6 protein-coding genes (2 of these 6 only partly in view) are annotated in these 57671 nt (G+C 74.9%); all 6 read right to left on the minus strand.

Going from position 1 to position 57671, the window contains the following annotated elements; genetic code table 11:
- Nucleotides 1-10088 carry the start of an SDR family NAD(P)-dependent oxidoreductase gene (locus DEJ51_RS04605; RefSeq protein ID WP_411757283.1) on the minus strand. The gene continues 12574 nt to the left of window position 1, outside the view, so 10088 of the gene's 22662 nt are visible here — the first part of the coding sequence; its start codon is at nucleotides 10086-10088; its stop codon lies off the left edge, out of view.
- 102 nt (nucleotides 10089-10190) lie between these two features.
- Nucleotides 10191-19799: a type I polyketide synthase gene (locus DEJ51_RS04610; protein WP_411757377.1), complete on the minus strand. Its 9609-nt coding sequence runs from the start codon at nucleotides 19797-19799 to the stop codon at nucleotides 10191-10193.
- Between the two features lie 106 nt (nucleotides 19800-19905).
- Nucleotides 19906-36066, minus strand: a complete 16161-nt coding sequence (locus DEJ51_RS04615; protein ID WP_411757378.1) for a type I polyketide synthase — start codon at nucleotides 36064-36066, stop codon at nucleotides 19906-19908.
- A 71-nt stretch (nucleotides 36067-36137) separates the two neighbouring features.
- Nucleotides 36138-51770 carry a type I polyketide synthase gene (locus DEJ51_RS04620; RefSeq protein WP_411757379.1) on the minus strand — a complete coding sequence of 5211 codons (15633 nt, stop codon included), beginning with the start codon at nucleotides 51768-51770 and terminating at the stop codon, nucleotides 36138-36140.
- 282 nt (nucleotides 51771-52052) lie between these two features.
- Nucleotides 52053-57032: a type I polyketide synthase gene (locus DEJ51_RS04625; RefSeq protein ID WP_411757380.1), complete on the minus strand. Its 4980-nt coding sequence runs from the start codon at nucleotides 57030-57032 to the stop codon at nucleotides 52053-52055.
- Between the two features lie 150 nt (nucleotides 57033-57182).
- Nucleotides 57183-57671, minus strand: the final stretch of a protein-coding gene (locus DEJ51_RS34930; RefSeq protein WP_223835665.1) for a type I polyketide synthase. 19503 nt of this gene lie beyond the right edge of the window; only the last 489 of its 19992 coding nucleotides appear in the window; the start codon falls outside the window, past its right edge; its stop codon occupies nucleotides 57183-57185.

Here is a 57671-nt window from a genome sequence, read left to right on the forward strand (position 1 = left end):
GGTGCGAGGTCGGTGACGCCGGGCCCGGTCTCCAGGACGGTGCCGGCGCCTTCCGAGCCCATGAGGCCGGGGTCGCCGGGGTACATGCCGAGGGCGTTGAGGACGTCGCGGAAGTTGAGGCCGGCGGCGCGGACGGCGACGCGGACCTGGCCGGGCTCCAGCGGGGCCTCGGACTCGGGGCTGGGCAGGAAGGTGAGGTGGTCGAGGGTGCCCTTGTCCTCGATGTCCATGCGCCAGGCGGAGCCGTCGGCGGGCGCGGTCAGCGGAGTGCGGGCCGGGATCCGGGCCAGGCGGGGGGCGTGGACGGTGCCGCGGCGGACGGCGAACTGGGGCTCGCCGGTGGCGAGGGCCGCGACGAGGAGGGTGCCGTCGGCGGCGGGGCCGTCGAGGTCGGCGAGGACGAACCGGTCGGGGTTCTCGGACTGCGCGGAGCGCACCAGGCCCCAGACGGGGGCGTGGACCGGGTCGGTGAGGTCCCAGTCGCCCTGGGTGGCGACGGCGCCCCGGGTGACGAGCACCAGGCGGGAGGCCGCGAAGCGGTCCTCGGCGAGCCAGCCCTGGACGAGGGCGAGGGCCTCGTGGGCCGCGGCGCGGACCGCGTCGGGGGTGAGGGCTGCCGCGGGGTCGGGGGCGGCCGGGCAGGGGGCGAGGACGTACGGGGGCAGGGGCGCGCCCGCATCGAGGGCGGCGGCGAGTTCCACGAGACCGGCGTAGGCGCGGCCGGGCAGGCCGTCGCCGGTGCCGAGGACGGCCCAGCCGTCGCCGGGGGCGGTGTCCTGCGTGGTGGCGGGGAGCGGGAGGGTGGCCCATTCGAGGCGGAACAGCGACTCGTGGTGCGCGGTGCGCGCGGGCCCGGCAAGGCGGTCGGCGGCGACGGGCCGGATCCGGAGCTGCTCGACGGCCGCGACGGGTGCGCCGGTGGTGTCGGCGAGTTCGAGTGCGAGGAGGTCGTCGCCGTCGGGGCGGAGGCGGACGCGGAGCGCTGCGGCGCCGACGGCGTGCAGGGACACGCCGCGCCAGGAGAACGGCAGCCCGGCCTGGCGGTCGGTGCCGGCCGGCCGGACGAAGGTGGCGTGCAGGGCGGCGTCGAGGAGGGCCGGGTGCAGGGCGAACCGGGTGGCCTCGGCGTGGCGGTCCTCGGGCAGGGCGACCTCGGCGTAGACGTCGTCGCCGAGGGTCCAGGCGGCGCGCAGGCCCTGGAAGACGGGGCCGTAGGCGAAGCCGCCCTGCGCGAGGTGCTCGTACAGGCCGTCGACGGGGACGGGCTCGGCGCCGGCCGGGGGCCAGGCGGTGAGGTCGAAGGCGGGCCGGGACGTGCCGGAGGCGAGGGTGCCGGTGGCGTGCCGGGTCCAGGGTTCGTCGTCGGCGGCGTCGGGGTCGCCGGAGTAGAGGTCGAGTGTGCGGCGGCCGTCCCGGTCGGGGGCGCCGACCACGATCTGCAGGCGGACCGCGGCGTTCGGGGCCAGGACGAGCGGGGATTCGAGGGTCAGCTCTTCCAGCAGGTCGCAGCCGGCCTGGTCGCCCGCGCGGACGGCGAGTTCGACGAAGGCGGTGCCGGGCAGGAGCACGGTGCCCATGACGGCGTGGTCGGCGAGCCAGGGGTGGGTGTCGAGGGAGAGCCGTCCGGTGAACAGGAAGCCCTCGCCGTCGGCGAGCGGGACGGCGGCGCCGAGCAGCGGGTGGTGGGCTGCGCCCAGGCCGGCCGATTCGACGTCGCCGATGAACCCGGCGGGGGCTTCCAGCCAGAACCGGCGGCGCTGGAAGGCGTAGGTGGGCAGGTCGGTGCGGCGGGCGCCGGTGGTGGCGAAGTACGCGGTCCAGTCGACCCGGACGCCCCGGGTGTGGACGGCGGCGACCGCCGCGGCGAGGGCTTCGCACTCACCGCGGTCGCGGCGCAGGGCCGGGACGAAGACGGCGTCGGAGTCGGTGTCGTCGAGGCAGTCGCGGCCGAGGCCGGACAGCACGCCCTGCGGGCCGAGTTCGAGGTAGGTGGTGACGTGCTCGGCGTCGAGGGTGCGGATGCCGTCGAGGAAGCGGACGGCCTCGCGGACGTGGGCGACCCAGTGCTCGGGGGTGCGCAGGGCCTCGTCCGCGATCTCGCCGGTGAGGTGGGTGACGACGGGGATGACGGGCGGGTGGTAGGTGAGGGAGGCGGCGACGTCGCGGAAAGCGTCGAGCATGCCGTCCATCAGCGGGGAGTGGAAGGCGTGGCTGACGGTGAGCCGCTTGGTGCGGCGGCCGCGCTGCTCGAACCCGGCGGCGATCTCCAGGGCGAGGGTCTCGTCGCCGGAGACGACCACGGAGGAGGCCGAGTTGACGGCGGCGATGCCGATGCGGTCCTCGTGGCCGGCCAGCAGCGGGCGGACCTCGTCCTCGGTGGCGGCGAGCGCGATCATCGCGCCGTCCTCGGGGAGCGCCTGCATGAGGCGGCCGCGGGCGGCGACGAGGGCGGCTGCGTCGGTCAGGGAGAGGACGCCCGCGACGTGCGCGGCCGTGATCTCTCCGATGGAGTGGCCGGCGACGAAGTCGGGGCGCACGCCCCAGGACTCGACGAGCCGGTAGAGGGCGGTCTCCAGGGCGAACAGGGCGGGCTGGGTGGTGCCGGTCCGGTCCAGGAGCGTCCCGTCCTCGGTGAACAGGGCCTCCTTGAGGGGCTGTTCGAGGTGCGGGTCCAGGGCGGCGCAGGCCTCGTCGAGGGCGGCGGCGAAGACGGGGTGGGCGGCGTACAGTTCGCGGCCCATGCCGGGGCGCTGGCTGCCCTGGCCGGTGAAGAGGACGGCGAGGCGTCCGTCGCCCGTCTCGTGGCGGACCAGCCCGGCGGCGTCGCGGCCTTCGGCGAGGGCGGTGAGGCCGTTGAGGAGCTGATCGCGGTCGGCGGCGACGACGGCGGCCCGCCGGTCGAGGGCGGTACGGGTGGTGGCCAGGGAGAACGCGACATCGGCGGGGGCCGCCCCGGGGCGGTCCGCGAGGTGGCCGGCGAGGCGGGCGGCCTGGGCGCGCAGCGCGTCGGGGGTACGGCCGGAGACGACGAACGGCAGGGCGGGGCCGTCGGCGGCAGCGGTGGCGGATGCGGCCGGGGCGGCAGCGGAGGCCGTGGCGGCGGACAAAGCGGTGGCGGACGGAGCGGCGGCGCCGGTGGCGGCGTCCGGAGCGGTGGCGGATGCGGCCTGGGCTGCGGACGGGGCCGTCGTGGCGGCGTCCTCGTCGGCTGCGGGCGGCTGTTCGATGACGACGTGCGCGTTGGTCCCGCTGACGCCGAAGGAGGAGATGCCCGCGCGGCGCGGCCGGCCGGTCTCGGGCCACTGCGCCCGCTCGGTCAGGAGGGATACGGCACCGGCGGTCCAGTCGATGTGCGGCGACGGCTCGCCGATGTGCAGGGATGCGGGCAGGACGCCGTGCTGCATCGCCTGGACCATCTTGATGACGCCCGCGGCGCCCGCCGCGGCCTGGGTGTGGCCGATGTTGGACTTGATGGAGCCCAGGCGCAGCGGCCGGTCGTCGGGGCGGCCCTGGCCGTAGGTGGCGAGCAGGGCCTGCGCCTCGATGGGGTCGCCGAGGGTGGTGCCGGTGCCGTGCGCCTCGACGGCGTCGACGTCGGCGGTGGTCAGCCCGGCCTGGGCGAGGGCCTCGCGGATGACGCGCTGCTGGGAGGGCCCGTTGGGGGCGGTCAGACCGTTGGAGGCGCCGTCCTGGTTGACGGCGGTCCCGCGGACCACGGCGAGGACGGGGTGGCCGTTGCGGCGGGCGTCGGAGAGCCGCTCGACGAGGATCATGCCCGCGCCCTCGGCCCAGCCGGTGCCGTCGGCGTCGGCGGAGAAGGACTTGCAGCGGCCGTCGGTGGACAGGCCCCGCTGGCGGCTGAAGTCGATGAAGGTGTCCGGGGTGGACATGACGGTGACGCCGCCCGCAAGCGCCATGTCGCACTCGCCGCTGCGCAGGGCCTGCGCGGCGAGGTGGAGGGCGACCAGGGAGGAGGAGCAGGCCGTGTCGATGGTGACGGCCGGGCCCTCCAGGCCGAAGGTGTAGGAGATGCGGCCGGAGGCGACGCTGCCCGCGGTGCCGGTGCCGAGGTAGCCCTCCAGGCCCTCGGGCACGGCGGGGAGGCGGGTCAGGTAGTCGTGGTACATGACGCCCGCGAAGACGCCGGTGCGGCTGCCGCGCAGTGCGGCCGGGTCCATGCCGGCCCGCTCGAAGGCCTCCCAGGAGGTCTCCAGCAGGAGCCGCTGGTGCGGGTCCATGGCCAGGGCCTCGCGGGGGTTGATGCCGAAGACGTCAGGGTCGAAGTCGGCGGCGTCGTGCAGGAATCCGCCCTCGCGGGTGTACGAGGTCCCGGCGCGGCCGGGGTCGGAGTCGTACAGCGCGTCCAGGTTCCAGCCGCGGTCCGTCGGGAAGGGCGAGACGGCGTCGACGGAGCCGGCGACGAGCTGCCACAGCTCCTCGGGGGTGGTGACCCCGCCGGGGTAGCGGCAGGCCATGGCGACGATCGCGATGGGTTCGTCCGCGACGGCCGGGCCCTGGGCACGGGTGACGGGGGTGCCGGCGCCCGCGGGGGCGGCCAGGTCTCCGAGGATTTCGGTCCGCAGGAACGCGGCGAGGGCGTTCGGCGTGGGGTAGTCGAAGACGAGGGTGGCGGGCAGCCGGACGCCGGTGGCGGAGCCGAGGCGGTTGCGCAGTTCGACGGCGGTGAGCGAGTCGAAGCCGAGTTCCTTGAAGGCCCGGCCGGGGTCGACGGCGTCGGGGCCGGGGAAGCCGAGGACCGCGGCGACCTGGACGCGGACGGTGGCCAGCAGCAGCCGGTCGCGTTCGGGGGCGGTCAGCGGCAGCAGCCGCTCGGCGAGCCCGTCGGCGGGCGCGGCGCCCCGGGCTGCGGCGGGGCGGCGGGCGGCGGGCCTGACCAGGCCGCGCAGCAGCGGCGGGACCGTGCTCGCGTCGGCCTGGCGCAGCCCGGCCAGGTCCAGGTGCATGGGTACGGCGGTGGCCTCGCCGGTCTCGCGGGCGGTGTCCATGAGGGCGAGGCCCTCGGCGGACGACAGCGCGGCGACTCCGGCGCGGGAGATCCGCTCCAGGTCGGCGTCGGCGAGGTCGCCGGTCATGCCGCTGCGCTCGGCCCACAGGCCCCAGGCGAGGGCGGTGGCGGGCAGGCCCTCGGCGCGGCGGCGCTGGGCGAGGGCGTCGAGGAAGGTGTTGGCGGCGGCGTAGTTGGCCTGTCCGGCGGCGCCGAGGGTGCCGGCGGCGGCGGAGAACAGGACGAACGCGGCGAGGTCGAGTCCGCGGGTCAGCTCGTGCAGGTGGACGGCCGCGTCGACCTTGGCGGGCAGGACGTGGTCGATCCGCTCGGGGGTGAGCGCTTCGAGGATGCCGTCGTCGAGGACGCCCGCGGTGTGCACGACGGCGGTCAGCGGGTGCTCGTCCGGTACGGAGGCCAGGACGGCGGCGAGGGCGTCGCGGTCGGCGGCGTCGCAGGCGGCGAGGGTGACCTCGGCGCCCATCGCCCGCAGCTCGGTGAGGAGTTCGGGGGCTCCGGCGGCGGCTTCGCCGCGGCGGCTGGTCAGCAGCAGGCGGCGGACGCCGTGGGCGGTGACCAGGTGGCGGGCGACGAGCCCGCCGAGGGTGCCGGTGGCTCCGGTGACGAGGGCGGTGCCGTCGGTGTCGAGCGGGCGGGCCTCGCGGCCCTCGGCGGCGGGGACTGCGGGGACGCGGGCGAGCCGGGGGACGACGGCGCGGCCCTCGCGGAGCGCGAGCTGCGCCTCGTCGGTGGCGAGGGCGGCCGGGAGGGCGCGCAGGGAGTCCTCGCGGTCGTCCAGGTCGAGCAGGGCGAAGCGGTCGGGGTGCTCGGACTGGGCGGCGCGCAGCAGGCCCCACAGCGGGGCGTGCGCGAGGTCGGCGACGTCGGACGCGGCGGTGGTGGCGACGGCGCCGCGGGTGACGAACACGAGCCGGGAGGAGGCGAACCGGTCGTCGGCGAGCCAGGCCTGGGCCAGGCCGAGGGCGTCGTGCAGGGCGGCGGCGACGGCGGCGGGCAGTTCCGCGTCGACGGGCGTCGGCCCGGTCGGCGGCTCGCCGGGGACGGGTACGAGGACGGCCTGCGGGACGGGGGCGCCCGCGTCGACGGCCGCCGCGAGGGCGGCGAGGTCCGGGTGGGCCGCGGCGGTCGGCAGGACGGCGCCGAACCGGGCGGCGACGCCCGCGCCGGTGCCGGACTGGACGCCCGCGCCCGGGGTGCCGGCCCCGACCGGGCCGGTGGCCGCGCCGAGCAGGGCCCACTGGCCGGGGGCGACGGTGGTGGCCGCGGGCAGGGCGAGCGGGCTCCACTCGACGCGGAACAGCGCGTCGTGGAAGGTGGTGCGGGCGGCCCGTACCTGGTCGGGGGTGACGGGGCGGAGCAGCAGGGCGTCGACGGTGGCGACGGGCGCGCCGGTCTCGTCAGCCAGGTCCACGGAGACGGTGTCCTGCCCGGCGGGGGCGAGGCGGACACGCAGGGTCCGGGCGCCGACGGCGTGCAGGGTGACGCCGCTCCAGGAGAACGGCAGACGGCCGTGGTCGGTGTCCTCCAGCAGGGAGCCCATGCCGACGGCGTGGAGCGCGGCGTCCAGCAGGGCGGGGTGCAGGCCGAACAGGGCGGCTTCGGCGTGGGCCTGCTCGGGCAGGCGGACCTCGGCGAAGACCTCCTCGCCGCGCTGCCAGGCGCCGGTCAGGCCCTGGAAGACCGGGCCGTAGGCGAAACCGGTGCCGGTGAGGTACGCGTACAGGCCCTCGACGGGCAGGGCGGTGGCGCCCTGCGGTGGCCAGACGGCGAGGTCGCTGCCGGCGGTCCGGTCGGCGCCGGTGGCGGCGGGGGCGAGGAAGCCGGTGGCGTGGCGGGTCCAGGCGCCTTCGCCCCAGGTGTCGTCGGCGGCGTCCTCGGGCCGGGAGTGGAGTGTCAGGGGGCGCCGTCCGTCTGTGTCGGGGGCGCCGACGGCGAGCTGGATCTGGACGCCGCCGTGCGGGGGCAGGACCAGGGGGGCCTGGAGGGTGAGTTCGTCGAGGAGTTCGCAGCCGGTGTGCTCGCCGGCCCGCAGGGCGAGTTCGACGAAGGCGGTGCCGGGCAGCAGCACGGTGTCCATGACCGTGTGGTCGGCGATCCACGGGTGGGTGGCGAGGGAGAGCCGCCCGGTGAAGAGGTAGCCGTCGCCGTCGGCGAGGGTGATCGCGGCGCCGAGCAGCGGGTGGTCGGCGGAGCCGATGCCGGCGGCGGTGACGTCGCCGGCCCAGGCGGCCGGCGGCTCGGGCCAGTACAGGCCGCGCTGGAAGGCGTACGTGGGCAGGTCGATGCGGGTGGCGGAGCGTCCGGCGAAGACGGCGGACCAGTCGACGCGGACGCCGTGTGCGTGGGCCCCGGCGACGGCGGCTGCGAACGCGGCCGGTTCGGGGCGGTCGCTGCGCAGCGCGGGGACGAGGACGGTGTCGTCCCGGCCGGCGAGGCAGTCCTGCGCGAGGGCGGTGAGGACGCCGCCGGGGCCGACCTCGACGAAGGTGGTGACGCCGAGGGCGGCGAGGGCGGCGACGCCGTCGTGGAAGCGGACGGCCTCGCGGACGTGCCGGACCCAGTACTCGGGGGTGCAGATCTCCTCGGCGGTGACGGAGGCACCGGTGAGGTTGGAGACGATCGGGATGACGGGCGGGGCGTAGGTGACGGCTTCGGCGGCCTCGCGGAACGCGCCGAGCATGTCGTCCATGAGCGGCGAGTGGAAGGCGTGGCTGACGGTGAGCCGCTTGGTGCGGCGGCCGCGGGCGCGCAGGGACTCGGCGAGGGCGGTGGCGGCGTCCTCGTCGCCGGAGACGACCACGGAGCGGGGGCCGTTGACGGCGGCGATCGAGACGCGGTCGGTGAGGAGCGGGGTGACCTCGTCCTCGGTGGCCTCGACGGCGATCATCGCGCCGCCGGCGGGCAGGGCCTGCATGAGGCGGCCGCGGGCGGCGACGAGGGTGGCCGCGTCGGCGAGGGTGAGGACGCCGGAGACGTGGGCGGCGGCGAGCTCGCCGATGGAGTGCCCGATGAGGAAGTCGGGGGTGACGCCCCACTGTTCGAGCTGGCGGCAGAGGGCGACCTCGACGGCGAACAGGGCGGCCTGGGTGTGGGCGGTCTCGTCGAGGAGGGCCGCCTCGGGGGTGCCTTCGGCTGCGAACAGTACGTCGTACAGAGGGCGTTCGAGGTGCCGGTCGAGTTCGTCGCGCACGGCGTCGAGTGCGCGGGCGAAGCCGGGGTGGGTGGCGTACAGCTCGCGGCCCATGCCGGGGTGCTGGCTGCCCTGGCCGGTGAAGAGGAAGGCGGTGGACCCTTCGGCGACGGCGCCGACGACTCCCGTCGCGGGCGGTTCCCCGGCGGCGAGGGCGTCGAGGCCGGTGAGGAGTTCCTCGGGGCCGGTGGCGAAGAGGACGGCCCGGCGGTCCAGCGAGGAGCGGCTGGTGGCGAGGGAGTAGCCGAGGTCGGTCAGGGCCGCGGGGTCCGCGGCGAGTACGGGCTCGGCCCGCAGGTGGGCGGCGAGGCGGGCGGCCTGGGCGCGCAGGCCCTCGTCGCCGTGGCCGGAGACGAGCAGCGGGACGGGGCCGGTGGCACCCTGCGGGGCGGTCCCGTCGGCGGCGGTCCCGTCGGAGGCCTGCGGGGTGGCGCCGTCGGAGGCCTGCGCGGCGGTCCCGTCGGTGGCCTGCGGGGTGGCGCCGTCGGTGGCCTGCGGGCCGGCCGGCTCGGCGGGCGGGGCCTGCTCGATGACGGTGTGGGCGTTGGTGCCACTGACGCCGAAGGAGGAGATGCCGGCGCGGCGCGGCTGGCCGGTCTCGGGCCACGGCACGGGCCGGGTGAGGAGTTCGACGGATCCGGTGCGCCAGTCGACGGCGGTGGACGGCTGGTCGACGTGCAGGGATTCGGGCAGGACGCCGTTCTGCATGGCGAGGACCATCTTGATGATGCCCGCGACACCGGCTGCGGCTTGGGTGTGGCCGATGTTGGACTTGATCGAGCCCAGCCACAGCGGCCGCCCGTCGGGCCGGTTCTGGCCGTAGGTGGCGAGGATGGCCTGCGCTTCGATGGGGTCGCCGAGCGTGGTGCCGGTGCCGTGCGCCTCGACGGCGTCGACCTGGGCCGGGGTGAGTCCGGCGTTGGTGAGGGCCTGGCGGATGACGCGCTGCTGGGAGGGCCCGTTGGGGGCGGTCAGGCCGTTGGAGGCGCCGTCCTGGTTGACGGCGGAGCCCCGGACGACGGCCAGGACGGGGTGACCGTTGCGGCGGGCGTCGGAGAGCTTCTCGACGAGGAGCATGCCGACGCCCTCGCCCCAGCCGGTGCCGTCGGCACCATCGGCGAACGGCTTGCACCGGCCGTCGGGGGCGAGTCCGCGCTGCCGGCTGAACTGCACGAACGCACGCGGGCTGGACATGACCGTGACACCGCCGGCGAGGGCCAGGGAGCACTCGCCGCCCCGCAGCGCCTGCACGGCGAGGTGCAGGGCGACGAGGGAGGAGGAGCAGGCCGTGTCGACGGTGACGGCGGGGCCTTCGAGGCCGAAGGTGTAGGAGAGGCGGCCGGAGACGACGCTCGCCGCGTTCCCGGTGAGGAGGTACTGCTCGACGCCCTGGGGGACGCCGTCGCGCAGCAGGTCGGGGTAGTCCTGGCCGTTGGTGCCGATGAACACGCCGGCCTTGCTGCCGCGCAGCGTCGTCGGGTCGATCCCGGCGCGCTCGAAGGTCTCCCAGGACGTCTCCAGCAGGAGGCGCTGCTGCGGGTCCATGCCGAGGGTCTCGCGCGGGCTGATCCCGAAGAACGCGGCGTCGAACTCGCCGACCCCGTCGAGGAATCCGCCTTCGCGGGTGTACGAGGTGCCCCGCTGCTCGGGGTCGGCGTCGTACAGGGACTCGATGTCCCAGCCGCGGTCGGTGGGGAAGTCGGTGATCGCGTCCTTGCTGCCCGCGACCAGCTCCCACAGGTCCTCCGGCGACTGGATGCCGCCGGGGAACCTGCAGGCCATGCCGACGATCGCGATGGGCTCCGGCTCCTGGGACTCGACCTCGCGCAGCCGCTGCCGCGTCTGGTGCAGATCGGCAGTCACCCGCTTCAAGTAGCCGAGGATCTTTTCCTGATCCGACGCCTGACCCGCCATTGGAACCTCACCCATGTTCGTCACAAACCCTTGTGCTGCTACTGCCTGCTGTCCGCTGTGCTAGATCCCGAGCTCGTTCTCGATGAAGTCGAAGAGCTCGTCGGGCGTGGCTTCCTGGAGCTTCTCGGCCACGGCCCCGTCACTCGAATGGGCCTGCGGTTCACCCCACTTCGCCAGGAGGGCCTGCAGGCGCGAGGCGATGTCGGCGCGCGTTTCGCCGTCCGGATCGAGGACGGACAGCACGGATTCGAGCCTTTCGAGCTCGGCGATGCCGGGCGCGGCTCCGGTGGAGCCGTCCTGGACGATTTCGGCTCGCAGGAAGTCCGCGAGGACCGCCGGCGTCGGGTGGTCGAAGACCAGCGTCGCCGGGAGCTTCAGTCCGGTGGCCGCGTTCAGGCGGTTGCGCAGTTCCAGCGCGATCAGGGAGTCGAAGCCGAGCTCCTTGAAGGCGCGGCCCGCACCCACCTCGTCGGTGGTGGGGTGGCCGAGGGCGTGCGCGGCGTGGGAGCGGACCAGTTCCAGGACGACGACGGCCTGTTCGGCCTGCGGCATCGCCGACAGCCGACGGCGCAGGGCCTCGGCCGGGGTACCTTCCGTGCCCGTGTCCGTGGCGGCCGCCGCGGTCTGCGCGAGGCGCCGTACCTCGGGCAGGTCGCCGAGGAACGGGCTGGGCCGGACGGCCGTGTAGCCGGGGGTGAAGCGGTCCCACTGGATGTCGGCGACGGCGACGGCTGCTTCGGCGTGGTCCAGGGCCTGCTGGAGGGCGCGGATCGCGGCCCGCGGAGCCATGGCGGGCACGCCGCCGCGGTCGAGCCGCTCCCCGATGGCGCCGTCGGCGGCCAGTCCGCTGTCGCCCCAGCGGCCCCAGGCCACGGAGGTCGCGGGCAGGCCGTCGGCGTGGCGCTGTTCGGCGAGGGCGTCGAGGTAGGAGTTGGCGGCCGCGTAGTTGCCCTGGCCCGCGTCGCCGAGGGTGCCGGCGACGCCGGAGAACAGGACGAACGCGGAGAGGCCGAGGTCGCGGGTCAGCTCGTGCAGCGTGAGGGCCGCGTCCGCCTTGGGGGCGAGTACGGTCGCGAACCGCTCGGGGGTCAGCCCGTCGATGACTCCGTCGTCGAGGACACCGGCGGTGTGCACGACGGCGGTCAGCGGCCGGTCGGCGGGGATGTCGGCGAGGAGTGCGGCGAGGGCGTCGCGGTCGCTGACGTCGGAGGCGGCGAGGGTGACCTCGGCGCCGAGCGCGGCGAGTTCCTCGCGGAGTTCGGCCGCGCCAGGGGCATCGGGGCCGCGGCGGCTGGTCAGGACCAGGTGCTCGGCGCCGTTGCCCGCCAGCCAGCGGGCTACGTGCGCGCCGAGCGCGCCCGTGCCGCCGGTCACCAGGGTGGTGCCGGCCGGCTTCCAGGCGGGCGGGGTCGGGGCGTCGGCGAGCGGGGCGTGGGCCAGGCGCCGCCCGTACAGCCCGGAGGCACGTACGGCGACCTGGTCCTCGGCTCCGTCACCGGCCAGGACCCCGGCGAGCCGGGCGAGGGCCCGGTCGTCGGCCTGCTCGGGCAGGTCGACGAGGCCGCCCCAGCGTTCGGGGAACTCAAGTGCGGCGGTCCGCCCGAAGCCCCATACGAGGGCCTGCGCCGGGTCCCCCAGCCGCTCGGAGCGGGCCACGGAGACGGCGCCCCGGGTGACGCACCACAGGGGCGCGCTCACTCCGGCGTCGCCGAGGGCCTGGACGAGGGCGGCGGTGGCCAGGAGCCCGGCGTGTGCGCGGAGCGGGGCGGTGCCGTCCCCGGCGAGGGCGAGGAGCGAGAGGACCCCGGCGGGGTCCTCCGTGCCGTCGAGGGCGGCCTTCAGGGCCTCGCGGCCGGTGGCGTGGGCGGCGACGGTGAGCGTACGGACCTCCGCGCCGCGGTCGGCGAGGGTACGCAGGACGGCGGCTGCGGTGTCGCCGTCCGGGCCGGTGAGGTCCTCGGGCACGACGACCAGCCAGGCGCCGGAGAGACGCGCGGTGGCGGCGTCGGCGAGGGCCTTCCAGGTGACGCGGTAGCGCCAGGCGTCGACGGTGGACTGCTCCCGGCTCTCGCGCCGCCAGGAGGACAGCGCGGGGAGCAGGGCGGTCAGCGGCTGGTCGCCCTCGATGCGGAGTTCGGCGCTGAGCGCGGCGAGGTCCTCGCGTTCGACGGCGTCCCAGAAGCGGGCGTCGACCGCGCTCTCCGCCGGAACGGTCGCCGGCTCGACGGGGGCCGCCTCGGGCCAGAACCGCTGGGCCTGGAAGGCGTAGGTGGGCAGCTCGACCCGACGGGCCCCGGTCCCGGCGAACACCGCCTCCCAGTCCACAGCAACACCACGGACATACGCCTCACCGACCGACAACCAGAACCGCTCCAGACCGCCCTCGTTGCGGCGCAGCGACCCGAGGACGGCCGCCTCGCGGCCCGCGTCCTCCACGGTCTCCTGCATCCCGACGGTCAGCACCGGGTGCGGGCTCGACTCGACGAAAACACCGAAGCCCCGGTCCAGGAGGGTACGGACCGCGTCCTCCAGCTCGACGGTCTGGCGCAGGTTGCGGAACCAGTACCCGGCATCCAGCTCCGGCCCCTTGACCCACTCCCCCGTCACCGTCGACAGGAACGGCACCTCCGCCTCGCGCGGACCGACCGAAGCCAGCAGCTCGGACAGCTCCTCCCGCAGGAGGTCCACCTGCGCGGAATGCGACGCGTAGTCCACCGCGATCCGCCTGGCCCGGATGCCGTCCGCCTCACAGGAAGCGAGCAGCTCCTCCAGCGCCTGAACCTCACCCGAGACGACCACCGAGGAAGGACCGTTGACCGCAGCAACAGAAATCCGTGCCTCACCCCAGACCGCGATGCGTTCCCGGACCTCAGCAGCCGGCAGCGGCACGGACACCATGCCACCCAGCCCGGCAAGGACTCGACCGATCGCCTGACTGCGCAACGCCACCACACGGGCCGCATCGTCGAGGGAGAGAATGCCCGCCACACACGCCGCCGCGATCTCGCCCTGCGAGTGACCGATCACCGCACCCGGACGGACACCGGCAGCCCTCCACACCTCCGCGAGGGACACCATCACCGCGAACAGCGCCGGCTGCACCACATCCACCCGGTCCAGGGAAGGGGCATGCTCGGCACCCCGGAGGACCTCGACCAACGACCAGTCGGTGAAGGGCTCCAGTGCCTTCGCACACTCATCCACTCGGGCAGCAAACACGGGTGAAGCGTCCAACAGGGCCTCGGCCATGCCCACCCATTGCGACCCCTGTCCGGGGAAGACGAACGCGGTCTTGCCCCCGATGACCGACCCCTGCACGAGCAGGGGTGCACTGCCCCCGGCGGCCAGGGCTGCGATTCCCGCGAGGTAGTCGTCCCGGTCCCGGCCGATCAGCACGGCACGCCTGTCGTGGGCCGTACGGGTGGTGGCCAGGGAGTGACCGACATCGACATGTCGCAGGTCAGGGCGGGTGGTGAGGTGGTGGAGCAGGCGTTCCGCCTGGCCGCACAGCGCGTTCTCGGTCTTCGCCGTCAGCAGCCAGGGCAGCGGGATCGGCCCGTCCGTGGCCGTGGTGTCCGGGTCGGCCGTGGTCAGTAGGGGGTGGCGGTCCGGCGCGGCAGGGGTTTCCTGCTCCGGCGACCCCTGTTCCACCGGGGCCTGCTCGATGACGGCATGGGCGTTGGTCCCGCTGAAGCCGAACGACGACACACCCGCGCGCCAGGGCCGGCCGCCCTTCTCGGGCCAGGACCGCTCCTCGGTCAGCAGCTCGACCGCGCCCGCGCTCCAGTCGACGTGCGGGGTGGGCTCGGCGATGTGCAGGCTGCGCGGCAGCAGGCCGTGCTGCATGGCCAGCACCATCTTCATGACGCCGGCGACACCGGCGGCGGCCTGCGCGTGACCGATGTTGGACTTGATCGAGCCGAGGAGCAGTGGCCGGTCCTCCGGGCGGTCCTGGCCGTACGTGGCGAGCAGCGCCTGGGCTTCGATGGGGTCGCCCAGGGTCGTACCGGTGCCGTGGGCCTCGACCACGTCCACCTCGGCCGCCGACAGGCCGGCGTTGGCGAGGGCCTGGCGGATGACGCGCTGCTGCGAGGGCCCGTTCGGGGCGGTCAGGCCGTTGCTCGCACCGTCCTGGTTGATCGCCGTACCGCGGATCACGGCCAGCACAGGGTGTCCGTGGCGGCGGGCGTCCGACAGGCGCTCGACGAGCAGCATGCCCGCGCCCTCGGCCGGGCTGAAGCCGTCGGCGTCGGCGGAGAAGGCCTTGCAGCGGCCGTCGGTGGACAGTCCGCGCTGCCGGCTGAACTCGATGAAGGTGCCGGGCGTGGACATGACCGTCACACCGCCCGCCAGGGCCATGGAGCACTCCCCGGCCCGCAGGGCCTGCACCGCGAGGTGCAGGGCCACCAGCGAGGCGGAGCAGGCGGTGTCGACGGTGACTGCCGGGCCTTCGAGCCCGAACACGTAGGAGAGGCGGCCCGAGACGACGCTGCCCGCGCTGCCCGTGGCCAGGTGGCCTTCGAGTCCTTCGGTGGCGGCGCCGCGCACGAGGTGGGAGTAGTCGGAGCCGTTGGTGCCGACGAAGACGCCGGACTGGGTGCCGCGCAGGGTCTCGGGGTCGATCCCGGCGCGCTCGAAGGCCTCCCAGGAGGTCTCCAGCAGCAGCCGCTGCTGCGGGTCCATGGCGAGGGCTTCACGCGGCGAGATCCCGAAGAACGCCGGGTCGAAGGAGGCCGCGTCGGAGAGGAAGCCGCCCTCACGGGTGTAGGAGGTGCCCTGGGCGTCGGGGTCGGGGTCGTACAGCGCCTCCACGTCCCAGCCGCGGTCCGCGGGGAACTCCGACAGGGCGTCCCCGCCGGAGGCCAGCAGCTGCCACAGTTCCTCGGGGCTGCGGACGCCGCCGGGGAAGCGGCAGCTCATCGCGACGACGGCGATGGGCTCGGCGTCGGCCCCGGAGCCGGCCGCCGTCGGCAGGGGTACGGCGGCCGCCGTCCTCTGACCGGCGAGTTCGGTCCGCAGGAACCAGGCGAGAACGGTGGGCGTCGGGTAGTCGAAGACGAGCGTGGGCGGCAGCTTGAGCCCGGCGGCCGCGTTCAGGCGGTTGCGCAGTTCGACGGAGGTGAGGGAGTCGAAGCCCAGTTCCTTGAAGGCCCGGGCCGCCTCGACGGCGTCGGGTCCGGCGTAGCCGAGGACGGCGGCGACGGCCGTACGGACCAGCTCCAGCAGCAGCCGTTCCTGTTCGGCCTCGGGCTGCCCGGCGAGTTGCCCCGCGAGCACGGCGGCGCTCCCGCCGTCCTCGGCGGTGTCGGTGCGGGTGCTGTCCATGACCTGCCGTGCCTCGGGGAGGTCGTGCAGCAGGGGTCGGCTCCGGCCGGAGGTGAAGGCCAGGACGAAGCGCTTCCACTCCATGTCCGCGACGGTCAGGGCGGTCTCGTCGCGGTCCAGCGCGTGCTGGAGGGCGGTGACGGCCCGTCCGGGGGCCATTTCGATGACGCCGTGGCGGCGCATGCGGTCACCGACGGCGCCTTCTGCCATGCCCCCGTCGCCCCAGGGACCCCAGGCGAGGGAGGTCGCGGGCAGCCCGGCGGCGCGCCGGTACCCGGCGAAGGCGTCCAGGAAGGCGTTGCCCGGCGCGTAGTTGCCCTGGCCGGGTGCGCCGAAGGTGGCGGCGAAGGAGGAGAAGAGGACGAACGCCGACAGGTCGAGGTCACGGGTCAGCTCGTGCAGGTGGAGCGTGGCGTCCACCTTGACCCGCAGGACGCGCTCGACCTGGTCGGGTGTGAGGGCCTCGACGACGCCGTCGTCGAGGACGGCGGCGGTGTGCACGACGGCGGTCAGCGGCCGGTCGGCGGGGATGTCGGTGAGGAGTGCGGCGAGGGCGTCGCGGTCGCTGACGTCGCAGGCGGCGAGGGTGACCTCGGTGCCGAGCGCGGCGAGTTCCTCGCGGAGTTCGGCCGCGCCGGGGGCATCGGGGCCGCGGCGGCTGGTCAGGACCAGGTGCTCGGCGCCGTTGCCCGCCAGCCAGCGGGCGACGTGCGCGCCGAGCGCGCCGGTGCCGCCGGTCACCAGGGTGGTGCCGGCCGGCCGCCATGCGCGTACCGGGACCGTCTCCGCGAGCCGGGCCCGTACGAGACGACGTACGAACATGCCCGAGGCACGTACGGCGACCTGGTCCTCGGCCCCGTCACCGGCCAGGACCCCGGCGAGCCGGGCGAGGGCCCGGTCGTCGGCCTGCTCCGGCAGGTCGATCAGACCACCCCAGCGCTCGCCGTGCTCCAGCGCGGTGACCCGGCCCAGACCCCAGACGGGGGCCTGCGCGGGATCGGTCTGCTGCTCGGAGCGGTTCACGGCGACGGCGCTGCGGGTGACGCACCACAGGGGGGCGGTGACCTCGGCGTCGCCGAGGGCCTGGACGAGGGTGAGGGTGGCGATGACGCCCGCGGCGGCCCCTGTCCCGGCGGGGGTCAGCAGGGACAGCACGCCCGCCGGGGCGGGGCCGTCGGCGAGGGCTTCACGGATCCGCCCGGCGAGTGCGGCCCGCGCGTCGTCGGAGCCGGGGACGGCGACGGTCCGTACGTCGGCGCCGTGCTCGGCGAGTGTACGGAGCACGGCGCCGGCGGCATCGTCCCGGTCCTCGGGAAGTGCGACCAGCCAGGTGCCCGAGAGCCGGGCGGAGGCGGGCTCGGGGGCCGGCTTCCAGGTGATCCGGTAGCGCCAGCCGTCGACCGCCGACCGCTCCTGGGACTGGCGGCGCCAAGAGGACAGTGCGGGCAGCAGCGCGGCGAGGGTCTCGTCGTCCGCGTCGATGTCCAGCTCGGCGGTGAGCGCGGCCACGTCGTTGGCCTCGACGGCCTCCCAGAAACGGGCATCGGCGGTGTCGGCCGGGTACGCGGCGGACGCCTCGGCGTCCGGGGCGGCCCCGCTCTCCAGCCAGAAGTGCTCCTGCTGGAAGGCGTAGGTGGGCAGGTCGACCCGACGGGCCCCCGTCCCCGCGAACACCGCCTCCCAGTCCACAGCAACACCACGGACATACGCCTCACCGAGCGAGAGCCAGAACCGTTCCAGACCGCCCTCGTTGCGGCGCAGCGACCCGAGGACGGCCGCCTCGCGGCCCGCGTCCTCCACGGTCTCCTGCATCCCGACGGTCAGCACCGGGTGCGGGCTCGACTCGATGAAAACACCGAAGCCCCGGTCCAGGAGGGTACGGACCGTGTCCTCCAGCTCGACGGTCTGGCGCAGGTTGCGGAACCAGTAACCGGCATCCAGCTCCGGCCCCTTGACCCACTCCCCCGTCACCGTCGACAGGAACGGCACCTCCGCCTCGCGCGGACCGACCGAAGCCAGCAGCTCGGACAGCTCCTCCCGCAGGAGGTCCACCTGCGCGGAATGCGACGCGTAGTCCACCGCGATCCGCCTGGCCCGGATGCCGTCCGCCTCACAGGAAGCGAGCAGCTCCTCCAGCGCCTGAACCTCACCGGAGACGACCACCGAGGAGGGACCGTTGACCGCGGCAACAGAAATCCGTGCCTCACCCCAGACCGCGATGCGTTCCCGGACCTCAGCAGCCGGCAGCGGCACGGACACCATGCCACCCAGCCCGGCAAGGACTCGACCGATCGCCTGGCTGCGCAACGCCACCACACGGGCCGCGTCGTCGAGGGAGAGAATGCCGGCCACACACGCCGCCGCGATCTCGCCCTGCGAGTGACCGATCACCGCACCCGGACGGACACCAACCGAACGCCACACCTCCGCGAGGGACACCATCACCGCGAACAGCGCCGGCTGCACCACATCCACCCGGTCCAGGGAAGGGGCATGCTCGGCACCCCGGAGGACCTCGACCAACGACCAGTCGGTGAAGGGCTCCAGCGCCTTCGCACACTCTTCGATACGAGCCGCGAACACCGGCGAGGAGTCCAGCAGTTCCGCAGCCATCCCCACCCACTGCGAGCCCTGACCCGGGAACACGAACACCGTCTTCCCACCGACCACCGACCCGGTCACCACACCCGCGGCCAGCGACCCCGACGCCACAGCCGCCACACCCGCCGCATGGTCACCCAGCACCACCGCACGGTGCTCCAACCCCGCACGCGTCGACGCCAACGACCACGCCACATCCACCGCATCCACACCGGCCACACCGGCCACACCGGCAGCCGAAAGCCGCTCCGCCTGCGCCCGCAACGCACCCGCGCTCTTCCCCGACAGCACCCACGGCACCACCGGCACCACCGGCAGAACCGAACGCTCCCGCTCCCCCGACACACCCTCCGCATCGACCGCCGGAGCCTGCTCCACGATCACATGCGCGTTCGTCCCACTGAAACCGAACGACGACACACCCGCACGCCGCGGGGCCCCGGTCTGCGGCCAGGGGACGTTCTCGCCGATCAGGGAGACGGCACCCGCCTCCCAGTCGACGTGCGGCGTCGGCTCGTCGAGGTGGAGGGTCTTCGGGACGATGCCGTGGCGCATGGCCTCGACCATCTTGATGATGCTCGCGACACCGGCCGCGGCCTGGGTGTGCCCGATGTTCGACTTGACCGAGCCCAGCAGCAGCGGCCGCTCCGCCGGCCGGTCCTGCCCGTACGTGGCCAGCAGCGCCTGCGCCTCGATCGGGTCGCCCAGCGTCGTACCCGTACCGTGCGCCTCGACCACGTCGACGTCGGCGGCGGCGAGGCGGGCGTTGGTGAGCGCCTGGTGGATGACGCGCTGCTGGGAGGGGCCGTTGGGCGCGGTCAGGCCGTTGCTCGCCCCGTCCTGGTTGATCGCCGAGCCCCGGACGACGGCCAGGACCGGGTGCCCGTTGCGCTGGGCGTCGGAGAGCTTCTCGACGAGGAGCATGCCGACGCCCTCGCCCCAGCCGGTGCCGTCGGCGGCGGCCGCGAAGGGCTTGCAGCGGCCGTCGGCGGCGAGGCCGCGCTGGCGGCTGAACTCGGTGAAGGTGGCCGGGGTCGCCATGACGGTGACGCCGCCCGCGAGGGCCATGGTGCACTCGCCCGCCCGCAGTGCCTGCACCGCGAGGTGGAGGGTGACGAGGGAGGAGGAGCAGGCGGTGTCGACGGTGACGGCGGGGCCTTCGAGGCCGAAGGTGTAGGCGATCCGGCCGGAGGCGATGCTGCCGGAACTGCCGGTGCCGAGGAAGCCCTCGACGCCCTCGGGGACGGAGTCCAGCCGGGCGGTGTAGTCGTGGTACATGACGCCGGCGAAGACGGCGGTGCGGCTGCCGCGCAGCGACGTGGGGTCGATGCCCGCCCGCTCGAAGGCCTCCCACGAGGATTCGAGCAGGAGCCGCTGCTGCGGGTCCATCGCCAGTGCCTCGCGGGGCGAGATGCCGAACGGGGCGGGGTCGAAGCGGGCGGCGTCGTAGAGGAAGCCGCCTTCGCTGACGTAGCTGGATCCGGCGCTGTCGGGGTCGGCGTCGTACAGGGTCTCCACGTCCCAGCCCCGGTCGGCGGGGAATCCGGAGATCGCGTCGTCGCCGTCGGCGACGAGCCGCCACAGGTCCTCGGGGGTGCGGACGCCGCCGGGGTAGCGGCAGCTCATCGCAACGATCGCGACGGGTTCCTGGTTCTGCTCCTCGACTTCGCGCAACCGCCTGCGGGCCTGGCGCAGATCGGCGGTCGCCCGCTTGAGGTAGTCGCGAAGCTTGTCCTCGTTCACCATGTGCGTGGGCTCCATGCCAGAGAGGCGGTCGTACGGGTCTGTCTGTCCGTGGTGGGTGCAAGAAGAGGGCCGGGCGGCGCGGGAGGGTGCCCCGCCCGGCGTTTCAGGCGCCGAGCTCGTCGTCGAGCAGGTCGAAGAGTTCGTCGTCGGTCGCCGTGTCGAGGTCGCCGTCGAGGTCCTCGTCGTCGGTGCGCCGGCCGGTGTCCTGGCCGGCGTTCCACTTGGCGAGGAGGGCCTGCAGGCGCATCGTGATCCGCGAGCGGGTGACGCTGTCCGCGTCCGCGGCTCCCACCCCGCCCAACGCGGCTTCCAGCCGGTCGAGTTCACCGAGGACGGCGGGGCCGTCGGCGTCGAGGGGCAGTGCGGAGCGCAAGTAGGCGCTCAGGCCCTCGGGGGTCGGGTAGTCGAAGATGAGCGTGGCCGGGAGGCGCAGGCCGGTGGCGGCGCCGAGCCGGTTGCGGAGTTCGACCGCGGTCAGCGAGTCGAAGCCGAGCTCCTTGAAGGCGCTGCCGGGTTCGATGGCGGCCGTACCGCTGTGGCCCAGGACCTGGGCGACGTGGGTGCAGACGGTGTCGAGGAGCACCCGGTCCCGTTCGGCGGGCGGGAGCCCGGCGAGCCGCTCCGCCAGCGTGCCGGGGGCGGCGGACGCCGTCCCGCTGCTGCTCCTGCGGCGTACGGGTGTACGGAGCAGGCCGCGCAGCAGGGGTGCGACGGTGTCGGCGACCTGTGCCTGGAGTCCGGCCAGGTCGATGCGGGCGGGAACCAGCATCGCGGGGACGTCCTCGTCCGGCCCGGCCGTCGCCGCCCGCAGGGCCGCGTCGAAGAGGGCCAGACCGTCGGCTTCGGAAAGCGCGTCCATGCTGCCGCGGCCGAGGCGGCGGCGGTCGTGCTCGCCGAGGGTGGCGGCCATGCCGGCCTCGTCGTCCCACAGGCCCCAGGCGAGCGAGAGGCCCGGCAGGCCCTGTGCCCGGCGGTGCTGGGCGAGCGCGTCGAGGAAGGTGTTGCCCGCGGCGTAGTTGGCCTGTCCGGCGTTGCCGAAGACACCGGCCGCGGAGGAGAACAGGACGAAGGCGGCAAGGCCCAGGTCCCGCGTCAGCTCGTGCAGGTTCCACGCCGCGTCGGCCTTGGGCCGCAGGACCCTCGTGAGGCGTTCGCGGTCGAGCGAGGTGATGGTGGCGTCGTCGAGGACACCGGCGGTGTGCACGACGGCCGTCAGCGGGTGCCCGGCCGGTACGGAGGCCAGCAGGGCGGCCAGGGCGTCCCGGTCGGCTGCGTCGCAGGCCGCCCAGGTGACCTGGGCCCCCGCGGCGGTGAGCGCGTCGGCGAGTTCGGTGGCTCCGGCAGCCGCGGCTCCGCGACGGCTGGTCAGCAGCAGGTGCCGTACGCCGTGTTCGGCGACGAGGTGCCGGGCGAGCAGGCCGCCCAGGGTGCCGGTGGCCCCGGTGATCAGGACCGTGCCCTCGGGGTCCGGTCCGCGGTCGGCCCCGCGGTCGGCGGTGCCGACGGCCTCGCGCGGCGTGAGGGCGGCGCGGGCCAGGCGGGGGGCCCGTACGGCTCCTGCGCGCAGGGCGAGCTGGGTCTCGTCGGTGGCCAGCGCGGCGGGCAGGGCCCGGTGTGAGGCGTCGTCCTCGTCGAGGTCGACCAGGACGAAGCGGTCCGGGTGTTCGGCCTGCGCGGAGCGCAGCAGACCCCATGCGGCGGCGTGCGCGAGGTCGGTGACGTCCTCGTCGGGGCCGGTGGCCACGGCGCTGCGGGTGACGACGACGAGCCGGGCCGCCGCGAACCGTTCGTCCGCCAGCCAGCCGTGGACCAGGTCCAGGGCGTTGCCGGTCGCGGCGTGCGCGTCCGGGGCGGTGAGGTCGGCGGCCAGCGGGACCAGCACGGTGTCGGGGGCGGGCTCACCGAGGGCTTCGGCCAGGTCGAAGGCCTCGCGGAGGGCGGTCAGGTCGGGATGGGCCGACCCGGCCGCGTCGTCGAGGATCCCGGTCCGTTCCAGAGCGGCGGCCGTCTTGAGCGGGTCGGCGCCGAGCAGGGCCCAGCTGCCGGGCTTCGGCCGTGTCCGTGCGGCTTCGGTGAGCGGCAGGTCGGTCCAGCCGATCCGGAAGAGCGCCTCCCGTACGGGTCCGGACGCGGCGGTGTCCGCGGCGAAGGGCCGCAGGACCAGCGCGTCGACGTCGAGGACGCGTTCGCCCGTCGCGTCCCACAGGGTCAGTGCCACCGCGTCGCGGCCTGCGGGGGCCATCCGGACGCGCACGGCGGTCGCCCCGGCGGCGTACAGGCGCACTCCCTCCCAGGAGAACGGCAGCCGGGCGCCCTGCGGGCCGTCGGGGAAGAAGTCCCCGAGGCCGACGGCGTGCAGGGCCGCGTCGAGGAGGGCCGGGTGCAGGCCGTACGGGGCGGCGTCCGCGAGGCGGTCCTCGTCGAGGGAGACCTCGGCGTACACCTCGTCGCCGAGCCGGTGGGCCCGGCGCAGGTTGCGGAAGGCGGGGCCGTAGCCGAGCCCGATGGCGTCGAAGCCGGGGTACAGCTCGTCCACGGGGCATTCGGCGGCGCCGGCAGGGGGCCACTCGCCCAGGGGGGCGGGGCCGGGGGTGTCGGTGGCGGGGGCCAGGGTGCCCGCGGCGTGCCGGGTCCACGGCTCGTCGGGGGCGGACTGCTCGGGGCGCGAGTAGACCTGGAAGGCCCGCCGGCCGTGGGCGTCGGCCTCGGCCACGGCGAGGCGCAGCTGCGTCCCCGCCGTCTCCGGGAGCACCAGCGGTGCTTCGAGGGTGAGGTCGTCCAGCCGGTCGCAGCCCGCGTGGTCGCCCGCCCGGACGGCCAGCTCGATCAGTGCGGCACCGGGGAGCAGCACTCTGCCCGCGACGCGGTGGTCGGCCAGCCAGGGGTGGGTGCGCAGCGAGAGCCGCCCGGTGAACAGGAACCCGTCCGTGTCGGGCAGGTCGACCGCAGCTCCGAGGAGCGGGTGTGCGGTCGGGCCGAGCCCGGCGGAGACGACGTCGCCGGCGAGGGCGTGGGCGGGGGCCTCCAGCCAGTAGCGCTGCCGGTTGAAGGGGTAGGTCGGCAGGTCGACGCGGCGGGCGCCGGTGCCTTCGTAGTACGCGGTCCAGTCGACGGCGATCCCGCGCAGGTGCGCCTGGGCGAGGGCCGCGGCCAGGGTGGATTCCTCGGGGCGGTCGGCGCGCAGGACCGGGTGGAGGGTGGCGCCGTCGCGGGTGAGGCAGTCCTGGGCGAGCGCCGACAGGACGCCGTCGGGCCCGAGTTCGAGGTACGTGGTCACGCCCGCGGCCTCCAGGGCCCGGACGCCGTCCAGGAAGCGAACCGCCTCCCGGACGTGCCGCACCCAGAACTCCGCCGACCCCATCTCGTCCGAGACCAGCGCACCGGTCAGGTGGGAGACGACCGGGATCCGCGGAGCGGCGAACTCCAGGCCCGCCACGACCTGGCGGAAGTCGTCCAGCATCCCGTCCATGTGCGGGGAGTGGAAGGCGTGACTGACGGTGAGCCGCTTGCTCTTGCGGTCGGCGAAAGCCTCCACCACCGCGAGCACAGCGTCCTCGTCACCCGCCACCACGACCGACGCAGGGCCGTTGACGGCCGCGATGCTCACGCGGTCGGTCAGCAGCGGCAGGACCTCGTCCTCCGAGGCCTGCACCGCGACCATCACACCGCCCGACGGCAACGCCTGCATCAGACGACCACGAGCCGCGACGAGCGTGCAGGCGTCCTCCAGCGAGAACACACCGGCCACGTGCGCGGCCGCGATCTCACCGACGGAGTGACCGGCGAGGAAGTCCGGACGGACTCCCCAGCTCTCGACGAGGCGGAACAGCGCCACCTCGACCGCGAACAGCGCGGGCTGCGCATACTCCGTACGGTCCAGAACGGCCGCATCCGCGCCGAACAGCACGTCCTTCAAAGGCAGTTCGAGGCTCATCCCAGCGGACACCGCGTCCAGCGCCTGCGCGAACACCGGGAACGCGTCATACAGCTCACGCCCCATCCCGAGCCGCTGACTGCCCTGGCCGGTGAACAGGAAGGCGAGCTTCCCGGCCGACGGCGTGCCCTCCAGTACTCCGGCGAGCCGGCTGCCGTCCGCGAGTGCGGTCAGGCCCGCCAGGAAGCCCTCGCGGTCCTCCGCGACCACGGCGGCCCGCCGGTCGAGGGCGGCCCGGCTCGTGGCCAGGGCGTAGCCGGTGTCCGTGAGGGACAGCTCGGGGTCGGCGGTGACGTGTGCCGCCAGGCGGGCGGCCTGTTCGCGCAGGGCCTGGGGGTCCTTCGCCGAGAGCAGCCACGGCAGGGCGCCGGGCACCCGGTCGGGTACGGGCCGCGCCTCGGGCTCCGTCGGCGCGGGAGCCTGCTCGATGACGGCGTGGGCGTTGGTACCGCTGAAGCCGAAGGAGGAGATGCCGGCGCGGCGCGGACGTCCCGTGTCCGGCCACTCGGTGGCCGTGTCCAGGAGGGACACGGCTCCGGAGGCCCAGTCCACGTGCGGGGTGGGCTCGTCGAGGTGGAGGCTCTCGGGCAGGACGCCGTGCCGCATCGCCATGATCATCTTGATGACGCCGGCGACCCCGGCGGCGGCCTGCGTGTGCCCCATGTTCGACTTGATCGAGCCGAGGAGCAGCGGCCGGTCCTCCGGGCGGTCCTGGCCGTACGTGGCCAGCAGCGCCTGGGCCTCGATCGGGTCACCCAGCGTCGTGCCCGTGCCGTGGGCCTCCACGGCGTCCACGTCGGCCGCCGACAGCCCGGCGTTGGCCAGGGCCTGACGGATGACGCGCTGCTGGGAGGGGCCGTTGGGGGCGGTCAGGCCGTTGCTCGCGCCGTCCTGGTTGATCGCCGTACCGCGGACGACGGCCAGGACCGGGTGGCCGTTGCGGCGGGCGTCCGACAGCCGCTCCACGAGGAGCACACCCGCTCCCTCGGACCAGCCCGTGCCGTCGGCGTCGGCGGAGAACGCCTTGCAGCGGCCGTCGGCCGCGAGGCCCCGCTGCCGGCTGAACTCCACGAATGCGGCAGGGGTCGCCATCACGGTCACGCCGCCCGCCAGCGCGAGCGAGCACTCCCCGTTGCGCAGCGCCTGCACCGCGAGGTGCAGGGCCACCAGAGAGGAGGAGCAGGCCGTGTCGACGGTGACCGCCGGGCCCTCCAGACCGAAGGTGTAGGACAGTCGGCCGGAGATGACGCTGGCCGCGTTGCCGGTGCCGAGGAAGCCCTCCACTCCCTCGGGCAGGGCCGCGAGCCGGGACGCGTAGTCCTGGTACATGACGCCCGCGAAGACGCCGGTACGGCTGCCCCGCAGGGAACGCGGGTCGATCCCGGCGCGTTCGAAGGCCTCCCAGGTGGTTTCCAGCAGCAGCCGCTGCTGCGGGTCCATGGCGACGGCCTCGCGCGGGGAGATCCCGAAGAAGGCGGGGTCGAAGGCGGAGGCGTCGGCGAGGAAACCGCCCTCACGGGCGTAGCTCGCGCCCTCCCGGCCGGGGTCGGCGTCGAAGAGGCCGTCGACGTCCCAGCCGCGGTCGTCGGGGAATCCGGAGATGACGTCCCGGCCTTCCAGGACGAGGCGCCAGAGGTCGTCGGGGCTCTCGACGCCGCCGGGGTAGCGGCAGCCGAGGCCGACGACGGCGATGGGTTCGTCGTCGCGCAGTGCGGTGGCGGTGGCCGTGCCGGTCGCGGCCGCCGGGGCGTCGGGGGCGGTGCCGGGCAGTTCGTCGCGCAGGTGCTCGGCGAGGATCGTCGGGGTCGGGTAGTCGAAAACGAGGGTGGCGGGCAGGCGCAGCCCGGTGGCGGCGGCGATCAGGTTGCGCAGTTCCACCGCGGTCAGGGAGTCGAAGCCCAGCTCGCGGAAGGACCGGTCGGTTTCGACGGCCTCGGGCCCGGCGTGGCCGAGTACGGCCGCCACCTGGGTCCGGACCACGTCCAGGACGAGGGACCGCTGCTCGGCGACCGTCAGGCCCGCGAGCCGCAGCGCCCCGGCGGGCGCGCCGGAGGAGGCGGCCCGGCGGGCGGGCATCCGCACCATGCCGGTGAGCAGCGGCGGGAGCGTGCCGGTGCCCGCCCGGGCGCGCAGGGCGGCCAGATCCAGCTTCACCGGCACCAGCAGCGGCTCCTCGGCACCGCAGGCGGTGTCGAACAGCGCCACGCCTTCCGCGGCCGTGAGTGCGTCGGCGCCGCCGCGGCCGAGCCGCGAGACCTCGTCGGCGCCCAACGCGCCGCCCATCCCGTCGGCTTCCGCCCACAGGCCCCAGGCCAGGGAGGTCGCCGGCCGGCCCTGGGCCCGGCGGTGGGCTGCCAGGGCGTCCAGGAAGGCGTTGCCCGCGGCGTAGTTGGCCTGTCCGGCGTTGCCGAAGACACCGGCCGCGGAGGAGAACAGGACGAACGCGGTGAGGTCGATGTCCTGGGTCAGCTCGTGGAGGTTCCAGGCCGCGTCCACCTTCGGGCGCAGCACCGCCGACAGCCGTTCGGCGGTCAGGGATCCGATCACGCCGTCGTCGAGGACACCGGCCGTGTGCACGACCGCGGTCAGCGGATGCTCCGCCGGTATCCCGGCCAGGACGGCGGCCAGGGCCTCACGGTCGGCGACGTCGCACGCCGCCCAGGTCACCTCGGCCCCCAGACCCGTCAACTCCGCCGACAGCTGCGGGGCTTCACCCCGACGGCTGACCAGCAGCAGGCGGCGTACGCCGTGCTCGGTGACCAGGTGGCGGGCGAACAGCGCGCCGAGCGAACCGCTCGCGCCGGTGACCAGTACGGTGCCGGGGGTGTCCCAACGGGCGGCCGTCTCCGCGGACTCGCCCGGGCGCAGGGTGGCGCGGACCAGCCTCGGCACCAGCGCCGAGCCTCCCCGCACCGCCACTTCGGGTTCACCCGTGGCCAGGGCGACCGCGAGCGCGCCCGCCGGCTCCTCGTCGACGTCGACGTCGACGAGGACGAAGCGGCCGGGGTTCTCCGACTGCGCGGACCGCACCAGGCCCCACACCGCGGCACGGACCGGGTCGTGGACGCCTTCTCCGGGCACGGCCTCCACCGCGCCGCGCGTCACGAACACCAGGCGTCCGTCCGCGGACGGGTCCGACAGCCGGTCCTGCACCAGGCCCAGGACCCGGGCCGTTTCGGCGTGTACGGCTTCCGGCACGGCCGCGCGGCCGCCCGTACGCAGGTCGGTGACGACCAGGCCGTCGGCCGCGGCGGCCGCGGCCACCGCCGTCCGGTCGGTGGACGGGGCCGTCCAGTCGACACGGAAGAGGGAGTCCGGGCGTCCGTCCCGGCCGACCGCGCCCAGCTGCTCGGGCGAGATCGCCCGCAGGGCCAGCGAGTCCACCGAGGCGAGCGGGTGGCCCGCGGGGTCGGCCAGTTCGAGCGAGACCGCGCCGTGGCCCGCGGCGGCGAGGCGGACCCGCGCGGCGGCCGCGCCCGCGGCGTGCAGGCGTACGCCGGTCCACGCGAACGGCAGCCGGGCGCCGTCCGCGGTGTCGGAGTCCGGGCCCGCGGTCAGGGACGCGTCCAGAGCCAGGGCGTGGAGCGCGGAGTCGAGCAGCGCCGGATGGAGCCCGAAGGCCTCGGCGTCCGCCTGCGCGCGCCCGGCGAGGGCGAGTTCGGCGAACAGCTCGCCGTCGCGCCGCCAGGCTGCCCGCAGTCCGCGGAACACGGGGCCGTAGTGGAGTCCGGAGGCGTCGAGGAGTTCGTACGCGTCGTCCACGGGGACGGGGGTCGCGTCGGCAGGCGGCCAGGCGCCGAGGTCGGCGGTGGCGGCGCGCACCTCGTCCGCGAGCAGCCCGGCGGCGTGGCGCTGCCACGGCTCGTCGGCGCCGGTGTCGGCGTCCGCGGACCGGGAGTGCACGGCGACGGTACGACGGCCCGAGGGGTCCGGGGCTCCGACGGTGACCTGGATCTGGACGGCCGCGTCGGGGTCGGACAGCACCAGCGGCGCCTGGAGGGTCAGTTCCTCCAGGGCCGGGGCACCGACCCGGTCACCGGCGTGCAGGGCCAGCTCGACGAGGGCCGTGCCCGGGACCAGGACGGATCCCGTCACGGCGTGGTCGGCGAGCCAAGGGTGCGTACGGAGCGACAGGCGGCCTGTGAGGACGCACCCGTCGGCATCGGCGAGGGACACCGCGGCGCCCAGCAGCGGGTGCCCGGCGGCCGCGAGACCGAGGCCGGTGGCGTCGCCGGGCAGCGGGGCGCCGGTCTCGGGCCAGAACCGGTCGCGCTGGAAGGGGTAGGTCGGCAGGTCGACGCGCCGGGCACCGGTCCCGGCGAAGCGTGCCTCCCAGTCGGCGTCCGCACCGCGGGCGTAGGCCCGGGCGAAGGCGGCGGTGACGGTCTCCACCTCGGGACGGTCGGCGCGGAGCGCCGGGGCGAAGGCGGCGCCCTCGGCGGTGGTGCAGTCCTGGGCGAGGGCCGACAGGACGCCGTCGGGCCCGAGTTCGAGGTAGGTCGTCACCCCCGCGGCTTCCAGGGCCCGGATGCCGTCGAGGAAGCGGACGCCCTCGCGGACGTGCCGGACCCAGAAGTCGGCCGACGCCATCTCGTCGGAGACGAGGGCACCGGTCAGGTGGGAGACGACCGGGATCCGCGGAGCGGCGAACTCCAGGCCCGCCACGACCTGGCGGAAGTCGTCCAGCATCCCGTCCATGTGCGGGGAGTGGAACGCATGACTGACGGTGAGCCGCTTGCTCTTGCGGTCGGCGAAAGCCTCCACCACCGCGAGCACAGCGTCCTCGTCACCCGCCACCACGACCGACGCAGGGCCGTTGACGGCCGCGATGCTCACGCGGTCGGTCAGCAGCGGCAGGACCTCGTCCTCCGACGCCTGCACCGCGACCATCACACCACCCGACGGCAGCGCCTGCATCAGACGACCACGAGCCGCGACGAGCGTGCAGGCGTCCTCCAGCGAGAACACACCCGCCACATGCGCAGCAGCGATCTCACCGATCGAATGACCCGACAGGAAGTCCGGCCGCACACCCCACGACTCGACGAGGCGGAACAGCGCCACCTCGACCGCGAACAGCGCGGGCTGCGCATACTCCGTACGGTCCAGAACGGCCGCATCCGCGCCAAACAGCACCTCCTTCAGCGGCAGTTCGAGGCTCATCCCAGCGGACACCGCGTCCAGCGCCTGCGCGAACACCGGGAAGGCGTCGTACAGCTCACGTCCCATCCCGAGCCGCTGGCTGCCCTGGCCGGTGAAGAGGAAGGCGGTGCGGCCGGTCTTCGTGACCGTGTCGCGGGTCAGCCCGGGGGCGGTGCTGCCTGCCGCGAGCGCGGCGAGTGCGGTGGCGGCGGACTCAAGGTCGCGGGCCAGGACCACCGCGCGATGGTCGAAGGCGGCGCGGGTCGTGGCCAGGGAGTACGCGAGATCCGCCGGCCTGATGCCCGGGTGCGCGGCCAGGTACGCGCTCAGGGCGCGGGCGCGGTCGGCGAGGGCCTGCTCCGTACGGCCCGACAAAGGCAGGGGCAGGGGCAGGGCTCCCGGGGCGGTTTCGGTCTCGGCGGCGTCCGGAGCCGGGTCGGCGGGCGGCGCCTGCTCGATGATCGTGTGGGCGTTGGTGCCGCTGATGCCGAAGGACGACACACCGGCGCGGCGGGGGCGGCCCGTCTCGGGCCACGGAACCGGCTCGGTCAACAGGCTGACGGAGCCTTCCGACCAGTCCACGTGCGGCGACGGCTGCTCGGCGTGCAGGGTCCGGGGCAGCACCCCGTGCTGCATGGCCAGCACCATCTTCATCACACCGGCCACGCCCGCGGCGGCCTGGGTGTGCCCGAGGTTCGACTTGACGGAGCCGAGGAGCAGCGGCCGGTCCTCCGGGCGGTCCTGCCCGTACGTGGCCAGCAGGGCCTGGGCCTCGATCGGGTCACCCAGCGTCGTGCCGGTGCCGTGGGCCTCGACGGCGTCGACGTCGGCAGTGGTGAGTCCCGCGCTTTCGAGGGCGGCGCGGATGACGCGCTGCTGGGAGGGGCCGTTCGGGGCGGTGAGCCCGTTGCTGGCACCGTCCTGATTGATCGCGGAACCGCGGACCACGGCGAGGACCGGGTGGCCGTTCCTGCGGGCGTCGGACAGCCGCTCGACGAGCAGCATGCCCACGCCCTCGCCCCAGCCGGTGCCGTCGGCGTCGGCCGAGAAGGCCCGGCAGCGGCCGTCGGCGGAGAGGCCGCGCTGACGGCTGAAGCCGATGAAGGTGCCCGGGGTGGCCATGACGGTGACACCGCCGGCCAGGGCCAGGTCGCACTCGTGGCCGCGCAGGGCCTGGATCGCCATGTGGAGGGCGACCAGCGAGGACGAGCAGGCGGTGTCGACGGTGACGGCGGGGCCTTCGAGGCCGAAGGTGTACGAGACGCGTCCCGAGGCGATGCTGCCCGTGCTGCCGGAGCCGAGCGACCCGTCCGCGCCGTCGGCCGAGCGTTCCAGCAGGGCGGCGTAGTCGTGGTACATGACACCGGCGAAGACGCCGGTGCGGCTCCCCCGGACGGACGCCGGGTCGATGCCGGCCCGTTCGAAGGCCTCCCAGGTGGTCTCCAGGAGCAGCCGCTGCTGCGGATCGGTGCCGACGGCCTCTCGCGGGCTGATCCCGAAGAAGGCGGGGTCGAATCCGGCGGCGTCGTGCAGGAAGCCGCCGTGGCGGGTGTACGAGGTGCCCGCGTGGTCGGGGTCGGGGTGGTAGAGCGAGGCGAGGTCCCAGCCGCGGTCGGCGGGGAAGCCGGTGATGGCGTCGCCGCCGCTCTCCAGCAGCCGCCAGAGCTCCTCGGGGGTGGTCACGCCGCCGGGGTAGCGGCAGCTCATGGCGACGATGGCGATCGGGTCGTCACCGGTGTCGTCAGTGGCCCTGCCGCGCGCGGGGGCGGCGGGTGCCGTCCGCGCCGGGGCCGCGTGCTCCGCGCCGAGTTCGGCGGCGAGGTGGCGGGCGAGGGTGAGGGAGGTCGGGTAGTCGAAGACCAGGGTGGCGGGCAGGCGGCGGCCGACGGCCGCGCCGAGCCGGTTGCGGAGCTCGACGGCGGTGAGGGAGTCGAAGCCCAGCTCGTTGAAGGCTTGTCCGGGCTCGATGGCGTCGGGGGTGCCGTGGCCGAGGACGTCGGCGACGTGGCTGCGGACGAGGTCGAGCAGGAGCCGTTCCCGGGCGGCCGCGTCGAGGCCGGCGAGGCTCCGTTCGAGCGCGGAGGACCCGGCCCCGGCGTGCCCGCCTCGGCGGGCCGCGGCGGCGCGCCGTACGGGCGTGCGGACGAGCCCGCGCAGCAGCGGGGCCACGTCCGTCCCGGGAGCGGGCGGGGTGAGCCGCATCGGGACGAGCAGCGCCCGGTCCGCGCCGCCGTCGGCGGCGGCGAGGGTGTCGGCGAGGTCGAGGAGGGCGAGGCCTTCGGCGGCGGTGAGTCCTTCCACGCCGCCGCGCTTCATCCGGTCGAGGCCGGCCCGGTCCAGGGCGCCCGCCATCCCGCCGGTGTCCTCCCACAGGCCCCAGGCCAGCGAGACGGCCGGGAGACCCTGGGCCCGGCGGTGCTGGGCGAGGGCGTCGAGGAAGGAGTTCGCGGCGGCGTAGTTGCCCTGGCCGGGGGCGCCGAACACGCCCGCGGCCGAGGAGAACAGGACGAACGCCGACAGGTCCAGGCCCCGGGTCAGTTCGTGGAGGTGGAGCGCGGCGTCGGCCTTGGGCCGCAGGACCGCGTCGAGGCGTTCGGGCGTGAGGGAGCCGATCACGGCGTCGTCGAGGACGCCGGCGGTGTGCACGACGCCGCGCAGCGGGTGGTTCGCGGGGATCGCGGCCAGGGCGGCGGCGAGCGCCTCCCGGTCGGCGGCGTCGCAGGCCGCCCAGGTCACCTCGGCGCCCAGCCCGGCCAGTTCGCGGGTCAGGTCGGCGGCGCCGGGGGCCGTCCCGCCGCGGCGGCTCAGCAGCAGCAGGTGGCGTACGCCGCGCTCGGCGACGAGATGGCGGGCGACGAGCCGGCCGAGGGTGCCCGCGGCCCCGGTGACGAGGACGGTCCCGTCGGCGTCGTACGAGGGGACGGCCGCCCCCGCCACCACGGAACCGGGGGCGGTCCGGGCCAGGCGGGGGGCGTATGCGGTGCCGGCGCGCAGGGCGAGCTGTGGCTCCTGCGTGGCGACGACGGCGTCCAGGACGCGGGCCGCGGTGTCGTCGACGTCGGTGTCGCCGTCCGCGTCTGCGTCTGCGTCTGCGTCCACGAGGACGAACCGGCCCGGGTGCTCGGCCTGCGCGGAGCGCACCAGCCCCCAGACGGCCGCGTGGACGGGGTCCGGAACCCGGTCGCCGGTGCGGACGGCGACCGAGCCCCGGGTCAGGAGGACGAGCCGGCTGTCGGTGAGCCGCTCGTCGGAGAGCCAGCGCCGCAGCAGGCGGAGCGTGGCGTGGGTGGCCGCGTGGACGGCCTCGGGGGTGGGCTCCGGCGCGGCGGGCAGCCGTACCAGGACCGTACCGGGTGCGGGAGCGCCGGAGTCCAGAGCCGTGTCGAGGGCGGTGTCGGCGGACGGCGCGTCGAGGACCAGGACGTCGGTGTCGGCGGAGTCCACGACGTCGGCCGGGGCCTCGATGGCCGACGGGTGCCAGACCACCTCGAACAGGGAGTCGTGGAGCCCGCCCCGGCCGGTGTCCAGCTGCTCGGCCGAGACCGGGCGCAGGGTGAGCGCGGCGATGTCGGCGACGGGCTGTCCGGTGCCGTCGGCCAGGGCCAGGGAGACGGTGTCCGGGCCGGCCGGGGTGAGCCGCACGCGGAGGGCGGTGGCGCCCACCGCGTGCAGGGCCACCCCGGTCCAGGAGAACGGGAGCCGGCCGTGGCCGGTGTCCTCGACGAGTCCGGCGGCGCCGATGGTGTGCAGAGCGGCGTCGAGGAGTGCCGGGTGGAGCCCGAAGAGGGCCGCGTCGGCACCCTGTTCACCGGTTCCGGATCCGGTACCGGTACCGGTACCGGTCTCGACCTCGACGTACGTCGCACCGTCGGCCGTCCAGGCGGCGCGGACGCCCTGGAAGGCGGGGCCGTACTGGAGGCCGGCCTCCGCGAGTCCCGCGTACAGGTCGTCGACGGTCAGCGGGACGGCGCCGGCCGGGGGCCAGGTCTCCGCGGTGAACGTGGGCTGCGGGGCGCCGACGGCGAGGACGCCGTCGGCGTGCCGGGTCCAGGGCCGCTCGGCCTCGGCGGGGTCGGCCGCGTCGGTGGCGGGCTCGGGGCGGGAGTGCACGCCGAGGGCGCGGCGGCCGGTGGCGTCGGGAGCGCCGACCCACAGCTGGAGCTGGACGCCGCCGTGCCGGGGCAGCACGAGCGGGGCGTGGAGGGTGAGCTCCTCCAGCAGGTCGCAGCCGACCTGGTCGCCCGCCCGGACGGCCAGTTCGACGAAGGCGCTGCCGGGCAGGACGGCCGACCCCATGACGGTGTGGTCCGCGAGCCAGGGGTGGGTGTCGAGCGCGAGACGGCCGGTGTACAGGAAGCCGTCGAGGTCGGCGAGGGCGACGGCCGCGCCCAGCAGGGGGTGGTCGGCGGTGCCCAGGCCCGCGGCGGAGACGTCGCCGTGGGGGCGTCCGGCGTCGAGCCAGAACGGCTCTCGCTGGAAGGCGTAGGTGGGCAGGTCGACGCGGCGGGCGCCGCTGTGGGCGTAGTAGGCGGCCCAGTCGACGGGCGTGCCGCGGACGTGCAGCCGGGCGAGGGCTCCGGTCAGGGTCCCGGTCTCGGACCGTCCGGCGCGCAGCAGCGGCACGAAGGCGACCGTGTCGTCGGCATCGGCGTCGGTGGCCAGGCAGTCCTGGGCGAGGGCCGACAGGACGGCGTCCGGGCCGAGTTCGAGGAAGTGGACGACGTTGCGGGCGGCGAGGGCGCGGATGCCGTCGAGGAAGCGGACGGCTTCGCGGACGTGGCGGACCCAGAAGTCGGCCGAGCCCATCTCGTCGGTGACGCGCGCACCGGTCAGGTTCGACACCACCGGGAGGTGCGGGGCGCCGTACGTCAGGGACTCCGCCACCTCACGGAAGGCGTCGAGCATGCCGTCCATGTGCGGCGAGTGGAATGCATGACTGACCGTCAGACGCTTGGTCTTCCGGTCGGCGAACGCCGCCACCACGGCCAGCGCCGCGTCCTGGTCACCCGCGATCACGACCGACTGCGGGCCGTTGACGGCAGCGATGCTCACGCGATCGGTCAGCAGCGGCAGGACCTCGTCCTCCGAAGCCTGCACCGCGATCATCACGCCACCACCCGGCAGCGCCTGCATCAGACGGCCCCGAGCCGCCACCAGCGTGCACGCGTCCTCCAGCGAGAGAACGCCCGCCACATGCGCGGCCGCGATCTCACCGACGGAGTGACCGGCGAGGTAGTCCGGCTTGACACCCCACGACTCCAGCAGCCGGAACAGCGCCACCTCCACCGCGAACAGCGCGGGCTGCGCATACTCCGTACGATCCAGCAGAGCCGGATCCGACCCGAACAGCACGTCCTTGAGCGGCAGTTCGAGCTTCATTCCCGCGCACACGGCGTCCAGCGCGGTCGCGAACGCCGGGAAGGCGTCGTACAGCTCACGCCCCATCCCCAGGCGCTGGCTGCCCTGCCCCGTGAACAGGAACGCCAGCTTGCCCGGCACCGGGCGGCCCCGGGTGACCCCCGGTGCGTGCTCCTCGGGACCGGTCCGTGCGAGCAGTTCCAACCCGCTCAGCAGCCCGGCCCGGTCGGTGGCCGTGAGGACGGCGCGGTGCTCGAAGTCGGTGCGGCCGCTCGTGAGGGAGTGGGCGATGTCAGTGGCGTCCGCGCCGGGGTGGGCGGTCAGGTGGGCGTGGAGCTTCCCGGCCTGGGCCCGCAGGGCGGCCGGTGTCCTGGCCGACAGGTTCCACAGCGGAGTCACGGGCACCGGCGGCGCGGCCGGAGCCGCCTCCGCGTCCGCCGGGGCCTCTGCCGGGGCCTGCTCGATGATGGTGTGGGCGTTGGTGCCGCTGATGCCGAAGGAGGAGACGCCCGCGCGGCGCGGTGCGCCGGTCTCGGGCCACGGCACGGTGTCGGTGAGCAGCCGGACGGCGCCTTCGGTCCAGTCGACGTTCGGGGTGGGTTCGTCGACGTGCAGGGTCCTGGGCAGGACGCCGTGGCGCATCGCCATGACCATCTTGATGATGCCGGCGACGCCTGCGGCGGCCTGGGTGTGGCCGAGGTTGGACTTCACGGAGCCGAGCCACAGCGGCCGGCCCTCCGGCCGGTCCTGCCCGTACGCGGCGAGCAGCGCCTGGGCCTCGACGGGGTCGCCGAGGGTGGTGCCGGTGCCGTGGGCCTCCACGACGTCGATCTGGGCGGCCGAAAGCCGGGCTCCGGCGAGGGCGTCGCGGATGACGCGCTGCTGCGAGGGGCCGTTGGGGGCGGTGAGGCCGCTGCTCGCGCCGTCCTGGTTGACGGCGGAGCCGCGGATGACGGCGAGCACGGGGTGGCCGCCCGCACGGGCGGCGGAGAGCCGTTCGAGGACGAGCATGCCCGCGCCCTCGCCCCAGCCGGTGCCGTCGGCGGCGGCCGCGAAGGACTTGCAGCGGCCGTCGCCCGCCAGGCCGCGGTGGCGGCTGAACTCGGTGAACGTGCCCGGTGTGGACATGACGGTGACGCCGCCCGCGAGCGCGAGGTCGCACTCGCCGCTGCGCAGGGCCTGCGCGGCGAGGTGGACGGCGACGAGCGAGGAGGAGCAGGCCGTGTCGACGGTGACGGCGGGGCCTTCGAGGCCGAGGGTGTAGGCGATCCGGCCGGAGGCGATGCTGCCGGAACTGCCGTTGCCGAGGAAGCCCTCGATCTCCTCGGGGACGCTGAACAGCCGGGCGGCGTAGTCGTGGTACATGAGGCCCGCGAAGACGCCGGTGCGGCTGCCGCGCAGCGAGGCGGGGTCGATCCCGGCGCGTTCGAAGGCCTCCCAGGAGGTCTCCAGCAGGAGCCGCTGCTGCGGGTCCATGGCCAGGGCCTCGCGGGGGGATATCCCGAAGAAGGCGGGGTCGAAGTGGTGGGCGTCGTGCAGGAATCCGCCGACCTTCTCGTACGCCTCGATGCCGCTCTCGGGGTCGGGGTCGTAGAGGACCTCGGTGGGCCAGCCCCGGTCGTCGGGGTAGGGGGTGACCGCGTCCGTACCGGCGGCGACGAGCTCCCAGAGGCGTTCGGGGGTGTCGACGCCGCCGGGGTAGCGGCAGCTCATCGCGACGACCGCGATCGGTTCCTGGTCGCGTTCCTCCACCTCGCGCAGCCGTCGGCGCGCCTCGCGGAGATCGGCCGTCGCCCGCTTGAGGTAATCGAGGTACTTCTCCTCGTTCACCATGTCTTTACGCCATCCCGGTGGTCGAAGTGGTGGTCAAAGTGGTCTGGGTCGTGGTCCGGTCCCTGTGGTCAGGACAGGCCGAGTTCGTCGTCGAGGAGGTCGAAGAGCTCGTCGGCCGTGGCCGCCTGGATGTCCCGCTCGTCGGCGGCGCTGTCCGGTGCTGCACTGTGCGTGTCATTCCACTTCGCCAGGAGATCGCGTAGCCGGGCGGTGATGCCGGCGCGGTCGACGTCGTCGGGGGCGACGGTCGAGAGGACCGATTCGAGCTTGTCGATTTCGGCGTGGACCGGAGGGCGGCCGGGGCCGCCCTGGCCGAGCCGTTCCCCGATGTACGCGGCGAGGGCCGCGGGGGACGGGTAGTCGAAGATCAGCGTGACGGGCAGCCGCAGCCCGGAGGCGGCGGTGAGCCGGTTGCGCAGGTCGACGGCGGTGAGGGAGTCGAAGCCCAGGTCGAGGAAGCCGCGCCCGGCGTCGACGTCGTCGGGGGTGCCGTGGCCGAGGACCGCGGCGACCTGGGTGCGGACCAGCTCGCGCAGGGCCTGGTCGCGTTCGGCGGCCGGGAGGCCCGCGAGGCGGTCCTTCAGGGCGTCGGCCGGTTCGGTGGCGGAGGCTGCGGCGCCCGTGCGGATGCCGGTCGAGCTGTCGGCTGCGCGGCGGACCGGGGTGCGGACGAGTCCGCGCAGCAGCGGCGGCAGGGTGCCGTCGGCTGCCTGGGCGCGCAGGGCGGCCTGCTCGACGCGCATGGGTACGAGGACGGCGTCGTGCAGGGTGCGGGAGGTGTCGAAGAGGGCGAGGCCCTCGTCGGGGGTGAGCCCGGTGACGCCGGCGCGGGCCATGCGGGTCAGGCCGGCCTCGTCGAGGGCGCCGGCCATGCCGTCCTCGGTCGCCCACAGGCCCCAGGCGAGGGAGCGGGCGGTGAGGCCGCGGGCGGCCCGGTGCTGGGCCAGGGCGTCGAGGAAGGCGTTGGCCGCGGCGTAGTTGCCCTGGCCGGGGGCGCCGAAGGAGCCCGCGACGGAGGAGAAGAGCACGAACGCGGCGAGGGGATGGCCCTCGGTCAGCTCGTGCAGGTTCCAGGCCGCGTCGACCTTGGGCCGCAGGACGGTGTCGAGGCGTTCGGGCGTGAGGGAGTCGATGATGCCGTCGTCGAGGACACCGGCCGTGTGGACGACCGCGGTCAGCGGCCGGTCTGCGGGTACGGCGGCCAGGACGGCGGCGAGGGCGTCGCGGTCGGCGGCGTCGCAGGCCGCCCAGGTGACGTCGGCCCCGCGGTCGGTCAGCTCGCGCGTCAGGTCGGCCGCGCCGGGTGCCGCGTCGCCGCGGCGGCTCAGCAGGAGCAGGTTGCGCACGCCGTGGACGTCGGCGAGGTGGCGCGCGAAGAGCCTGCCGAGGGTGCCGGTGGCGCCGGTGACGAGGACCGTGCCCGTGGTGTCGAGCGCCGGGACGCCGGGTTCCGGGGCGTCGGCGTTCGCGGCGTCGGTGTCCGGGGCGTCGGGGGTGGCGGTGCGGGCGATGCGGCGCAGGCGGAAGGCGTGTGCCTCGCCGGACCGCAGGGCGAGCTGCGGCTCGTCGCCCGCGAGGGCGGCGGCCAGCGCGCCCAGCGAGGCGTCGCTGCCGTCGGTGTCGGCGAGGACGAACCGGCCGGGGTTCTCGGACTGTGCCGAGCGGACCAGGCCCCACACCGGGGCGTGGGGCAGGTCGGTGACGTGCTCCCCAGGTGCGGCGGCCACCGCGCCGGAGGTGAGGAGCACCAGCCGGGAGGCGTCGAGGCGTTCCTCGGCCAGCCATTCCTGGACCAGGGCGAGGGCCTGGTGCGCGGCGGTGCGTGCGGTGGCGGCGCGGCCGCCGGTGCCCGCGGCGGTGGTCAGCGGGACGATGACGACGTCCGGGGCGGGTGCCCCGGCGGCGAGCGCCCCGCGGAGCGCGGCAAGGCCGGTGTGGGTGTCGAGGGGGACGCCGCCGATGCGGAACCCGGTGGTGTCCTCGCCGAGGACGGCCCACCGCTCGTCGGCGGGGACCGCTGCGGCGGCGAGCGGCAGGCGGGCCCATTCGACGCCGAAGAGGGCCTCGTGGTGGGCGGCGGCGCGGTCGCCGCCGAGCTGGGCGGCGGTGACCGGGCGGAGCACCAGGGAGTCGACCGTGGCGACGGGGGTGCCGGTGGAGTCGGCGACGTCGAGGGCGATGCCGCCGGACGCGCCCTGGGTGAGCCGGACGCGCAGGCCGGCCGCTCCGGCTGCGTGCAGCCGGACACCGGTCCAGGCGAAGGGCAGCCGGGCGCCGTCGCCGGGGTCGGCCCCACCGGGGACGCCGAGGCCGATGGCCTGGAGGGCGGCGTCGAGGAGGGCCGGGTGGACGCCGTAGGCGTCGGCGTCGGCGGCGTGGGCGGCGTCGAGGGCGACCTCGGCGTAGAGGGCGTCCGCGGTGCGCCAGGCGGCGCGCAGGCCCTGGAAGACGGGGCCGTAGCCGAGGCCGGCGGCGGCCGCGGCCGGGTAGAAGCCGTCGGTGGGGACGGGTTCGGCACCGGCCGGCGGCCAGGTGGCCAGGTCGGCGGGGCGGGCGGGGGCGGCGGGCGCGAGGACACCGGTCACGTGCCGCGTCCACGGCTCCTGGGCCCCGGCGTCGGCGGGGCGGGAGTGCAGGGTCAGGGTCCGCCGGCCCGTGGGGTCCGCCGCGTCGACGGCGAGCTGGAGCTGGACGCCGCCCTGCTCGGTGAGGGTGAGGGGGGCCTCGATGGCGAGTTCCTCGACGGTGTCGCAGCCGACCTCTGCGCCGGCCCGCAGCGCCAGTTCGACGAAGGCGGTGCCGGGCAGCAGCACGGTGTCCATGACCGTGTGGTCGGCGAGCCAGGGGTGGGTGGAAACGGCCAGGCGTCCGGTGAGGACCAGGCCGTCGGAGGCGGGCAGCGGGACGGCGGCGCCGAGGAGCGGGTGGCCGGGGGCGTCGAGGCCCGCGGCGAGGACGTCCTCGACGGAGACGCCGACGTCGAGCCAGTAGCGCTTGCGTTGGAAGGCGTAGGTCGGCAGCTCGACGCGGCGGGCGCCGGTGCCCGCGTGGTACGCGGTCCAGTCGACGGTGGCTCCGTGGACGTGGGCCAGCGCCAGGGCGGTGGTGAGGGCTTCCGCCTCGGGCCGGTCCTTGCGCAGGACGGGGACGCAGAGGGCGGGTCCGGCGGGGTCCGCCGGGTCGGCCGCGTCGGCGAGGCAGTCCTGGGCGAGGGCGGACAGGGTGCCGTCGGGGCCGAGTTCGACGAAGGCCGTGACTCCGGTGGCGGCCAGGGCGCGGATGCCGTCGAGGAAGCGGACGGCTTCGCGGACGTGGCGGACCCAGAAGTCGGCGGAGCCCATCTCGTCGGTGACCGGGGTGCCGGTGAGGAGGGAGACGACGGGGATGCGGGGGGCGGCGTAGACGAGGCCCTCGGCGACCTTGCGGAAGTCGGCGAGCATGCCGTCCATGAGCGGCGAGTGGAAGGCGTGGCTGACGGTGAGGCGCCTGGTCTTGCGGCCCTGGGCCGCGAAGGTGTCGGCGACGGCCTGGGCGGCCGCCTCGTCACCGGCCACGACCACCGACGCCGGCCCGTTGACGGCCGCGATGCCGACCCGGTCGGTCAGCAGCGGCAGGACCTCGTCCTCCGACGCCTGGACGGCGATCATGGCACCACCGCCGGGCAGTTGCTGCATCAGCTGGCCGCGCGCGGCGACCAGTTCGGCGGCGTCCTGGAGGGACAGGACCCCCGCGACGTGCGCTGCGGTGATCTCGCCGATGGAGTGGCCGGCCAGGACGTCGGGGCGCAGGCCCCAGCCGTCCAGCAGCCGGAACAGGGCCGTCTCGACGGCGAAGAGCGCGGGCTGGGTGTACTCGGTGCGGTCGAGCAGGGCCGCGTCGGTCCCGAACAGTACGTCCTTGAGCGGGAGTTCGAGGTGTCGGTCGAGTTCGGCGCAGACCTCGTCGAGTGCGGCGGCGAACGCCGGCTGGGTGTCGTACAGCTCGCGTCCCATGCCGAGCCGCTGGCTGCCCTGTCCGGTGAACAGGAACGCGGTCTGGCCCTCGCGTGCGGTGCCCCGCACCAGCCCGGCCGTGTCCTCGCCGCGGGCCAGGGCGTCCAGGCCGCGCAGCAGCTCCGTACGGTCCGACGCGACGAACGCGGCGCGCTGCTCCAGCGCCGAGCGGGTGGTGGCCAGGGAGAGGGCGAGGTCGGCGGGGCTCGGGCCGGTGCCGGTGCCGGTGCGGACGTGGGTGTGCAGGCGGCGGGCCTGGGCGCGCAGGGCGTCCGGGCCGCGTGCGGACAGCAGGACCGGGACGTACGGCGGCTGTGCCGCAGCCGGGGCCGGGGCCGGGGCCGCCGGGGCCGGCGTGTCCGGGGCCTGCTCGATGATGGCGTGGGCGTTGGTGCCGCTGATGCCGAAGGAGGAGACGCCCGCGCGGCGCGGCCGGTCCGTGTCGGGCCAGGCGGCCTGCTCGGTGAGCAGGGACACCGCACCCGCGGACCAGTCGACGTGCGGGGTCGGCTCGTCGACGTGCAGGGTCTTGGGGACGACGCCGTGGCGCATGGCCATGACCATCTTGATGACGCCGGCGACACCGGCGGCGGCCTGGGTGTGGCCGAGGTTGGACTTGACCGAGCCGAGCAGCAGCGGCCGGTCCTCGTCGCGGTCACGGCCGTACGTGGCCAGCAGCGCCTGGGCTTCGATGGGGTCGCCGAGGGTGGTGCCGGTGCCATGGGCCTCGACGACGTCGACGTCGGCGCCGGTCAGGCGGGCGTTGGCGAGGGCCTGGCGGATCACCCGCTGCTGGGAGGGCCCGTTGGGGGCGGTGAGGCCGTTGCTCGCGCCGTCCTGGTTGACGGCGGAGCCGCGGACCACGGCCAGGACGGGGTGGCCGTTGCGGCGGGCGTCGGAGAGCCGCTCCAGCAGGAGCATGCCCGCTCCCTCGCCCCAGCCGGTGCCGTCGGCGGCGGCCGCGAAGGACTTGCAGCGGCCGTCGGCGGCGAGACCGCGCTGGCGGCTGAACTCGATGAAGGTGCCCGGCGTGAACATCACGGTGACGCCGCCCGCGAGGGCGAGGCTGCACTCGCCCGCCCGCAGCGCCTGCGCCGCGAGGTGCAGGGCGACCAGGGAGGAGGAGCAGGCCGTGTCGACGGTGACGGCAGGGCCCTCCAGGCCGAAGGTGTAGGCGACGCGGCCGGAGACGATGCTGCTCGAACTGCCGGTGCCGAGGTAGCCCTCCACGCCGTCGGGCACCGCGTGCAGGCGGGCACCGTAGTCGTGGTACATGACGCCCGCGTAGACGCCCGTACGGCTTCCGCGCACCGAGGAGGGGGCGATCCCGGCCCGTTCGAAGGCCTCCCAGGTGGTCTCCAGCAGCAGCCGCTGCTGGGGGTCCATGGCGAGGGCCTCGCGGGGGGAGATCCCGAAGAACGCGGCGTCGAACTCGGCGGCGTCGTGCAGGAATCCGCCCTCTCGGGCGTAGGAGGTGCCCGGGTGCTCCGGGTCGGGGTGGTAGAGGGCCTCGGTGTCCCAGCCGCGGTTCTCGGGCAGCCGGGTGATGCCGTCGTGACCGGCCGTCAGCAGCGCCCAGAGGTCCTCGGGGGTGCGGACGTCACCGGGGTAGCGGCAGCTCATGGCGACGATCGCGATGGGCTCGTCGTCGTCGGCGCCACCGGGACCGGCGGGGACGGCCGGGCCGGCGGCCGGTGCGGCGTCCGGGTCGGTGTCGTCGACCAGTTCGGTGCGCAGGTGACGGGCGAGGACGGCCGGGTCCGGGTAGTCGAAGATCAGCGTGGCGGGCAGGCGCAGGCCGGTGGCGGCGTTCAGCCGGTTGCGCAGCTCCACCGCGGTGAGCGAGTCGAAGCCCAGTTCCTTGAAGGCCCGCCCCGACTCGACGGCCGCGGGACCTGCGTGGCCGAGGACGGACGCGACCTGCGTACGGACCAGGTCCAGCAGGGCCCGGTCCCGTTCGGCCGGGGCCAGCCCGGCCAGGCGGGCCCGCAGCTCCGGCTCGGCACCGGCGGTGACGGCACCGGCGGCGGAGCGGCGGGCGACGCCGCGGACCAGCCCGCGCAGCAGCGGGGCGATGGTGCCCGCGGCGGCCTGCGGGCGCAGGGCGTCGGTGTCGACCCGCAGGAGGGCGACGGCCGCGTCGTCGAGGCCGGTCGCGGTGTCGAACAGCTCCAGGCCCTCGGCGACCGTCAGCGGGGGCATTCCGGCGCGGCGCATCCGGTTGACGTCGGCGGCGTCGAGGGAGCCCGCCATGCCCTCGGCGGCGGCCCACAGGCCCCAGGCGAGGGCCGTGGCGGGCAGGCCCTGGGCGCGGCGGTGCCGGGCGAGGGCGTCCAGGAAGGAGTTCGCGGCGGCGTAGTTGGCCTGGCCGGGGCCGCCGAAGAGGCCGGAGGTGGAGGAGAACAGCACGAACGCGGACAGGTCCAGGCCGCGGGTCAGCTCGTGGAGGTGCCAGGCGGCGTCCACCTTGGGGCGGAGCACCGCGGACAGCCGCTCGGGGGTCAGCGAGGAGACGATGCCGTCGTCGAGGACACCGGCGGTGTGGACGACGGCGGTCAGCGGTTGGTCGGCCGGAATGCCGGCGAGCAGCGCGGCCAGTGCGTCCCGGTCGGCGACGTCGCAGGCGGCCCAGGTGGCGGTGGCACCGGACTCGGCGAGTTCGGCTGCCAGTTCGGCCGCGCCGGGTGCGTCGGCGCCGCGGCGGCCGACGAGGAGCAGACGGCGGACCCCGTGGACGGCGGTCAGGTGCCGGGCCACGAGCCGGCCGAGCCCACCGGTGGCGCCGGTGATCAGCACGGTGCCCTCGGGCCCGAAGGCAGCGGCCCGGCCGGAGGCGCCGTCGACGGCTCCGGAGGCGGTGTCGCCGTCCTGGCCGGTCTCGACGCGGGCGAGGCGCGGGACGAGGACGGCGCCCCCGCGCAGGGCGAAGCGCTCCTCCTCCGCGGCGGCGAGCGCGCGGCGCAGCGCGCCGTGGTCCTCGGCCGGACCTGCGTCGACGAGGGCGATCCGGCCCGGGTTCTCGGTCTGGGCGGACCGCAGCAGACCCCAGGCGGTGGCGCCGGCCAGGTCCGTCACGTCCTCGCCCGGCAGCGCGGCGACCGCACCGCGGGTGACGACGACCAGCCGGGCGGCGGCGAACCGGTCGTCGGCCAGCCATTCCTGTGCCAGCGCCAGCACCTGGTGCGCGACGCCGTGCACGGTTTCCGGGGTGACCGGTGCGGGTGCCGGGGCGAGGTGGAGGAAGACCTCCTCCGGTACGGCGGTCCCCGCGTCGGCCGCCGCGGCCAGCGCGGCCAGGTCGGCGTACCGGTCGCCGTCCGCGCCGTGTCCCGGCTCGGTCCTGCCGAGGAGGACGTACGGGGCCGGGGCCGCCGGGTCCGGGGCGGTCGGTCCGGCGAGCTCGGTCCACTGCTGGCGGAACACCGACTCGTGGAAGGTGGCGCGGGCGGCCCGCAGCTGGTCGGCGGTCACCGGGCGCAGTGCGAGCGACCCGACGGCCGCGACGGGCGCGCCGGAGGCGTCGGCGATCTCCAGCCGGACGCCCTCGGTTCCGGCGGGGGTGAGGCGGACGCGCAGCGCGCTCGCCCCGCCCGCGTACAGCGACACCCCGGACCAGGCGAAGGGCAGTCGCCCCTGGCCGTCGTCGGCGCCGAGGCCGCCGAGGCCGATGGCGTGCAGGGCTGCGTCGAGCAGTGCGGGGTGCAGGCCGAAGCGGCCGGCCTGGTCCTCCGTGCCGTCGGGCAGGGCCACCTCGGCGTAGACGGCTCCGTCGAGCTGCCAGGCCGTACGCAGGCCCCGGAAGGTGGGTCCGTAAGCGAAGCCGATGCTGTCGAGGGCGTCGTAGCGGCCGTCGAGCGGGACCTTGGTGGCGCCGGCCGGGGGCCAGGCGGTCAGGTCGAAGTCCGTGGCGGGGCGGCCGTCCTCGGCGAGGACGCCGGCGGCGTGCCGGGTCCAGGGCTCCTCGGCGGCGACGCCCTCGGCGCGGGAGTGCAGGGTGAACGCGCGGCGGCCGGTCCCGTCGTCGGCACCGACCCGGACGCGCAGCTGGACGCCGCCGCGCTCGGGCAGGACGAGCGGGGCTTCGAGGGTCAGTTCTTCGAGGTGGTCGCAGCCGAGCTGGTCACCGGCGCGGGTCGCGAGCTCCACGAACGCCGTGCCGGGGAGCAGGACGCTGCCGAGGATGGCGTGGTCGGCGAGCCAGGGGTGGGTGGACAGGGCGAGGCGTCCGGCGAAGACCATGCCGTCGGAATCGGGCAGGGCGACTCCGGCGGTGAGGAGCGGGTGGGCGGTGTCGTCGAGGCCGATCGCCTCGACGTCCCCGAGGTAGTACGAGGAGAGGGCGGGCCAGTAGCGCTGGCGCTGGAAGGCGTAGGTCGGCAGGTCGACGCGGCGGGCGCCGGTGCCCGCGTAGAACGCCGTCCAGTCCACGCGGACGCCGTGGACGTGGGCCCGCGCGAGGGCGGTGGTGAGGGCCTCCGCCTCCGGACGGCCCTTGCGCAGCACGGGCACGAAGACCGCGCCCTCGGCAGCGACGCAGTCCTGCGCCAGCGCCGACAGGACACCGTCGGGCCCGAGTTCGACGTACTTGGTGACCCCGGCGGCCTCCAGCGCCCGGACACCGTCCAGGAACCGCACGCCCTCACGGACGTGCCGCACCCAGAAATCGGCCGAACCCATCTCGTCGGAGACGAGCGCACCGGTCAGGTTGGAGACGACCGGGATCCGCGGAGCCGCGAACGACAGCCCCGCCACGACCTCACGGAAGGCGTCCAGCATCCCGTCCATGCGCGGCGAATGGAACGCGTGACTGACCGTCAGACGCTTGGTCTTCCGGTCGGCGAACGACGCCACCACAGCCAGCGCCGCATCCTCGTCACCCGCGATCACGACCGACTGAGGCCCGTTGACGGCCGCGATGCTCACACGGTCGGTCAGTAGCGGCAGGACCTCGTCCTCCGACGCCTGGAGGGCGATCATCACGCCACCACCCGGCAGCGCCTGCATCAACCGACCACGCGCAGCAACCAGCGAGCAGGCATCCTCCAGCGAGAACACACCCGCCACATGCGCAGCCGCGATCTCACCGACCGAGTGACCGGCGAGGAAGTCCGGCCTGACACCCCATGACTCCAGCAGCCGGAACAACGCCACCTCGACCGCGAACAGCGCGGGCTGCGCATACTCCGTACGGTCCAGTACGGCCGCATCGCCACCGAACAGGACGTCCTTCAGGGGCATTTCGAGTACGACGTCCATGTGGGCGCAGATCGCGTCCAGCGCGTCCGAGAAGGCCGGGTGGGCGGCGTACAGCTCACGGCCCGTCCCGAGCCGCTGGCTGCCCTGCCCCGTGAACAGGAACGCGGTCCGGCCGGCGGTCGGAGAGCCCGTCACGAGCGTGGCGGCCGAGCCGTCCTCCGCCAGCGTCTCCAGGGCCGAGAGGAGCCCGGCGCGGTCCGCAGCCACCACGGCTGCGCGGTGCTCGAAGGCGGAGCGGCCCACGGCCAGGGAGAACCCGAGGTCGGCTGCGCTCGCTGCGGGGTGGCGGACGGCGTGCTCGTGCAGGCGGCGGGCCTGGTCGCGCAGGGCATCGCGGCTCTTGCCGGACAGCAGCCACGGCAGCGGGGCGTCCGGCGCCGACTCGGGCTCGGGCGCGGGCGGGACGAGGGCCGGGGAAGCGGCCTCAGGGGCCTGCTCGATGATGGTGTGGGCGTTGGTGCCGCTGATGCCGAAAGACGAGATTCCCGCGCGGCGCGGCCGGCCGGTCTCCGGCCAGGCGACGGCACCGGTCAGCAGGGCGACGTCACCGGCCGTCCAGTCGACGTGCGGGGTCGCTTCGTCGACGTGCAGTGTCGGGGGCAGGATCCCGTGCTGCATGGCCAGGACCATCTTGATGACGCCCGCGACACCGGCGGCCGCCTGGGTGTGGCCGAGGTTCGACTTGACGGAGCCGAGCCACAGCGGCCGGCCCTCCGGACGGTCCTGTCCGTACGTGGCCAGCAGCGCCTGGGCTTCGATGGGGTCGCCGAGCTTCGTGCCGGTGCCGTGGGCCTCGACGGCGTCCACGTCGGCGGTGGCCAGGCCCGCGCTCGCGAGGGCCTGACGGATGACGCGCTGCTGGGCGGGGCCGTTGGGGGCGGTCAGGCCGTTGCTCGCGCCGTCCTGGTTGACGGCGGAGCCGCGGACCAGTGCGAGGACGGGGTGACCGTGGCGGCGGGCGTCGGAGAGCCGTTCGACGAGGAGCATGCCGAGGCCCTCGCCCCAGCCGGTGCCGTCGGCGGCGGCCGCGAAGGCCTTGATCCGGCCGTCCTCGGCGAGGCCCCGCTGGCGGCTGAAGTCGATGAAGGAGGCGGGGGTGGACATGACGGTCACACCACCGGCCAGGGCCATCGTGCACTCACCGGCCCGCAGGGCCTGGATGGCCCAGTGCAGGGCGACGAGCGACGAGGAGCAGGCCGTGTCGACGGTGACGGCGGGGCCTTCCAGGCCGAGGACGTAGCTGACGCGGCCGGAGACGACGCTCGCGGCGTTGCCGGTGCCGAGGAAGCCCTCGGTGCCGTCGGGGGCGGCGAGGATGACGTCGAGGTAGTCCTGGCCGTTGGTGCCGGTGAAGACGCCGATGCGCTCGCCGCGCACGGCGGCGGGGTCGATGCCGGCCCGTTCGAAGGCCTCCCAGGAGGTCTCCAGCAGCAGGCGCTGCTGCGGGTCCATGGCCAGGGCCTCGCGCGGGGAGATCCCGAAGAAAGCGGGGTCGAACGTGGCCGCGTCGGCGAGGAACCCTCCCTCGCGGACATAGGTGGTGTTCTCGGCGAGGGACTCCGGGTCGTACAGCCCGTCGAGGTCCCAGCCGCGGTCGGTGGGGAAGCCGGAAATCGCGTCGCGGCCTTCGGCGAGCAGCTCCCACAGTTCCTCGGGGGTGCGGACGCCGCCGGGGAAGCGGCAGCTCATCGCGACGATCGCGATGGGGTCGTCATCCGTCCCGGTGCCCGGCCCGGTCGTGGTGGCGCCCGCCGGGTCGGCGGGGTGTGCGCCGAGCAGTTCGCCCTGGAGGAAGGCGGCCAGGGCCAGGGAGTTGGGGTAGTCGAAGATCAGGGTGGCGGGCAGGCGCAGCCCGGTCCGGGCGGTGAGGAGGTTGCGGATCTCCACCGCGGTCAGGGAGTCGAAGCCGAGGTCCCGGAAGGCGATGGCCGGGTCGACGGACTCGGGACCAGGGTAGCCGAGGACGGCGGCGATCTGCGTACGGACGAACTCCAGCGCGAGGGCGTCTCGTTCGTCGGCCGGCGCCTTGGTGATCCGCCGGGCGAGGCTGTCGGCGGCCTCGGCCGGGGCGTCGGCGGACCGGCTCGCGGCGGCGAGGGCCTGGACGGCCTCGGGGAGTGCCGCGATCAGCGGGCAGGGGCGGACGGCGGTGAGGCCGGGCGCGAGGCGGGCCCAGTCGATGTCGGCGACGACGGAGGAGGTCTCGTCGAGTGCCAGCGCCGTGTTCATCGCGGACAGGGCGAGTTCGGGGGCGAGGGCCGGGAGTCCGGCGGAGCGCAGGCGCTCGGCGACGAGTTCGTCGGTGGCCATGCCGCCGTCGGCCCAGGCGCCCCAGGAGATCACGGTGGCGGGCAGGCCATCGGCTCGGCGCTGCTCGGCGAGGGCGTCCAGGTGGGCGTTCGCGGCGGCGTAGTTGGCCTGTCCGGCGGCACCGAATGCGGCGGCGACGGAGGAGAACAGGACGAAAGCGGTCAGGTCCAGGTCGCGGGTCAGCTCGTGCAGGACCTGGGCGCCGTGGGCCTTGGGCCTCAGGACGCCCGCCAGGCGCTGCGGGGTCTGGGCGTCGAGGACGCCGTCGTCGAGGACACCGGCGGCATGGACGACGGTGGTCAGCGGCAGTTCGGCGGGGACGGTGGCGAGGAGCCGGGTCATGGCGTCGCGGTCGGATACGTCGCAGGCGGCGAGGGTGACCTCGGCGCCCATCTCGCGCAGTTCCGCAGCGAGTTCGGCGGCTCCCTCGGCATCGGGGCCGCGCCTGCCGACCAGCAGCAGGTGCGCGGCGCCGGAGCGGGCGAGCCAGCGGGCCACGTGCCCGCCGAGGGCTCCGGTGCCGCCGGTGACGAGGGCGGTGCCGGAGGTGGTCCAAGCGGCGGCGGAGGCGTGGTCCCGGGGGGCGCGGGCCAGGCGGCGGACGAAGACGCCGCTGGCTCGTACGGCGACGTGGTCCTCGGTGCCGAGTCCGCCCAGGACGTCGGCGAGGCGGCCGGTGGCGCGCTCGTCGGGGGTCGGGGGCAGGTCGACGAGGCCGCCCCAGCGTGCGGGCAGTTCGAGGGCGGCGGTCCGGCCGAAGCCCCAGAGGGCGGCCTGGGCGGTGCTGGTGAGCCGGTCGGAGCGGCCGGTGGCGACCGCGCCCTGGGTGGCGGCCCAGAGCGGGGCGTCCACCCCCGCGTCGCCCAGGGCCTGGACGAGGGCGAGCGTGGCGGCGAGCCCGGCGGGCAGCGCGGCGTCCTCGGGGTGCGGGCGCTCGTCGAGGCCGAGCAGCGACAGCACGCCGGCGGGCGCGTCGGGCGCCGTCTCCAGGGCTGCGGTGAGGTGCCGGGCCAGGGCGGCCCGGTCGTCGGTGGTGGCGTCGACGGTGAGGGGGGTGACGGTGACCCCGCGGGCGGTCAGGGCGCGGGTGGCGGCCAGGGTCCAGGGGGCGTCGGCGTACGCGGCGGGCACCGCGAGGAGCCAGTGCCCGGCGAGGGGCGCGGGCGCGGTGTCGGTGAGCGGTGTCCAGGTGACGCGGTAGCGCCAGCCGGTGACGGTGTCGCGGTCGCGGTGCCGGCGGTGCCATGCGGACAGGGCGGGCAGGACGCCGCTGAGGGGTTCGTCGCCGTCGACGCCGAGGGTGTCGGCGAAGGCGGCCAGGTCCTCGCTGTCGACGACCTCCCAGAACTTGGCGTCGGTCAGGCCGAGTTCACGTCCGTCGGCGGGTCCGGTGAGGTCGGTGAAGGGGTCGCGGGGCCAGTACAGGTCGCGCTGGAAGGCGTACGTCGGCAGCTCGACGTGGCCGGTGCCGGTGGCGGCGAAGCGGGTGGCCCAGTCCGGGGACAGTCCGCGGACGTGGGCACCGGCGACGGCGGCGGTCAGGGTGCGGCTCTCGGGTCGGCCGGTGCGCAGTGCGGGCAGGAAGGCGGCGGCGCGGGGGCCGTTGGCGGTCTGGCAGTCCTGGCCGAGGGCGGACAGGACGCCGTCGGGGCCGAGTTCGACATAGGCGGTGACGCCGCGGCTCTCCAGCCAGCGGATGCCGTCGAGGAAGCGGACGGCTTCGCGGACGTGGCGGACCCAGAAGTCGGCGGAGCCCATCTCGTCGGTGACGAGGGCTCCGGTGAGATTGGAGACGACCGGGATCCGGGGGGCGTCGTAGGTGAGTTCCTCGGCGACCTTGCGGAAGGCGTCGAGCATGCCGTCCATGTGCGGGGAGTGGAATGCGTGGCTGACGGTGAGCCGCTTGGTCTTGCGGTCGGCGAACGCCGCCACCACGGCCAGCGCGGCGTCCTCGTCACCCGCGATCACGACCGAGGTCGGCCCGTTGACCGCGGCGATGCTCACGCGGTCGGTCAGCAGCGGCAGGACCTCGTCCTCCGACGCCTGCACCGCGACCATCACACCACCCGACGGCAGTGCCTGCATCAACCGGCCCCGCGCGGAAACCAGCGAGCACGCGTCCTCCAGCGAGAACACACCCGCCACATGCGCAGCCGCGATCTCACCGACGGAATGACCGGCGAGGAAGTCCGGCGACAGGCCCCAGCTCTCCACCAGCCGGAACAGCGCCACCTCCACCGCGAACAACGCGGGCTGCGCATACTCCGTACGATCCAGTACGGCCGCATCGTCGCCGAACAGAACGTCCTTCAACGGCAGTTCGAGATCCATCCGGGCACAGACGGCGTCCAGCGCCGCCGCGAACACCGGATAGGCGTCGTACAGCTCACGCCCCATCCCGAGCCGCTGACTGCCCTGACCGGTGAAGAGGAACGCGAGCTTGCCCTCCGTGGCGCTCCCCTCGACCACGTCGGCCGACGGGGTACCCGCGGCCAGCGCGGCGAGGCCGGCGAGGAGCTCGGCGCGGTCCTGCGCGACGACCGCGGCACGGCGGTCGAGGGCGGACCGGGTGAGCGCCTGGGCGTGCGCGACGTCCGCCGGGCCGAGGCCGGGGCGGGCGGTGAGGTGGGCGTGCAGCGCGGCGGCCTGCGCCCGCAGGGCGCCCTCCGTCTTGCCGGACAGGACGACGGGCAGGACGACGGGCAGGACGCCGGCCGGGGCGTCGGCCGGGGCGCCCCGCTCCGCGGCGGCCGGACGGTCGCCGTCCTGCCGGTCCGCTCCGGCGGGGTCCTCGGCGCTCTCCAGGATGACGTGTGCGTTGGTGCCGCTCATGCCGAAGGACGAGACGCCGATGCGGCGCGGCCCGTCGTGGAGCGGCCACGGCCGCGCCTCGGTGAGCAGGGACACGTCGCCCGCCGACCAGTCGACGTGCGGGGTCGGCTCGGTGACGTGCAGGGTCTTCGGCAGCACGCCGTTGCGCATCGCCATGACGCTCTTGATGACACCGGCGACACCGGCGGCGGCCTGCGCGTGGCCGATGTTGGTCTTGAGGGAGCCCAGCCACAGCGGCCGCCCCTCGGGGCGGCCCTGCCCGTACGTGGCGATGATCGCCTGCGCTTCGATGGGGTCGCCGAGACCGGTGCCCGTGCCGTGCGCCTCGACGGCGTCGACCTGGTCGGGGGTGAGGCGGGCGTTGGACAGCGCCTGGAGGATGACGCGCTGCTGCGAGGGGCCGTTCGGGGCGGTCAGACCGTTGCTCGCGCCGTCCTGGTTGACGGCGGTGCCGCGGATGACGGCGAGGACGTGGTGGCCCTTGCGGCGCGCGTCGGTGAGGCGCTCGACGAGCAGGACACCGACGCCCTCGGCGAGGCTGAAGCCGTCCGCGTCCGGGGAGAAGGCCTTGCAACGGCCGTCGGTGGCGAGGCCGCGCTGCTTGCTGTAGTCGATGAACGTACCCGGCGCCGACATCAGGGTGGCGCCGCCGGCGAGGGCCAGGGAGCACTCGCCGTTGCGCAGCGCCTGCACGGCGAGGTGCAGGGCGACGAGGGAGGAGGAGCAGGCGGTGTCGACGGTGACGGCGGGGCCTTCGAGGCCGAAGGTGTAGGAGAGGCGACCGGAGGCGACGCTCGCCGCGTTGCCGGTGCCGAGGTAGCCCTCCACGTTCTCGGAGGAGCTCAGCAGCGCCGTCAGGTAGTCGTGGTTGCTGGTGCCGACGAAGACGCCGACCTGCTTGCCGCGCATCGAGGTCGGGTCGATCCCGGCGCGCTCGAAGGCCTCCCAGGACGTCTCCAGCAGCAGCCGCTGCTGCGGGTCCATCGCGAGGGCCTCGCGCGGGGAGATCCCGAAGAGTGAGGGGTCGAACCGGGCGAAGTCCTGGACGAAGCCGCCCTGGTTGGCGTAGCTCGTACCCGGGTGGTCCGGGTCGGGGTGGTAGACCGTCTCCATGTCCCAGCCGCGCTCGGCGGGGAATCCGGTGATCGCGTCGACGCCGTCCACGACGAGCTGCCACAGCTCCTCGGGGGAGGTCGCACCACCGGGGTAGCGGCAGCCCATGCCCACGATCGCGATGGGGTCCTGGTTCCGCGCCTCGATCTCACGGAGCCGCTGCCGCGTCTGCTGCAGATCTGCCGTCGCCAGCTTCAGGTAGTCCCGGAGCGTCTCTTCATTCGCCATTTAACGCAACCACCCATTTGCAGCAGACGGCATCGGAAAACCATGTCGCGGAGCCGAGGAATGTCATCGGGAAAGGCGTCGATTCGCACGTCGGGCGAAGCGACTGCTCAGCGGCAGGCTATTTGCCGCTCAATCTCTCCTACAACCCCTAACCGCCCCCTACGCACCCCTGGGTGAGGGGGTGTGCAGGGGGCGGTTTTCCCTGGTCAATTCACAGGGGGCGGGCCATCTTCACCAATAATCGGCAAGCCGTCAATAACGGCCGAGGCCTTCGTTGATGAGTGCGAAGAGTTCCTCGTCGCTGGCGTCGGCCGCCGCCGCGGGCGTGTTCGTGGCCGGGCCCGTGCCCTCGGCGGCCTGCGCACCGGCCGGGTCCTCGCTCTCGTTCCACTTCGCCAGCAGCGCCTGCAGCCGCATCGTCACCCGGGCCCGTACGACGTTGTCCCCGGTCCCCCGGGCCAGCACCGCCTCCAGCTTGTCGATCTCCTCCAGCAGCGGTGCCCCGCCCACCGCCGCGTCGGGCACGATCCCGGCGCGCAGGTAGGCGGCGACAGCGGCCGGGGTGGGGTGGTCGAAGACGAGGCTGGCCGGCAGTTTGAGCCCGCTCACCGCGCCGAGCCGGTTGCGCAGCTCCACGGAGGTGAGGGAGTCGAAGCCCAGTTCCTTGAAGGCCCGGCCCGCCTCGACGGAGGTCAGGTCGGCGTGGCCCAGGACGGCAGCCACGGCGGTACGGACCAGGTCGAGCAGCAGGCGCTGCTGCTCGACCTCGGGCAGCCCGGCGAGCTGCTGGGTGAGCGGCACTCCCCCGGCCAGGTCCTCGGCGGACTCCCGCTCCGCGCTCTCGATGGCGCGGCGGGCCTCCGGCAGTTCCAGGAGCAGGGGCCGCGCCCGGTCGGCGGTGAAGGCGAGCGTGAACCGCTTCCAGTCCATGTCGACGACGGTCAGGGTGGTCTCGTCGCGGTCCAGCGCGTGCTGGAGCGAGGCCAGGGTCCGCTCGGGCGACATCGCCAGGATGCCGTGACGGCGCATGCGGTCGCCCGCCTCGCTGTCGTCCCCGTCGGCACTGCCCCATGGACCCCAGGCGAGGGAGGTCGCGGGCAGCCCGGCGGCGCGCCGGTACTCGGCGAAGGCGTCCAGGAAGGCGTTGCCCGGGGCCTGGTTGCCCTGGCCGGGTGCGCCGAAGGTGGCGGCGAAGGAGGAGAAGAGGACGAACGCCGACAGGTCGAGGTCACGGGTCAGCTCGTGCAGGTGGAGCGTGGCGTCCACCTTGACCCGCAGGACGCGCTCGACCTGGTCGGGTGTGAGGGCCTCGATGACGCCGTCGTCGAGGACGGCGGCGGTGTGCACGACGGCGGTCAGCGGCCGGTCGGCGGGGATGTCGGTGAGGAGTGCGGCGAGGGCGTCGCGGTCGGCGACGTCGCAGGCGGCGAGGGTGACCTCGGTGCCGAGCGCGGCGAGTTCCTCGCGGAGTTCGGCCGCGCCGGGGGCATCGGGGCCGCGGCGGCTGGTCAGGACCAGGTGCTCGGCGCCGTTGCCCGCCAGCCAGCGGGCGACGTGCGCGCCGAGCGCGCCGGTGCCGCCGGTCACCAGGGTGGTGCCGGCCGGCCGCCACTCACGTACCGGGGCCGTCTCCGCGAGCCGGGCCCGTACGAGACGACGTACGAACATGCCCGAGGCACGTACGGCGACCTGGTCCTCGGCCCCGTCACCGGCCAGGACCCCGGCGAGCCGGGCGAGGGCCCGGTCGTCGGCCTGCTCCGGCAGGTCGATCAGACCACCCCAACGGCCCCCCTGCTCCATGGAGGCGACCCGGCCCAGGCCCCAGATCAGGGCCTGCTCCGGATCCGTGACCCGGTCTGCCCGCCCGGCGGCCACCGCGCCCCGGGTGAGGCACCACAGCGGGGCGGCCACGCCCGCGTCACCGAGCGCCTGGGACAGCGCGAGCCCTGCGGCGAAGGCCCCCTCGGCTCCAAGGGCGAGGAGGGACAGGACCCCGGCGGGGTCCTCCGTGCCGTCGAGGGCGGCCTTCAAGGCCTCGCGGCCGGTGGCGTGGGCGGCGACGGTGAGCGTACGGACCTCCGCGCCGCGGTCGGCGAGGGTACGCAGGACGGCGGCTGCGGTGTCCCCGGCCGGGCCGGTGAGGTCCTCGGGCACGACGACCAGCCAGACACCCGAGAGCGTGGCCTCTGCCGGGTCGGCGGAAGGCTTCCAGGCGACGCGGTAGCGCCACCCGTCGACGGTGGAGTGCTCCCGGCTCTGGCGCCGCCAGGAGGAGAGGCCGGGCAGGACCGTGCCGAGCGACTGGATGGCGTCGGGGGTGTCGAAGGCCAGGGCCCCGGCCAGGGCGGCGAGGTCCTCGCGTTCGACGGCGTCCCAGAAGCGGGTGTCGACCGCGCTCTCCGCAGGGAGGGCCGCCGGCTCGACGGGGGCCGCCTCGGGCCAGAACAGCTGCGCCTGGAAGGCGTAGGTGGGCAGGTCGACCCGACGGGCCCCCGTCCCCGCGAACACCGCCTCCCAGTCCACAGCAACACCACGGACATACGCCTCACCGAGCGAGAGCCAGAACCGGTCCAGACCGCCCTCGTTGCGGCGCAGCGACCCGAGGACGGCCGCCTCGCGACCGCTGTCCTCCACGGTCTCCTGCATACCGACGGTCAGCACCGGGTGCGGGCTCGACTCGACGAAAACACCGAAGCCCCGGTCCAGGAGGGTGCGGGTGGCCTGCTCCAGTTCGACGGTCTGGCGCAGGTTGCGGAACCAGTAACCGGCATCCAGCTCCGGCCCCTTGACCCACTCCCCCGTCACCGTCGACAAGAACGGCACCTCCGCCTCGCGCGGGCCGACCGAAGCCAGCAGCTCGGACAGCTCCTCCCGCAGCAGGTCCACCTGCGCGGAATGCGACGCGTAGTCCACCGCGATCCGCCTGGCCCGGATGCCGTCCGCCTCACAGGAAGCGAGCAGCTCCTCCAGGGCCTGGACTTCGCCGGAGACGACCACCGAGGAGGGACCGTTGACGGCGGCAACGGAAATCCGTGCCTCACCCCAAGGCGCGATGCGCTCCCGGACCTCAGCAGCCGGCAGCGGCACGGACACCATGCCACCCAGCCCCGCCAGCACCCGACCGATCGCCTGACTACGCAACGCCACCACACGGGCCGCGTCCTCCAGCGACAAGATCCCCGCCACACACGCTGCCGCGATCTCGCCCTGCGAGTGACCGATCACCGCACCCGGACGGACACCAACCGAACGCCACACCTCCGCAAGCGACACCATCACCGCGAACAGCGCCGGCTGCACCACATCCACCCGGTCCAGAGAAGGGGCATGCTCGGCACCCCGGAGGACCTCAACCAACGACCAGTCGGTGAAGGGCTCCAGCGCCTTCGCACACTCATCCACTCGGGCAGCAAACACCGGCGAGGAATCGAGCAGTTCCGCAGCCATGCCCACCCACTGCGAGCCCTGACCCGGGAACACGAACACCGTCTTCCCACCGACCACCGACCCGGTCACCACACCCGCGGCCAGCGACCCCGACGCCACAGCCGCCACACCCGCCGCATGGTCACCCAGCACCACCGCACGGTGCTCCAGCCCCGCACGCGTCGACGCCAACGACCACGCCACATCCACCGCATCCACACCGGCCACACCGGCCACACCGGCAGCCGAAAGCCGCTCCGCCTGCGCCCGCAACGCACCCGCGCTCTTCCCCGACAGCACCCACGGCACCACCGGCACCACCGGCAGAACCGAACGCTCCCGCTCCCCCGACACACCCTCCGCATCGACCGCCGGAGCCTGCTCCACGATCACGTGCGCGTTCGTCCCACTGAAACCGAACGACGACACACCCGCACGCCGCGGATGGTTCGTCTCCGGCCAGGCGGTCCGCTCCGTGAGCAGTGCCACCGCGCCCGACTCCCAGTCCACGTGGGGCGACGGCTTGTCCACGTGCAGGGTCTGCGGGACCACGCCCTGCTGCATGGCCAGCACCATCTTGATCACACCGGCCACACCGGCCGCGGCCTGGGTGTGCCCGATGTTCGACTTGACCGAGCCCAGCAGCAGCGGCCGCTCCGCCGGCCGGTCCTGCCCGTACGTGGCCAGCAGCGCCTGCGCCTCGATCGGGTCGCCCAGCGAGGTGCCCGTACCGTGCGCCTCGACCACGTCGACCTGGTCGGCGGAGAGCCGGGCGTTGGCCAGGGCCTGGCGGATGACACGCTGCTGGGCCGGGCCGTTCGGGGCGGTCAGACCGTTGGAGGCCCCGTCCTGGTTGATCGCCGAGCCCCGGACGACGGCCAGGACCGGGTGCCCGTTGCGGCGGGCGTCCGAAAGCCGCTCCAGCAGCAGGACGCCCACACCCTCGGCCGGGCCGAATCCGTCGGCTCCTGCCGCGAAGGCCTTGCAGCGGCCGTCCCGGGACAGCCCGCGCTGCTTGGTGAACTCCACGAAGAGTCCGGGGGTGGACATCACGTGCACACCGCCCGCGACGGCGAGCGAGCACTCCCCGGCCCGCAGCGCCTGCACGGCGAGGTGCAGGGCGACGAGGGAGGCGGAGCAGGCGGTGTCGACGGTGACCGCCGGGCCCTCCAGACCGAAGGTGTAGGAGATGCGGCCGGACAGGACGCTGGAGGCGTTGCCCGTACCGAGGTGGCCGGCGTAGTCCTCGGGCGCTTCCAGCAGCGGGGTGAGGTAGTCGGAGCCGTTCATGCCGACGAAGACGCCGGACTGGCTGCCGCGCAGGCCGTGCGGGTCGATCCCGGCGCGCTCGAAGGCCTCCCACGCGGTCTCCAGCAGCAGGCGCTGCTGCGGGTCCATGGCCATCGCCTCGCGCGGGGAGATCCCGAAGAAGTCGGCGTCGAAGGCGGTGGCGCCCGTGAGGAAGCCGCCCTCGCGGGTGGTCGAGGTGCCCTGGTCGTCCGGGTCGTCGGAGAAGAGGTGGTCCAGGTCCCATCCCCGGTCGGCGGGGAACGCGGTGAGGGCGTCGCCGCCGGAGGACAGCAGCTCCCAGAGTTCCTCGGGGGTGCGGACGCCTCCGGGAAAGCGGCAGCTCATGGCCGTGATGGCAATCGGCTCGTGGGACTGGCTCTCGATGTCGCGCAGACGTCCGTACGCCTCGTCGAGATCCGTCGTGACCTTCTTGAGGTATTCGCGGAGCTTTGCTTCGTTCGCCACTGGCGCTTCACCTATTCGCGTGGTCGAGACCGTGGAGGGACTCAAGGGAATTCAAGGCAGTTCAGGGGAGTTCGGGGAGTTCGGGGCGGGTCGTTCGGGACGGATCAGGGGAGCCCGAGGATATTTGAGGAATTCCGGAGAGCCGGAGGCCGTACCGCCGGAACAGGGGTTCCGGCGGTACGGCCTGGGGGCGGCTGGGGTTCAGCTCTGTCCGAACTTCTTGTCGATGAGCGCGAACAGCTCGTCGTCGCTCGCGTCCTCGATCTCACCGGCCGTGGTCGCGTCCGTCGGGCGGGCTTCGTTCCATTGGGCGAGCAGGGTCTGGAGGCGTACCGCGACGCGTGCGTGAGCCGCGTCGTCGTCGGCCGCGGCGGCCAGTTCCGCCGGGTCCAGCGAGGAGAACACGCTCTCCAGCCGGTCGATCTCCTCCAGTACGGACACGGTCCGTCCTGCGGCGCCGTCCGGTGCGACCTCACTCAGCAGGTGCCGGGCGAGAGCGGCCGGGGTCGGGTGGTCGTAGATCAGCGTCGCGGGCAGCCGGAGCCCGGCGGCCGCGCCGAGCCGGTTGCGCAGCTCGACCGCGGTCAGCGAGTCGAAGCCCAGGTCCTTGAAGGCCTGCTCCTCTCCGACGTGTTCCGCCGACCGGTACCCGAGGACACCAGCCACCTGGCCGCGGACGAGGTCCACCAC

The sequence above is a fragment of the Streptomyces venezuelae genome, assembly GCF_008642275.1.
Lineage (GTDB): Bacteria > Actinomycetota > Actinomycetes > Streptomycetales > Streptomycetaceae > Streptomyces > Streptomyces venezuelae_E.